The organism is Streptomyces sp. NPDC014623, assembly GCF_043088245.1.
Classification (GTDB): domain Bacteria; phylum Actinomycetota; class Actinomycetes; order Streptomycetales; family Streptomycetaceae; genus Streptomyces.
The window spans coordinates 391,083-446,542 of record NZ_JBIBZU010000001.1; the positions used below are offsets into that span (position 1 = coordinate 391,083).

Below are 55,460 nucleotides of genomic sequence, written 5' to 3' on the forward strand. Positions count from 1 at the left end.
TCCAAAAGACGAATCCGTCAAGTTTGCCCACTTCCCCTGATCCTTAGACACAGATCAGCGGGGCAGTCCTGCCTCAGGCCGGCGGGTCACCGGCAGGCCGGAGGCCGAGCCACGGTCCGGCGGGCGGGTCTCAGCCCAGCGGGTCCGGCGCCGCCTCGACCCCGTACTGGGCGAGCTTCGCCCGGCCGCAGTCCGGGGCGGTCAGGACCAGGGGGCCCTGTTCCGTGAGGGCGATCGAGTGCTCCCAGTGCGAGGACCAGGTGCCGTCGGTCGTGAGCACGGTCCACTCGTCGGACAGCACCTTGGTCTGCGGCGTGCCCAGGGAGACCATCGGCTCGATGGCCAGGCAGACGCCAGGGACCAGCTTGATGCCTTTGCCGCGCTTGCGCGAGACGTAGTTCAGCAGGTGCGGGTCCATGTGCATCTCGGTGCCGATGCCGTGGCCGCCGTAGTCCTCGATGATGCCGTACTTGCCGGTCGCCGGGCGGGGCTGGCGGCGGATGTAGGACTCGATCGCCTTCGAGATGTCGACGAGCCGGTTGTTCACCTTCATCGCGGCGATCCCGGCCCACATGGACTCCTCGGTGACCCGGGAGAGCTCGACGACCTCCGGAGCGTGGCCGGTGCCCACGAAGGCGGTGTACGCCGCGTCGCCGTGCCAGCCGTCGACGATCGCGCCGGCGTCGATCGAGATGATGTCGCCGTCCTTGAGGACCGTCTTCTCGTCCGGGATGCCGTGCACCACGACGTCGTTGACCGAGGTGCAGATGGTCGCGGGAAATCCGCCGTAGCCCAGGAAGTTCGACTTGGCGCCGTGATCGGCGATCACCTTGCGGGCGACCTCGTCCAGGTCCTTCGTGGTGGCGCCGGGGACGGCCGCCTCGCGCGTGGCGGCGTGAATGGCAGCGACCACGAGGCCCGCCTCGCGCATCTTCGCGATCTGCTCGGGGGTCTTGATCTGCACCATTGCTGGGCGCCTTTCTGCCTGCGGAGGGAACGGTCGATGGCCGTACTCCACGATACGGCGCACACAGTCGGCCGCGGCGCCCGAGGGCGCCGCGGCCGGCTGTGGTGGTGAAACGGGGGCTCAGCCCTCGTCGGACTTCTTGAGGGCCTCCATGGCCCGCTCGGTCACCTCGGTGACCTTGCCGAGCGCGGGGATCGTCACGACCAGGCCCTGGGACCGGTAGTAGTCGATGATCGGCTCGGTCTGGGTGTGGTAGACCTCGAGACGGGTACGGACCGTCTCCTCGGTGTCGTCGTCCCGCTGGTACAGCTCGCCGCCGCAGGCGTCGCAGACGCCCTCGGCCTTCGGCGGGTTGTACGTCACGTGGAAGACGTGCGCGCTGTCGTTACGGCAGATGCGGCGGCCCGCGATGCGCTTGACCACCTCGTCCTCGGGGACCTCCAGATCGAGGACCGCGTCCAGTTCGACGTCCTTGCCGCGAAGCATCTCGTCGAGTGCGACGGCCTGCCCCACATTGCGCGGGAAGCCGTCCAGCAGGAAGCCGTGCTCGGCGTCCGGCTGGGACATGCGGTTCTCGGCCATGGCGTTGGTGACTTCGTCCGGCACCAGCTGTCCCGCGTCCATGTAGGAGCGGGCCTGCTTGCCAAGGTCGGTGCCCTGGCTGATGTTGGCGCGGAAGAGGTCGCCCGTGGAGATGTGCGGAATCGAAAGATTCCTGGCAAGGAACGCGGCCTGCGTTCCCTTGCCGGCACCGGGCGGCCCGACGAGGACGATTCGCATCAGCGGAGGAACCCTTCGTAATTGCGCTGCTGGAGCTGACTCTCGATCTGCTTCACGGTCTCCAGACCCACACCCACGATGATCAGGATGCTCGTCCCGCCGAACGGGAAGTTCTGGTTGGCACCGCCGAAGCCTGCCAACGCCATCGTCGGCACCAGAGCGATCAGCCCCAGGTACAGCGAGCCCGGCCAAGTGATCCGGTTGAGCACGTAGCTCAGATACTCGGCAGTAGGCCGACCTGCCCGGATACCCGGGATGAAGCCACCATACTTCTTCATGTTGTCCGCGACTTCCTCGGGGTTGAACGAGATCGCCACGTAGAAGAAGGCGAAGAACACGATCAGGAGGAAGTACGTCGCGATGTAGTACGGGTGGTCGCCCTTGACGAAGTGGTCCTGGATCCAGGTCGCCCAGCCCGCGGTGGAGTTGGAGAACTGAACGATTAGAGCAGGAATGTAGAGCAGCGAAGAAGCGAAGATGACCGGAATCACACCGGCCTGGTTCACCTTCAGCGGGATGTAGGTGGACGTACCGCCGTACGAACGACGCCCGATCATCCGCTTCGCGTACTGCACGGGAACCCGGCGCTGGGCCTGCTCGACGAAGACGACGAGGCCGACCATCACGAAGCCGATGAGGATGACCGTGATGAACTCGATCCAGCCGTCGGCCAGCTTGCCGCTCTCCTTGATCGCCCACAGGGCGCCGGGGAAGCTGGCGGCGATCGAGATGAACATCAGGATCGACATGCCGTTGCCGATGCCCCGGTCGGTGATGAGCTCACCGAGCCACATGACGGCGGCGGTTCCCGCGGTCATGGTGATCACCATGACGACGGTCGTGAAGATCGACTGGTTCGGGACGATCTGGTCGGCGACGGGGCAGCCGCTGAACAGCGCGCCGCTGCGGGCGGTCGCGACCAGGCCCGTGCCCTGGAGGATGGCCAGCGCGACCGTCAGATAACGCGTGTACTGCGTGATCTTGGCCGTGCCCGACTGCCCCTCCTTCTTGAGGGCTTCGAGCCGGGGGATGACGACGGTCAGGAGCTGGAGAATGATGCTGGCCGTGATGTACGGCATGATTCCGAGCGCGAAGATCGTGATCTGCAGCAGTGCACCACCGCTGAACATGTTCACCAGACCGAACAGGCTGTTGTTGCCCTTACTGGCCTGGTCAACACAAATCTGGACGTTCTCGTAGCTCACCCCCGGGACGGGAATGTGTGCCCCGAGACGGTAGAGCACGATGATGCCGAGCGTGAAGAGCAGCTTCTTGCGCAGGTCGGGCGTCTTGAACGCCCGGGCGAACGCGGTGAGCACGGTGCCTCCTGCGACCCCCGCGCAAAAGCGTGAGGTGACGGTCTTGAGGATCGACGATTACGTAACAGCCAAAGAACCCCGGGCTCTTGCCCGGGTCTTACCACAGCAACAGTGCACGCCACCTTACCGGCGTACATGCCCCCTAGGAACGACCAACCGGGGATGCCCCAAATGAGAGGCATCCCCGGTCGGGTGTTCAGGCCACTGTCCTGTCCGAGTTGTCTCAGACGAGTTCGGTGACGGTGCCGCCGGCAGCGGCGATCTTCTCCTTGGCGGAGCCGGAGACGGCGTCAACCGAAACCTGCAGCGCCACGGAGATCTCGCCCTGTCCGAGGACCTTGACGAGGTGGTTGTTGCGCACAGCGCCCTTGGCGACCAGGTCGGCCACCGTGACCTCTCCACCCTCGGGGTAGAGCGTCGCGAGCTTGTCCAGGTTCACGACCTGGTACTCCGTGCGGAACGGGTTCTTGAAGCCCTTGAGCTTCGGGAGACGCATGTGGAGGGGCATCTGGCCACCCTCGAAGCGCTCCGGAACCTGGTAACGAGCCTTCGTACCCTTGGTACCACGGCCTGCGGTCTTACCCTTGGACGCCTCACCACGACCCACACGGGTCTTGGCGGTCTTGGCGCCCGGGGCAGGCCGGAGGTTGTGGGCCTTCAGCGGGCTGTTCTCCGCCATGTCAGTCAACCTCCTCAACCGTCACGAGGTGGCGGACGGTGTGCACCATTCCGCGGAACTCGGGGCGGTCCTCCTTGACAACCGAGTCGTTCAGGCGCTTGAGCCCGAGCGAACGCAGGGTGTCGCGGTGGTTCTGCTTGCTGCCGATGTACGACTTCGTCTGCGTGATCTTGAGGCGAGCCATTACGCACCCGCTCCCGCACGCGCACGGAGCAGAGCCGCGGGGGCGACGTCCTCGAGGGGCAGACCACGGCGAGCCGCGATCTCCTCGGGACGCTGCAGGCCCTGAAGGGCCGCCACGGTCGCGTGCACGATGTTGATCGGGTTCGAAGAACCGAGCGACTTCGACAGGATGTCGTGGACGCCGGCGCACTCCAGAACGGCACGCACCGGGCCACCCGCGATCACACCGGTACCGGGGGAAGCAGGCTTGAGCAGGACGACGCCCGCAGCCTTCTCGCCCTGGATCGGGTGAGGGATGGTGCCCTGGATACGCGGGACCTTGAAGAAGCTCTTCTTGGCCTCTTCGACGCCCTTGGCGATGGCCGCGGGAACTTCCTTGGCCTTGCCGTATCCGACACCGACGGTGCCGTCACCATCGCCCACCACGACCAGCGCGGTGAAGCTGAAGCGACGACCACCCTTCACTACCTTGGCGACGCGGTTGATCGCGACGACGCGCTCGACGTACGCGGTCTTCTCGGCGGCTGCGCCACCGTCACGGCCCTTCCGGTCCCGCCGCTCGCCGCCACCGGCACCGCTTCCGCGGCGCTGGGGTCCAGCCATTGGATTTACCTCTCTCTGTTACGTCCGCTGTGCGTTGGAACCGGGGCTTAGAACTTCAGCCCGGCTTCACGGGCGGCGTCAGCCAGAGCGGCAATCCGCCCGGCGTACTGGTTACCACCGCGGTCAAACACGACGGCCTCGACGCCTGCGGCCTTGGCACGCTCGGCGACCAGGGCGCCGACCTGCTTGGCCTGGGCGCTCTTGTCACCCTCCGCACCACGGATCGACGTGTCCAGGGTCGACGCCGACGCGAGCGTGTGGCCCGCGATGTCGTCGATGACCTGGGCGACGATGTGGCGGTTGGAACGCGTCACGACCAAGCGGGGGCGCTCCGGCGAACCGGAGATGTGCTTGCGGACGCGGATGTGGCGCCGCTTGAGAGCGGCACGCTTGTACGCGTCGCCCTTGGCGATCTTCACACCGTATGCCATGGCTACTTACCAGCCTTTCCGACCTTGCGGCGGATGACCTCGCCCGCGTACTTGACGCCCTTGGCCTTGTACGGGTCGGGCTTCCGCAGCTTGCGGATGTTGGCGGCTACCTCGCCGACCTTCTGCTTGTCGATGCCCTCGACGCTGAGCTTCGTGGGCGACTCGACCTTGAAGGTGATGCCTTCCGGAGCCTCGATGAGGATCGGGTGGCTGTAGCCCAGGGCGAACTCCAGGTTGGAGCCCTTCGCCTGGACGCGGTAACCGACACCGCTGATCTCGAGCGCCTTGCTGTATCCCGTGGTCACGCCGGTGATCATGTTCGCCACCAGCGTGCGGGACAGGCCGTGGAGGGCCTTGTTCTGACGCTCGTCGTTCGGGCGGACGACGTTGAGCACGCCGTCCTCACCCTTGGTGACCTCGATCGGCGCTGCGACGGTGTGCGAGAGGGAACCCTTGGGGCCCTTCACCGCGACCGTGCGGCCATCGATGGTGACGTCCACACCGGCGGGAACCTGGATGGGGAGCTTGCCGATTCGCGACATGAGCTATTCCTCCGTTCCCGACTACCAGACGTAGGCGAGGACTTCCCCACCTACGCCCTTCTTGCTGGCCTGCTGGCCGGTCAGGAGACCGTGGGACGTGGAGATGATCGCCACGCCCAGGCCGCCGAGAACCTTCGGCAGATTGGTGGACTTTGCGTATACACGCAGACCCGGCTTCGAGATGCGCTTGATGCCGGCAATCGAACGCTCGCGGTTCGGCCCGAACTTCAGCTCGAGGACGAGGTTCTTACCGACCTCTGCGTCCTCGACCTTCCAGCCGGTGATGAAGCCCTCCTGCTGGAGGATCTCCGCGATGTGCGACTTGATCTTGCTGTGCGGCATCGCGACATCGTCGTGATACGCCGAGTTCGCGTTACGCAGACGCGTGAGCATGTCTGCGATGGGATCAGTCATGGTCATGAGTTGGCCTTCGGCCTCTCTCGCCGGGGTTTCCTGTATGCGCCATCCCTCTCCCCACTCAGTGGCGGGACGGGTGCGGTGCGGGGACCTACGGCGTAGTAAGTCGGTCAGGGCGGCAGGCGCCCAACCCTTCAAGCCTACGGCATGAAGAGCGGGGCTCCTGCCGACCGGATACTTACCGAGAGCTTTCTGGTCCTCCGACGCCCGAAGGGCGAAGGAGAATTACCAGGAGCTCTTGGTCACGCCCGGCAGCTCACCACGGTGGGCCATCTCACGAAGGCACACGCGGCACAGGCCGAACTTGCGGTAGACGGAGTGGGGCCGGCCGCAGCGCTGGCAGCGGGTGTACCCGCGCACGCCGAACTTCGGCTTACGGGCGGCCTTAGCGATCAGAGCCTTCTTCGCCACGGTCAGTTCTCCTTGAACGGGAAGCCGAGGTGACGAAGCAGGGCACGACCCTCGTCGTCGTTGGTCGCCGTGGTGACCACGGTGATGTCCATGCCCCGGACCCGGTCGATCTTGTCCTGGTCGATCTCGTGGAACATGACCTGCTCCGTGAGACCGAAGGTGTAGTTGCCACGGCCGTCGAACTGCTTCGGCGACAGGCCACGGAAGTCACGGATACGCGGAAGCGCGAGCGACAGCGTACGGTCCAGGAACTCCCACATGCGGTCACCACGGAGGGTGACGTGGCAGCCGATCGGCTGCCCCTCGCGCAGCTTGAACTGCGCGATCGACTTGCGGGCCTTGGTGACGGCCGGCTTCTGGCCCGTGATCGTGGTGAGGTCCTTGACGGCACCGTCGATCAGCTTGGAGTCGCGGGCGGCGTCGCCCACACCCATGTTGACCACGATCTTGACCAGACCGGGGATCTGCATGACGTTCTCGTACGAGAACTCCTCACGCAGCTTGCCGGTGATTTCCTCGCGGTAGCGCGTCTTGAGACGCGGCGCAGTGGTGGCAGTCATCAGATGTCCTCACCGGTCCGCTTGGCAACACGGATCTTCTTGCCCTCGTCGTCAAAGCGGTAGCCGACGCGGGTGACGACCTTGTTGCCGTCCTTCTCCACGACCAGCTGCACGTTGCTGACGTGAATCGGGGCCTCGGTGGTGACAATGCCACCGGTCTGCGAGCCGCGAGCCGTCTGGCCGGCCTTGGTGTGCTTCTTGACCCGGTTGACACCCTCGACGAGGACACGGTCCTGAGCGGGGAAGGCAACGATGACCTTGCCCTGCTTGCCCTTGTCCTTACCGGTGATGACCTGGACCAGGTCGCCCTTCTTGATCTTCATGCTTACAGCACCTCCGGCGCGAGCGAGATGATCTTCATGAACTTCTTCTCGCGCAGCTCTCGGCCCACGGGGCCGAAGATACGGGTGCCGCGGGGGTCGCCGTCGCCCTTGAGGATGACGGCGGCGTTCTCGTCGAAACGGATGTACGAGCCATCCGGACGGCGACGCTCCTTGACGGTGCGAACGATGACGGCCTTGACGACGTCACCCTTCTTCACGTTGCCACCGGGGATCGCGTCCTTGACGGTGGCGACGATGACGTCACCGATGCCCGCGTAGCGGCGACCCGAGCCACCGAGAACACGGATGGTGAGAATTTCCTTCGCACCCGTGTTGTCGGCGACACGCAGTCGCGACTCCTGCTGGATCACGTCTATCTCCTGATCGTCTGCCGGTTCCCGGCAGGGACCCCGTTGCGGGAGCCCCTGCCGAGCCTGGCGGAACTGGCCTGAGGGGAGACCCCCTCAGGGATTACTTGGCCTTCTCGAGGATCTCGACGATGCGCCAGCGCTTCGTCGCAGACAGCGGACGCGTCTCCATGATGAGGACGCGGTCGCCGACGCCTGCGGCGTTCTGCTCGTCGTGGGCCTTGAGCTTGTTCGTACGGCGGATGACCTTGCCGTACAGCGCGTGCTTGACGCGGTCCTCGACAGCGACGACGACGGTCTTGTCCATCTTGTCGCTGACGACCAGACCCTCACGGGTCTTACGGAAGCCGCGGGCGGTCTTGGTCTCAGTCACAGTGCTCTCGCTCATCAGACGCTCTCCACCGTCTCGATGCCCAGCTCGCGCTCACGCATCAGGGTGTAGATCCGGGCGATGTCCTTACGGACGGACTTGAGCCGACCGTGGTTCTCGAGCTGGCCCGTCGCCGCCTGGAAGCGGAGGTTGAACAGCTCTTCCTTGGCCTCGCGGAGCTTGTTGAGGAGCTCCTCGTTGCCCAGCTCGCGCAGCTCGGACGCCTTGGTACCGGCCGACATCACGACTCACCTGCCTCGCGCCGAACGATCCGGCACTTCATCGGAAGCTTGTGAGCAGCGCGGGTGAGCGCCTCACGAGCAATCTTCTCGTTCGGGTAGGACAGCTCGAACATCACCCGACCGGGCTTGACGTTCGCGATCCACCACTCGGGAGAACCCTTACCGGAACCCATGCGGGTCTCGGCCGGCTTCTTCGTCAGGGGACGGTCCGGGTAGATGTTGATCCAGACCTTGCCGCCACGCTTGATGTGACGGGTCATCGCGATACGAGCGGACTCGATCTGACGGTTCGTCACATACGCCGGGGTCAGCGCCTGGATGCCGTACTCGCCGAACGCAACCTGCGTGCCACCCTTGGACATACCGCTGCGCTTCGGGTGGTGCTGCTTGCGGTGCTTGACCCTACGGGGGATCAGCATTTCGGTCAGGCCTCCGTTCCGGTGCTCTCAGCCGGAGCAGCGGCGGCGGGAGCGTCGGCCTTGGGGGCCTCCGCTGCCGGCGCGGACTGCTGCGGCTTGCGGCCGCGACCGCCGCGCTCGCCACCACGGCCACCACGGCCGGCCGGGCGGTCAGCGCCGCCCCGGGCCGGACGGTTGCCGGCGCGAGCCGCTGCGTTCTCGGCGCGAACCTCGGCGATGTTCTTGACGTCGCCCTTGTAGATCCAGACCTTCACGCCGATGCGGCCGAAGGTCGTCTTGGCCTCGAAGAAGCCGTAGTCGACGTTCGCACGGAGGGTGTGCAGGGGCACGCGGCCCTCGCGGTAGAACTCCGAGCGGGACATCTCGGCGCCGCCGAGGCGGCCACCGCACTGGATCTTGATGCCCTTGGCGCCGGCCTTCATCGTGCTCTGCATGCTCTTACGCATGGCACGACGGAAGGAGACGCGGGAGGAGAGCTGCTCGGCGACGGCCTGGGCCACCAGCTGAGCGTCCACCTCGGGGTTCTTGACCTCGAGGATGTTCAGCTGGACCTGCTTGCCGGTCAGCTTCTCCAGCTCGCCACGGATGCGGTCGGCCTCGGCGCCACGGCGGCCGATGACGATGCCCGGGCGGGCGGTGTGGATGTCGACGCGGACGCGGTCGCGGGTGCGCTCGATCTCCACCTTGGAGATGCCGGCCCGCTCCATGCCCTTCGTCATCATGCGACGAATGGCGACGTCTTCCTTGACGTAGTCCTTGTACAGCTTGTCGGCGTACCAACGGGACTTGAAGTCCGTGGTGATGCCGAGCCGGAACCCGTGCGGGTTTACCTTCTGGCCCATTACCGGGTTCCTTCCTTGCTGCTGACGACCACGGTGATGTGGCTGGTCCGCTTACGGATCCGGTAGGCACGGCCCTGAGCACGCGGGCGGAACCGCTTCAGGGTCGGGCCCTCGTCCACGAACGCCTCGCTGATGACCAGCGAAGAGGCGTCGGTGTGGTCGTAGTTGTGTGCAGCGTTGGCGATGGCGCTGTCCAGCACCTTGCCAACCGGCACGCTCGCGGCCTGCGGGGCGAAACGCAGGACCGCCTGAGCCTCCGTGGCATCCATGCCACGGATGAGGTCCACCACGCGGCGGGCCTTCATGGGCGTGACGCGGATGTACCGCGCCTGGGCCCTGGCTTCCATGGTTGTCCCTTCGGTGTGAGTCATAGTCGTTTCCACCCCGCGTTAGCGGCGCTTCGACTTCCGGTCGTCCTTGACGTGGCCGCGGAAGGTGCGAGTCGGCGAGAACTCGCCGAGCTTGTGGCCGACCATCGACTCGGTGACGAACACCGGGACGTGGATCTTGCCGTTGTGCACCGCGATGGTGTGACCCAGCATCGCCGGGGTGATCATCGAGCGACGGGACCAGGTCTTGATGACGTTCTTGGTGCCTGCCTCGTTCTGTACTTCCACCTTCTTGATGAGGTGGCCGTCGACGAAGGGCCCCTTCTTGAGACTGCGCGGCATCTAAACCCGCTCCTAGCGCTTCTTGTTCGTCTTGCGGCGGCGGACGATGTACTTGCTCGATGCCTTCTTCGGCGAGCGAGTACGACCCTCCTTCTGACCCCACGGCGAGACCGGGTGACGTCCACCGGAGGTCTTGCCCTCACCACCACCGTGCGGGTGGTCAACCGGGTTCATCGCGACACCGCGGACGGTCGGGCGGACGCCCTTCCAGCGCATACGGCCGGCCTTGCCCCAGTTGATGTTCGACTGCTCGGCGTTGCCGACCTCACCGATCGTGGCGCGGCAGCGGGCGTCGACCAGCCGGATCTCACCGGACGGCATACGAAGGTGGGCCATCGTGCCCTCCTTCGCCAGCAGCTGCACGGAGGCACCCGCGGAACGGGCGAACTTCGCGCCGCCGCCGGGGCGGATCTCGATGGCGTGGATGGTCGTACCGACCGGGATGTTGCGCAGCGCCAGGTTGTTGCCCGGCTTGATGTCGGCGCCCGGACCGTTCTCGACGCGGTCACCCTGCGACAGGCCACGGGGGGCGACGATGTAGCGCTTCTCGCCGTCCGCGTAGTGCAGCAGCGCGATGCGCGCGGTGCGGTTCGGGTCGTACTCGATGTGCGCGACCTTGGCCGGCACGCCGTCCTTGTCGTGACGACGGAAGTCGATCACGCGGTAGGCGCGCTTGTGGCCACCACCCTGGTGGCGAACGGTCACACGACCGGCGTTGTTACGGCCGCCCTTGCTGTGCAGGGGGCGGACCAGCGACTTCTCCGGCGTGGACCGCGTGATCTCGACAAAGTCGGCGACGCTGGAGCCACGACGGCCCGGGGTCGTCGGCTTGTACTTGCGGATACCCATTTCTCAGTCCTCGTCCGATTCCGGACGACTCGGCCTCACTAGGAGGTCGGGCCGCCGAAGATGTCGATACGGTCGCCCTCGGCGAGGGTCACGATGGCGCGCTTCGTGTCGGCGCGCTTGCCGAAACCGGTCTTGGTGCGCTTGCGCTTACCCTGCCGGTTGATCGTGTTGACCCCGGTGACCTTGACCGAGAAGACCGCTTCCACGGCCTGCTTGATCTGGGTCTTGTTGGAGCCGGGCGCGACGATGAACGTGTACTTGTTCTCGTCGAGCAGCGCGTAGCTCTTCTCGGACACGACCGGCTTGACGAGAACGTCGCGCGGGTCCGAGTAGGTCTTGCTGGTAACGGTCGCCTCACTCATCAGGCGGCGCTCCCTTCGGTCTCAGCGGTCTGGGGGCCAGACACGAAGGACTCGAAAGCGGCCTGGGTGAAGACCACGTCGTCAGAGACGATCACGTCGTACGTGTTCAGCTGGCCCGGCTCCAGGATGTGCACCTGGGGCAGGTTGCGCGCGGACAGCCACGCGGCCTCGTCGGCACGCTCGACGACCAGGAGCAGGTTGCTGCGCTCCGAGATCTTGCCGAACAGCGTCTTGGCGGCCTTGGTGGAGATCCCACCCTCGACCACGCCGGTGACGACGTGGATGCGGGAGTGACGCGCCCGGTCCGAGAGGGCACCGCGCAGGGCGGCGGCCTTCATCTTCTTCGGGGTGCGCTGCGAGTAGTCACGCGGCTGCGGGCCGTGGACGACGCCACCGCCGGCGAACTGCGGCGCACGGGTCGAACCCTGGCGCGCGCGGCCGGTGCCCTTCTGGCGGTACGGCTTGCGCCCACCACCACGGACTTCGCCGCGGGTCTTGGTCTTGTGCGTGCCCTGACGGGCAGCTGCCAGCTGTGCGACGACGACCTGGTGGATCAGCGGAACGCTGGTCTTCGCGTCGAAGATCTCCGCGGGGAGCTCGACGGTACCGGCCTTGTCGCCTGCCGGCGAAAGGATGTCAATGGTGCTCATTACCTCAAGCCCCCTTGGCCGCGGTACGGACCAGGACGAGGCCGCCGTTCGGACCGGGGACCGCGCCCTTGATGAGCAGCAGACCCTTCTCCGCGTCAACCGCGTGGATGGTCAGGTTCTGGGTGGTGACGCGCTCGTTACCCATCCGACCGGCCATGCGCATGCCCTTGAAGACACGCCCAGGGGTGGCGCAGCCACCGATCGAACCGGGGGAACGGTGCTTGCGCTGGACGCCGTGGCCGGCGCCGAGGCCCTTGAAGTTGTGACGCTTCATGACACCGGCGAAGCCCTTGCCCTTGCTCTTGCCCGTGACGTCGACCTTGACGCCGGACTCGAACACCTCGGCAGTGACCTCCTGGCCCAGCGTGTACTCGCTGGCGTCAGGGGTGCGGAGCTCCACCAGGTGGCGGCGCGGGGTCACGTCGGCCTTGGCGAAGTGGCCCTTGAGGGGCTTGTTCACCTTGCGCGGGTCGATCTCGCCGAAGGCGATCTGGACCGACTCGTAGCCGTCGCTGTCGTTGGTGCGGACCTGGGTGACGACACAGGGCCCGGCCTTGACGACGGTCACCGGGACGACCCGGTTGTTCTCGTCCCAGACCTGGGTCATGCCGAGCTTCTCGCCCAGGACGCCCTTAATGTTCTTAGCCATCTCGCGCGTCACCTCAGAGCTTGATCTCGATGTCGACGCCCGCCGGCAGGTCGAGACGCATGAGCGAGTCAACCGTCTTCGGCGTGGGGTCGAGGATGTCGATGAGGCGCTTGTGCGTGCGCATCTCGAAGTGCTCGCGCGAGTCCTTGTACTTGTGCGGCGACTTGATGACGCAGTACACGTTCTTCTCAGTGGGCAGCGGCACCGGGCCCGCGACCGACGCACCAGTGCGGGTCACCGTCTCGACGATCTTCTTCGCCGAGGAGTCGATGACCTCGTGGTCGTAGGCCTTGAGCCGGATGCGGATCTTCTGTCCCGCCATGGCTACTAGTAGTCCTGTCTCTCAATAACGCTCTGGAACCCGGGAGTTCTCTTAACTCCGCCTCCGACCCACGCGGTCGGGCGTGTCGCATCCCCTCTACGTAGATCTCCCGAAGGATTTCCCAACCAAGGGGGTGCGGGCCGAAACCGCGCTGCCGGGGGCGAAACCCCACCGGGTGCCTGGTCAGCGCCCCACTGACACTTCCCGGAAGATTCCCGTACGTCCGACCCTGGGGGTCGACGAGTACTGTGGGACTCGCTTCCGGTCCTCCCGGCGGGAGGCGCGCAGCATTGACACTCAACCGAGCAACCTGGCTAGTGTGCCACACGCCTCGCAGGCCTGGCCAATCGGGCCGAGGATCTTACCCCCTGCGAGGGACGGATCAAACGCGGGCGCCTTCCGGGGGGCACCCCGCTTCACGCGCGGCAAAATCGTGCGCTGGTTCGATCTGTCCACAGATGAGATGAAACCACTCCTTTCGGCATATGCCGGGAGAAATGCCGGTTCCAGTGTCCGGGTCATGGTCAACCCATCGCACGAAGCGATACACCTGATCTTCAGGAAGACCCGGGCATCTTCACGCGGACGTTCAGGACGCCGGGCATCCCGTTCCCCGACACGGTCGAGGTGCCGGCGCCCACCACGGACCTCACCGAGACCCAGCGCTGGAACGCCGTCTCGACACCCTGCTGCGGGTCGAGACCGCCGACGGCAGGCCCTACCTGCCGGCCGTCGGGTCCCAGGGGAAGAAGGACCCGGCCAAACCCAGCAGCCGGACCTATCACCTCGCCCACCTCCACGCGAGGTACGGCATCGATCCCGTGCTGCTCGTCGTCTGCCAGGACGAGTCGACGGCACGGTGGGCCGGGCGGCCCATCCGCATCGGACCGCCCGAGTGGCCCTCGCTGACCGTCCGGCCTCTGGCACTGGGTCCGCACAACGTCCCGGCCGTGACCGATCCGTCGGTGGCGGCGCGCGATGTCCCGCTCGCCGCCTTCTCGGCGATCACACATGGTAAGGATCCGAATGCGGCTGCCGTCCTGGGAGCGCTGGCCACCGCGTCGAAGACCGTCGACGAAGAGACCGCGACCCTCTTCGGCGAGCTCACCGAACTCGGGCTGGGCGACACCCCGGCCGCTCAGATCTGGAGGGATCTCACGGCCCTCGACCTCTCTTTCTTCCGCTCCGCGTCCTCGCAGCGGCTGCGCGCCGAGGGCAAGGCGGAAGGCAAGGCGGAGGCGGTGCTCACCATTCTGGAGCGGCGCGGGATCACCGTCCGGGACGGCGTCCGCAGCCGCATCCTCGGCTGCGTCGACGTGGAGACGCTCGACGACTGGCTCGGCCACGCACTCACCGCGGCCACGGCCGAGGAGCTCTTCACCGAGGCCTGACGGGATCCGGCCGTGTCCACGAGCACCGTCCAGGGCCGTGCCTGAGCCCGCTGCCGAGCGCCCACGCCCCCGCCCCCGCACCCGCATGCCCCGGCCCGGCCCTCCTCCTCCCGTTCCGGAGCCGTGACCTCAGCGACCGGGCCCTCCGCTCCCGGCGCCCCGGCCACCGGCACGAATGCCGGGGCGCCCGTCACTCGGCCGCCGGACAGCCGCACCACCGGCTGTCGCCCGGATGCGCCACACCTGTGGTGGACGGGCCCCATCCCGTCGAGCGTGAGAGAAGACCTGTGGGCACCTGCAGGTCCTCCCCATGCAGAGGAGCGACGATGTCGGAACGCAACACCTTCGTCCGCAGCATCCATGATCTCGGCCTGGCTGCCTGGTTCGGCGGCTCGCTGATGGGCGCTGTGGGACTGAACGGCGCAGCCATGAACCGCGGCGCGAGCGAGACGGACACGGCCAGGATCGCCAGTGACGGCTGGGCGAAGTGGACGCCGGTGAACGCCCTGGCGATCGGGCTGCACCTCATGGGAGGCACCGGGCTGCTGTCCGCCAACGCCACCCGGGTCCACACCCAGCAGGGGGTCGCGGCCTCGACTGTGGCGAAAGCCGTACTGACCGGTGCCGCACTGGCTGCCACGGCCTACAGCCGGGTTCTGGGCAAGAAGGTGGAACTCGCGAGTTCCGATGCCCCCGAGGACCTCGACAAGGCCGCCCGTCACCCCGTGGACCTGCACAAGGCCCGGAAGCACCTGACGGCCATGCAGTGGGCGGTCCCCGCCCTCACCGGCACCGTGGTGGTGCTCAACGCGTTGCACGGCGAGCAGCAGCGGCCGCTCCAGCAGAAGGTGGGCATGCTCCAGCGGGCGGCGTCCCAGGTGAACATGCCGCACCTCGGCCACTGACCCCCAGCCGGCTGAGACAGGTCCCCGGCCCGCCGCCGAGCGGCGGGCCGGGGACCTTCCCGGCTCACCTCACGTACGGGTGACGGTGCCGCAGGACCCGTCGGGCTGCCGTTCACCACGGTCGTAGGGGTCCACATCCGGCCCGGCGCGACGGGGGCCCGGGCTGTCGCCCGGGGGCGAGCTCCGCCCACTGTCCGCCGGAGAAGGAGCCCCCTCGTCCGGGTGCTCGGCCGGCCCGCCTTGTGGCATGTCAGCGCTCATTGTTCCGTTCCACTCCCCCGCACAGCTCCGGCGCCTCCACTTCACGCTGCGGCGCTGCACTCGGACAAGGACGCGACGTAAACCGTGATGATCACGTGACGGTCGTGCGCCGTTCCTCGCAGCCCGCGTTCACCCGGCCGCCGGGGCAACGTCAGGACCCGGATCCCCGTCTATTCCCCCGCAGGAGCAGGCACAAGGCCCTGACCTGCGCTGACCGACAGCACGCAGCTCCGGGCCTCCACCCGTCCGCTGCGGGGGGACGCGGACGGAGTGCGTGGCGTGACGAATGGACCTGCCCTGCCCGGAAACGGTGTGCGCCGGCGCACCGTCATGATCACGGCCGCCGCGGGTGCCGCGCTCAGCGCCTGTTCGGTCCCGGCGCCCCGGCGTACGGACCCCGCGCCGGATCCCGCGCCCGGCCGGCCCGTCAGCACCGCGCGGCGGGCACTGCTGATGCAGGTACTCGCCCACCCGGACGACGACCTGTACTTCATGAATCCCGACACCCGGCTCGCCCTCGACGCGGGAACGCCCCTGGTCTGCGTCTATCTCACGGCCGGTGAGGCCGACGGCGTCAACAAGATCCCCGGCCGCGCCCGCCCGGTGCCGGACAAGGCCGCGTACTCCTCCGCACGCCACCAGGGGCTCCGGCAGGCGTACGCCGCCCTGCTCGGACTGGAGCCGTTCACCCCCTGGGAGATCTCCGTCGCCGATCTCGGCGCGGACCGCAGGGCCGAGGTGAACGTACTGACCGCCGGCGGACGCCGGGTCGAGCTGGTCTTCCTCAACACAGCCATGCACACCGGCCGGCACCGGCTCGGGCTGCCGAGCCTCTGGCAGGACCGCAGACTCGTGCTGCGTACGGTCGTCGCCGACGGATCACCGCTGCGGCGCGCCGGCTCGTACACGTACGACGGGCTCATCGGGGTCCTCACCGGGCTGATGGAGAGCTACCGGCCCACCGTCGTCCACACCCTGGACCCCGACCCGGACATCCAGCACAGCACGGAGGCCGTCCGCCGCAAGGACAGCGAGCAGCGCGGCTACTCCGACCACGCCGACCACACGGCCGCGGCCTGCTTCGCCTGGGCGGCGATGTTCCGCCGGGCGGCCCGTGCGACCGCGGGCGGGGGTCAGGTGCCGGGGTTCGTGGCTGTCGCCTACCGCGGGTACTACAACCGGCACTGGCCGAAGAACCTGCCGCCACGGGTGCTGGCGGCGAAGGCCTCCCACCTCGTCCCCTACGGGGGCTCACCCGAGTGGGACTGCGGCAACCCGTCCGGCTGCGGTGACTACAACGTCGGCGGCGGCCGTCCTCTCACCAACCGCAAGGGCTGGGTCCGCTCCACCCACCACCGCTATCCGGGCACGCGCACGGCTCTTGCCGCCGAGCCGGACGGCCGGCTGGCGGCCTACGCCGTACTGGGCCTGCGGGTGGTGCGGTGGCAGGAGACCGGGAGGGACAGCGGCGTCTGGGGCCCGCCGCACGACCTCGGTGGCGGGCCGCTCGCCCCGGTGCTCGGCTCGGCCGCCTCCCAGGACGGGCGACTGCTGCTGTTCGGGCTGCGCTTCGCCGCGCTCGGCGGACACGGCGCCGACAACGAGCGCGAGATCGTGGTGCTGGAGCAGAGTGCCCCGGGCGGCGGTTTCCTCCCCTGGCGCGGCCTCGGCACCCCCTCCCCGGGGCGCGACGAGGGCCGCCGCATCGGCGTGCCGGTGGCCGTCGCGGCGCCGGGCGGGCAGATGCATCTCTTCGTACGCAACGCGCGGAAGGGCCTCAGCACCCGGGTCCGGGACGGGTCGGGGCGGTGGGGCGCCTGGCGGGACATGGGCGGCGGAGAGGTACAGGACGGCCTGCGCACCGCCGTGGACGGGGGTGGACGCGTCCATGTCTTCGGTGCCGGCCACCACGCGGTACACCACTGGGCCCAGGACTTCCCGGGCGCCGGACTCTCCGCCCGCGCACAGCTCACGGCGGCGCCCGTACCGGCACACGCGCCCGCCGCCCTCCCGGCGCCCGACGGGTCGCTCACACTCCACTACCGGGCGGCGGCCGAGAGCGGGCTGATCACCGCCCGGGCCGGGACGCCCGTGCCCGGAGCCCGGTTCGAGGGGTACGGGCCGGTGGCCGCCGCCCCGTCGCCGCGGGGGCCGGTGCTGCTCGGCCGCACCGCGGACGGCCTCGTCCAGGTGCTCACGGGCGACGGGCTGCACATACGCACCGACGGTCCGGTCGCCTTGGACGGGGCGTCCCTCCACGTGGGCCCGGACGGCCGGCCCACGGTCGCCGGTCTGGGTCCGGACGCGACGCCCTGGATCTGGCGGCCCCGGTAGAGGCGCGGCCCGGACCGGGCCGCTCGGACGCGCGGCGAAGGGCCCCGTCCCCTGCTGCGAGGTGGACGGGGCCCTTGGCACAGTTACGGCTCCACGGCAGGATCGGGGCTACCGGGAGAGATTCCGGCGGGCCCTCGCGTGCAGCGCGATTCCGGCCGACACCGAGACATTGAGCGACTCGGCAGCGGGATTCATGGGGATCGAGACCGATTCGGCGGCGATGTCCGAGAATTCGCCCGACGGGCCGATCTTCTCACTGCCGAACATGAGGACAAGACGCTCGTCCATGCCGTCGAGGTCACCGACGGTCCGATTCCCGTCGGCCTCGAAGACCACCGGGCGCATCCCGTGGTCCTTGAAGTACTGGAGCGCTTCGGCCCGGGACGCGAGGACGATCGGAAGGGAGAACACGTACCCCCGGCTCGCCCTGATCAGGCGGCGATCAGCGATGCTGCCGAGATCGCTGTCCACGAGAACGATCCCTGACGCCCCGAGTGCGAACGAGGTCCGCACGATGGCACCGATATTGCCTACGATCTTCACTCCGTCGAGGAGGATGAGGTCACCGGTGGTGTCGGCCAGGTCCGCCAGCCGGCGAGGCCGCGGGACCTTGGCGATGCCGAACAGCTTGGGCTTCTTCTCGGTCTTGAAGACCTGATTGGCGACCGGTGAAGCAAGGAGCCGGACCGGAATTCTGCGCTGTTCGCACTCGGCGAGCAGGCTTTCCGGCACGGGCGTGGTGTCGAGCCCGTAGATCTCGATGAATTCCACCCCGGCACGCATGCTCTGCAGAAGGGGTTCGATGTCCTCGATCAGCACCGTGCGGACAACGGACCTCGAAGACTTCGTGACATCGATGATGCGTTGTACGGCTGAATCAGAGCGTTCGGTAATAATGTCAAGGCTGGCCACGATCACGACGTTAGCACGGTCGCCGCCCGCCCCCTCACCGAATGATCTCGGTGAAGCGGGGTGAAATACGCGCGTCCGGGCGGATCGAGCACACCGCACACCCACGTCCGGACACCACGGCCACACACCGCACACCTGGTCCGGAACTCGCCGCCCGCGCACGGCTCGTGGCCCACAGGGCGACGCGGGACGCACGCGAAGGCGCCGGTGCGACACGCCTGAAGTCCCGGTGTGCGCGGCACCGCCCGGCCCGGGCGCACCGGAGTCTGCGGCGCACCGCGCCCGGTCTGCGGCCGGCCCCGCGGGTCCGCTCGCACGGCCTCACATCATCACGGCTCCCGGGCCCCGCCCTGGTCCCGCCCGCCTTCCAGGGCGATGCCCAGGCCGGCCAGCGTCTCGTGGACACTCCTCCCCTCGGCAGTCGCCTCAAGTGCGAAGCCACCGACCGAAGTCGGCGGATAGCCGATGAGGTCGACCACGCGGCTGACCTTGTACAGACCCGGCATCTGATCGGGCCTGTCCCACAGGTAGACCGCACCCCACAGTTGCCGCCCGGCATCGGAGAACCACGCCTTGAGCCGCATTCCCTCCAGTTCGGAGTAGGCGTCGACGGCATAGTCCCGCAGATAATCCCTGAGGCTCTCCACCGTGGCTTCCGATTTCTTCAGGTCCCACATGACGATCGAAAGGTACATGACTCGAACTCCCCCCTGGCCACAACAGGCGACTTCGGAACAGAAAACGCAGTCTCCTCGACGAGGAGCACGTGAAGAAACGACGTACTATCAGCCCACCGCCATACGGAAGAAGCTATTCCGGATTGCGCGGCGACTACAATGCCGGATTGTACCGAAACCATCACACGGGTCCTTGGAGAGAGTGAAGCGATTCCTCCCGCGAACCACGTGAGTTCGGCCTCTTTCCCCGGATACACCACGAAGTGGATCACCTGTCCGCTTAAATGGATCCCGTAAGGCGATTTCCCTGAGCTAGCAGCGGAGAAGACCGTGACGGACCAACAGGACAGCGCGTTTCCCTACCCCCGGACCTGCCCGCTCCACCCGCCGCAGGAGTACGCCTCCCTGCGCGCCGAGCAGCCGATCACGAAGGTCACTCTGGCCTCCGGGCGGACCGCGTGGCTGCTCACCCGGCACGAGCACATACGGCAGTTGCTCGCCGGCCCTCACGTGAGTTCGAACCTGGCCCACCCCGGCTACCCCCTGCACTTCGACGTGCCGGCGGAAGTCATGGAGCAGATGCGGCCGGTACTTCTCGCCATGGACCCGCCCGTCCACACCGCGCAGCGCAGGATGGTGATCCCGGAGTTCACCGTCAAGCGGGTGCTCCGACTGCGCCCCCGCATCGAGGAGATCGTGGACGAGTGCATCTCCTCCATGCTCAGCGGCGAGGGGCCGGCCGACCTGGTCGACGCGCTCGCTCTTCCCGTGCCGTCGCTGGTGATCTGCGAGCTGCTCGGGGTGCCCTACGAGGACCGTGCGTTCTTCCAGGACCGAACCAGGAAGCTGGTCTCCGTCGACGCCGACCCACAGGAGCGCAACAGCGCGCATCAGGAGCTCCACACGTACTTCTCCGAGCTGGTCACCGCGCAGGAAGCGGACCCCGGCGACGACCTGCTCGGCAGACTCGTCGTCAAGAACCGCGAGACCGGCACGTTCGACCACGGTGAACTGGTCGGGATGGCGAACGTCCTCCTGGTCGGCGGCTACGAGACCACCGCGAACATGATCTCCCTCGGTGTCGTGGGCCTGCTGGAGAATCCCGGCCAGCTGGCCAAGCTCAGGGCCGACCCGGGTCTGGCCCCGCAGGCCGTCGACGAGCTGCTGCGCTACTTCAGCATCGCCGACCAGGTGACCTCCCGTGTGGCGACGGCCGACATCGAGATCGGGGGCGTCCTGATCCGCGCGGGCGAGGGCGTCATCGGGCTCAGCGCCTCGGGCAACTACGACGAGGCGGTGTTCCCCGACCCGGACCGGCTGGACATCGAGCGTGGCGGAAGGCACCACCTGGCATTCGGGCACGGCATCCATCAGTGCATCGGCCAGAACCTCGCCAAGCTGGAGCTGGAGGTCGTGTTCAGCACCCTCCTCGCAAGGGTCCCCGGTCTGAAGCTCGCCGTCCCGGTCGAGGAACTTCCCTTCAAGGACAGCATGGGGGTGTACGGCCTCCACAAGCTCCCGGTGACCTGGTGAGACACCTGTGAAGCCTCCGTCCGGCACAGGCCCTGCGGGGAAGGGACCACGCGGGACGGAGGCTTCGGCTGTTCGGCCCCGGTGCGTGCGGGCCCGGAACGATCCCAACGACAGGTCCTAACCGTCCAGCGCTTCCAGGCCCCTGCGCACGAGGTACGCCACGAGCCCCTCGGCAGCGGGAACCAGGCCGAGACGGTTGTTGGTGGTGTGCACGTAATTCGAGAGGCATCCCGGGTACGGCGTGCCGTCGAGCCGCAGGTCGCGGACATCGCCGCCGGGCTCGGCGCCGCACACGGAGCGAGCACGGGCGGCGGCCTCCGCGCTGATGTCGTGGAACACGTCGTCCGTGGCGCCGTCACGCCAGACCGCGGTGCACAGACTCGTGATCTGTGCCGAGACACCGTCGAACAGCCTGGGCCAGGCACGCTGCATGTCCTCCGGCGCGTACTTGCGCCACCAGTCCTCGTACTCCCGCAGGAACAGCATGGCCGCCTTCGGGCCGAGGCCCGCGCCGTGGAGGAACATCGCCATGATCCTCGCGGCCTCCCCTATGGGGGCCCGGCGCTCTTCCACCCACTTCCGCGGCTGCCGGCCCAGCAGGTCGAGCACCGCCACCGAGGACCTCCGGAAGACGGTCTCGGCGATCCGCAGCCCCTCCGTCCCCCCGTACTTGCGGTACTCCGGCTCATAGGGCACCCGGTCGAGGGCGCCGAGGGGCCTCCCCTCGGCGGAGGTCTCGTCCTCCAGACGGGCGAGCTCGTCCTGCAGGGTCAGCCCGAGCGCGTACTCGTCCCGCGCCTCACCGCCGAACTCCGGCATGGTGCGGGCCAGACCCGCGACGACCCGTTCGGCCGCCTCCGCCGAACCGGCCCCGGGGCCGCAGAGCATCCGCAGCCGCAGATGGGGCCCGCCCTGCCAGTAGCGGAGGAAGAAGAAGTGGTCCTGCAGACCCTCGGACCGGAGCAGCGGCTCGACCACGTCGCACAGGAAGGGGGTGTGCAGCGAATGCGGGACATGGATGTGGACCGTCCTCCACTCACGGGTCCCGGTCTGCCCGCTACTTGTCGGTACACAGTTCAACGAAGAACTCCTCTGCTGCGGTCCGGCCCGTGTCGGGTCCGTAGTCGTCCACCGAAGGAAGGCACTCGCGGATCGACACGAGCACATCGCCACGCGACAGTGCCGACTTCGCGAAGCTCCGGACCAGGAAGGGGTTCCGGAAGTCGACGTACATCGGCTTGTGGACGCTGGCACGGCGCAGGTGCGCGTAGTCCGCCCACTGACGGGTCACCTTCCGGCTGCGTCCGGCCATGACGTCACGTTCCTCGGGCGTCTGGCACAGCACGAAGGCGTGGCGGGGAAGGCCCCGGGACAGGCGCCAGGCGTCGAAGGCCACGAGCGCTTCGAACGCGTCCCGGCTCAGGTCCTGGAGCAGGGGGATCTCAGCGGCGGCCACGTTCCAGGACCTGCGGTCGGCCACCACGTCACCCACGACGAGACGGGGCGCCGTCCCGCCGTACACCGTGGGTCCGCCCGCGTCCCGGATGTCGTCCAGGGGCTTCCACAGATAGCGGTTGGACGGTGACAGCGCCTCGAGCAGACGGTAGAGCAGCGGCACCCCGACCGGGGTCATGAAGTTCATGGGCACGAGGTCGAGGACTTCCTGCGTCTCCGGGTCCCAGAGGCGCAGCGACCTGGTGGCGGGATCCGCGCGGACCTCCAGACGCTCCAGTCCGTACACCGTCCGGTCCGCGCCGAGCGACACCGCGCCGGGATAGTTCACGACCCGCCGGGTCACCGGGGGATGCAGGTTGAAGTTGAACCCGAGCACGGAGTTGAGGTCCACCTGGCCGGGGAACCTGCGGGCGAGATGGTCCCGCTGGGCATCCGGAAGGGACCAGTTCCCGGTTCCCCCGACGAACGAGCCGAACCGCGAGAAGTAGACGCCGTAGCCGGTGAGCAGGCCGTTCACGACCAGTGTCCGGTCCCTGTCCGGCAGCACGCCCTCGGCGAACTGCGCCCGGAACGTCACCGATTCGGTGTCCAGGAGGTCTTCGACCCCCGCGCAGACCTCTTCGATGACCGAGGGGTCCAGGTGCACGGTGTCGTCCCCGGGCACGAGTCGCTGCCGGATCGTGCGCAGGGCTTCTGCCCGCTGCGCCGTGTACCTCCCGACCGCCTCCACGTCACGCCCCATGAACACGTCGGCCTGTTCCTGGTCCGTCAGCGACGAGAAGGCCTGGAAGAACTCGAGGAAGGGCATGGTGCTGCGGTCCCCGAGCACACGGGTCGCGAAGGAGTGGAGGCCCAGCCGCTTCACCTGGCCGTTGTCCATCATCGAGGCCAGGCGCCAGAGACCCGTCAGGGCGGGGATGCTCTTCTCCACCGTCGGCAGGCTCCACGCCTGGGGCGGCGTGGACGCCGGCGTGTCCTCGAAGACCGGCGACTTCAGCACTTCCTCGGGGGGCGGGGAGACCTTGCACAGCTCGGCGATCTCACCGATCGCCGCGTAGGCCGAGTCGAGCAGCTTCTGCCGTTCGTCGGCCGTCGCCCGGGAGAAGTCGGTCTCCAGCCGCCTGAGCTCACCGAAGTGCCCGCGTAGCGCGGCCGTCTCCGGCGTCCCGCCGGCGGCGAGCATGCGGTCGAGCTTCGCCGTGTACTCGGGATCGTGGTCGTCGATCCGCGGCCGGAAGAACAGGACGCCGGCCCGGATGAGGCCTTGTACGACGTTCCGGCTCGCGTCCTGCTTCCCGGTGACGGCGGTGAGGTCGCGCAGCACCGTGGCCGCCGGAGCCGATCCTTGGGGCATCGCCGCGAGGAGCGCGTCGAAGAGCCCCTCCCGGCGGACCCGCAGCACCTTCTCGGAGGCGATCCGGCCCTCCTCCCGGGATCCTGGGGCGACACCGACGAATTCGACGGAATCGGCGCCGGCCCGCAGTGTGGAGTTCAGCACGAGGTGTCCCGGCTCCAGACCGCCCGGTACCAGTGGCAACCCGGCGAGCACCCAGTTCACGAGGAGGCGGTTCAGCGTGGTGACCGACTCCTGCGGTCCGCCGTCCCGGTGACCGGGATCCGCAGAGCCCGGATCGTCAGGGGGGAAGGCGCCGATCTCGGTGAACCGTCCGAAGGGTGACGGTTTCAGGCTCGCCCGGTACGCGAAGTTGACGAGGGAGGACTCGCGCAGGCGGGCCTTGCTCGGTTTGAGGGCAGCCGCTTCGTCACCCGAGACGAGGTCGCGCAGGCCCCGGTACAGCCGGTCCCCGGAAAGCTGGATGCTCCGGGCCATCGCATCGTGTTCGAAGAGTTCGCGGAAGCCGTCAGCGGCCCGGCTCTTCTCGCTCTCGAGCTGCAGTCGCCCCTCCTGCTCGCACTTCTCGGCCCGGGAGCCGAGCCCGCACCATCGCTCGACCTCGGCGAACACCTCGGATTCCAGATGCGGACGGAGTGACTCCAGTCGTGCCGCCGCACGGTCGTGCCGCAGGTTGTGCACGTCACGCCGCAGCTTGATCAGGCCGGCTCGGGCGTCGTCCCCCAGCGTGGGCACGACCTCGCCGAGGCGGTCGGCCAGACCGATGGCGTGCTTGCCGATCTCGTCCCGCAGAGCGTGCAGTTCGTCGATGTGCGACCAGGTGTCGGTGAAGGACATCCCTCCGAGCTCGCCCAGTGGGAGTCTGCTCCGCCGGCAGACGACGTACGGACTGATGTTCACACCCATAGGAATCCCCCAACTTCGTCACGCCGGCCCGGTTCATCACGGCGTGCGGTCATCGGGGCCGGCCGCGGAGAGGGCCCCGCCACACGGAGCCCGCCAGTCACTCCACCGAACCGGTCGGTTCGCGTTTGACAACACGTGTGCCGCCCTTCGGCCGGCCGGCATCGCGCAGACCCGCCCTCGTCCCGGGCACGGCGCCCGCATCGTCGGCGCATCTCCAGGAACGGCGCAGCCATTCGAATCGAACAGGCACGCCGGGACTGCAGAAGGCCACCGCCGAGGAACACCCCGACGGTGGCTCAACTGTTCCCCGGTCCCTAAATTCAGGACGAGGACGACGAAGAACTCGTCGAAACGCTGGTGGTCGTGCACGAGGCGGCCATCACCTGCGCCAGGTCGTCATTCTCCCCAGCACCTGCAATGAGGTCCGAAATCTCGAGCACATCGAGTTCGATCTGCTGCTCCATTGATTACACCCCCTTTCGTCAATGTGCTTCGAATCTAGGCATTCGACTGATCACAACGCAAGCATTATTCGAAGTGACGCAGATCACACAGGAGGCGGGGTTCCTTCCCCTCGTCTCACTGAGTTACGGTCGATTACAAGATCACGCGGCGGCCGGTCCGGCGCCGACTGAAATCTCGGGGGCTTGTTCGTGCACTTGTTCGCCACCATCCCGCAGCCCATTGGTTCAAAATACAACGACACGTTCGCGCCCCTGATTCGCGAATTGTTCGCGGCGGAGCGGGTAGGCGGGGCAGGCAGTCACGGCCCTTACTACTTCGTGCGCACCCAGGACCGACGGGACGGCGCAGAGGTCCTGCAGATCAGCATCGACGGAGTGCCCGACGGGGACGCCACCCGCGATGACCTGCAGAGATTCGCCCAGCGACACGGGTGCTCCGCACATGTGGACGCGACACCGCTGGATTCGGTTCCCTCACCGCTGTGGAACGCGGGATTCACCGGAACCGGATTCTCCGATTCCTCCAAGCGGCTCTTCCAGGAGGTCGCACCGATCCTCGTATCGTTCCTGGATCGCGCGGCGGAGGCACCGAATTCCCCACCGCCGGCACTCGGTGCCATCCGGCTCATGGTTGCGCACACCAGAGCGACCCTGCTGAGATCCCCGCAGAGAAAAATTGACGGTTACGAATTCAACGAGTTGCTTTCCCTGCGCCTGCTGAGCTACCGCTCACATTTCGAAGCGATATATCTGCGCACCAAGGACCCGAAATCCTTCGATGCCGCCTGCGCGAGATTCTACGAACAGGTCGGGACGGCCGCCCGGGAATTCATCACGGCGTGCGGCGACCCGGACGCCGAACACACGGACGATACGATTCGAAAATGGACGGACATCATCACGTCCGGATCGAGCCACCTGGCTGAAAGTTTTTCCGACGGATCCGTCGTCAACGCCGGACACACGCTCGAAGACCTCGTGCGCAAGCGGGGCGCCCCGGTCGAACCGACCCGCTTCCATACGCCACCGAGTGCCGAGCTCGATCACCTCATGCACCGCGACACCGACTTCCTGGCCTTCCGGCTGCAGACCAGCCTGCTGTACAGCTGCCTCTACTCCCTCGGCTTCAGCCTGGCGGAGAGGTACGTCTTCTGCTACGTCGTCGCACGTGCCAACGAAGAGGTCTGCGGCAAGTCCATGAAGGAACTCCAGGACGGTCTCGACGATCTGGCCAGGAGCATGGCGGCGGTGTCCAGGACGGCCACCGAGTAGGCGACGCGACACGGGCACGGGGAACATCCGGACGCAGGAAGAAGAACCACATGAATCCGAACAGGCACCAGGAGCACATCTCGGCCGAGCTGCGCGGCCTCGAAGAGCTCGTCTCGCCGTACGGACTGGTGTCGCGCACCGCGCCGCTGCCGGTGCGCGAGGGCGAGCCGCCCTTCGCCGTCCAGCTGGCCTACCTCGGAGTCCCGTCCCGTGCCCTCCCCAACCTCCGGACGTGGGCCCACGACGAGGACACCGGTAATTCCGACGGTGCCGGCACCGGACTCACGCCCGAACGCGCCAAGCTGGTCTCCATCGCGGAAGCGCTCGAGCGTTATTCCACGTGTGCGTGGGACGACGACGAGATGGTGGTCGCCGCGGAGGACGACCTCACCGAGGAGTACGTGTCACCGTCCCGGTGGCCCAGTTGCTCACCCACCGAGCTGGCACGGGACGACTGCAGCCTGACCGCGTACGACCCGTCGGTCCCGATCCGCTGGGTGCGTGCGTGGTCACTCACCCGGCAGGTACCGGTGCTCGTGCCGGCGATCTCGGTGTATCTGCACATGCCCTACCAGTCGAAGTCCGAGGAGTTCATCCGGGGCATCACCACGGGTGCCGCGGTGCACTCCGACGTACGCAGCGCCGTACTGGGCGGGCTGCTGGAGGTCGTCGAGCGGGACGCCATCGCTCTGGTCTGGCTCCAGCAGCTGCGACTGCCCGAGCTGGTCGTGGACCCGGAGCGGCTCGACGCCGGTGTCCGGGAGCTGTACAGGGTCGGCACCTCGACGGACCTGCGGGTGAGGCTGTTCGACGCGACGACGGACTTCGGCGTGCCGGTCGTCTACGCCGTGCAGCTCTCCGACGCCGACCCCGCGCTCGCCCAGATCGTCGCCGCCACCTGCGACGTCCGTCCTGAAGAGGCGTTGGGCAAGATCTACCGCGAACTCTCCTCCCTGCGGGTGGCGTTGCGCGGATACCTGTCGGCGTACGCCGGGCGCGAGCCCGATCCGGCCAAGGTGAGCGTGGTCGGCGGCGCTGTCCACAACGCCTCCCGCGACCGGCGGGACGTGTTCGGGTTCCTGCTGGACGGTGAACGCCCGTCGTACGGCCTCGACGGCATGCCGGGCCTGCCCGCGGGGGCGGACCCGCTGGACACCGTCGTCGACCGGCTCGCGGCGCGCGGCGCCGAAGTACTCGTCACCGACATCACCACGGACGAGGCGCGCCAGGTCGGCATGCGGGCGGTCAAGGTACTCGTGCCCGAGGCGATGCCCGTGTCGTTCGTGCACGGGGAGCGGTACCTCGGCACCCCGCGCCTCTACGAGGCGCCGCGCGCCATGGGGCACACGAGCTACACCGAGGACGCGCTCAACCCCGTGCAGCAGCCGTTCGCATGAGCGAGAAGAAGGAGCAGAGCAGCATGTCGCACGATCCGCGTCCGCAGTGCCTGTACCTGGTGGGTGACGCCTTCGGCCGGCGGCTCACCGGACACCGCGGTGTCCCTCCGGAGCAGCAGGTGTCCTTCGAGGACTTCCGGGAAGAGACCCCGCCGCACGCTGAGGTCGTGGTCCCCGTGCACGCAGGCGGTGACCCGGAGTTCCGCGACGAGGTCGACCGGCTCTGCGCGGAGCGCGGCACGCCGTCCGTCGGGCTCCAGTTGCTGCCGACCAAGATCGTCTGCGGGCCGGCCGTGGTTCCGGGCAGGACGGCGTGCTACGCGTGCTTCAGGAAGCGCGCCGCCCAGCACGCGGGCACCGCTCTCCCGTACGACATGGACGCGGCCCTGTCCGGCCTGGCCGAGGGCTTCGGGCGGCAGCACGTAGCTGTGGCCTCCGGCCTCCTGGACCTCGCCCTGACCGAGATCACCACGGGCGTCACGGGGATCGGGGGCACCGTACGCACGTTCAACCTCGTCTCGGGAACCGTCTCGTCCGCGGTGACGGTCTCGGTGAACCGGTGCCCGCGGTGCGGGGACCGGTTCTCGCGGGCGCGTGCGGACAGCGCCATGCCGGTTCCGGAACTGCTGCGGTAAAGAGGAGATCGATCATGGTTGCCGAGATGAAGGCCGAGCAGATCGGTCGGGCCGCGCGCACGGACATGCAGTTGGTCGTCCCCTCCCGGCCCGTCCTGCGACGCGGGGTGAGGCTGCGCCGGGCCGGGGAATCCGTCGTGCTCGACGGCGCCGACCGGGCACAGGTGTTCTCCGGCGCGTTCGCCCGTGAAGGGCTGGTGTCCCTGACCGAGGCGTGTGACGGCACCCGTGACCACGCTGAACTGGCACACAGGACCGGTTTCGACGAGGCCACGGTCTACAAGTGCCTCGCCCTGCTCTGGACGGCCGGGGCGATCGAGGAGGCCGTGTCCGGGAAGGAGCCGGACGTCAGCCCCGAGTGGGCCGTCTTCCTCTCCCGCCTGGGCAATTCCACCGGGGCGAACCCGTCCTGGGCGGACGCCGCTGCGCGACTGGCACTGCGCTCCGTGCGCCTCGAGGGGGACGCCACCCTCGTCGCAGGGGCCCACCGGTCGCTCCAGGAGGTGTGCCAGGTGGTCACGGGCCCGGCCGGCCCGCCGGGCCCCGGGGACGAGCTCACCGTGTTCTTCGAGACGCTCGTGTCGGCACCGTTGCTCGCCGCCACCGAGCAACGGTGCCGGCAGGACGGGCGCCCGCTGCTGCGGGTGCGCGCCGACGAACGGACGATCACCGTGGGACCGTACGCCGACCTCTCGATCACGCCCTGCCTGGACTGCGGCCGCCACGGTGAGGCGGACCTCTCCGGCGAACCGCCCGAGCACCTGCACGACCTGGTCGTCGGCCTGGCCTCGCACCACGTCACCGCGTTGCTCGCACGGGCCACGGTCTCGCACCTCCCCGGCGACTCCACCGTCATCGACACCGCCACCCTGGCCACGGCCTACCGTCCGCTGGCCGTGCGCCCCGGATGTCCCCGGTGCTCCTACGCGCGGGGCCCGGTCGCACCGCAGGCCCCGGCCGGGACCGTCTACGAGGCCTCGGTCGCGATGCCTCCCCGCGCCTTCCTCGCTCCGAAGGACCACCAGGCGCACTACTACGCGTCCAACGTGCGCCTGCAGTCGCAGTTCAAGGACTGGCCGAGCCGCCCGCACACACCGCTCCCCGCCCTCGATCTCGCGGTCCTCGCCGAGTCCGGGCGCCACGACCCGTCGCACGGCGAGGTCCCCCTCACGCTGAGCTCCCTGGGGCTGCTGCTGAAGATCGCCTTCGGTGTGAAGGACGACGAGACGACACCGGAACGCGTCAAGCGGTGGACCGCGGCGTCGGGGAACATCGGCAGCACGACGGCTTACGTGGTGCTGCGTGACGAGCGGATCATGCCGCCGGGGATCTACGCCTACGCCCAGGACAGCCACACACTCGTGACACTCTCCGACGAGGTGCCTCCGGGCGACTCGACGTGCGACATCATCATCACCGGGGACCTCAAGAAGGTCATGACCAAGTACGGCACGTTCGGCTTCAGGCTGGTGTTCCTGGACGCCGGCTGCAACCTGGCCAGTATGCGGGAGCTCTCGCAGCACCTGGGGCTGGGTTTCACACCGCGGTCGGAGTGGGACGACGAAGCGTTGGCCCTGGTGCTCGGCACCACACCGGCGGATGAGCCCATCGCCGCCTTCGCGACCCTGGGAGGACCCGCATGAGGAGCGACCTGACGTCCATGACGGCTGTGCTGGAGGGCTTCACCTCCCGGGCGAGCACGTCGGACGGCCTGGCGGCGGAGCGCCGGCCGGTGCCGTTCGCGAACGCCGTGCCCGTCGAACCGGATCCCCCGGCCGAAGCTCTACGGCCGGTGCACGACCTGCGGGGCACACTCGAGCGGCGCCGCTCCTCGCTGCACTACACACCACGGCCGGTACGCACGGACGTGATCCTCTCGCTGCTGCGCGACGTGCTGCGCCGGGACCGTGACGACTGGGGGCTCGACGCCTCGGCGGGCGCGCTGGAGGGCTTCGTCTTCGCGTTCCGCAGCGAGGGCACCGCGCCGGGGCTCTACCGGGTGACCGCCGAGGAGAGCTTCCACCTGGCCGGACTCGAAGAGATCGGGCCTCCGGAGAACCTCGGTGTCCAGCGCGAGTTCTCCACCGGCGCGGGGATCGTCGCGCTGTACGCGAGTCTGGACCGGGCCGACACCTGGGCGGGGGCCCACGGCTACCGGATCAGCGCGCTGCGGGCCTCGATGGCCACCTACGACCTCAATTTCCGGTGTCAGGCACTGGGCCTCGTCGGCACGCTGTTCGGCGGCTTCGTCCCGTCGTCCGTGCATCGTCTGGTCCACAGCGACGGGGCCACCCGCCATTCCCTCCTGGCCACCACGTACGCCCATCCCCCTCGCAGCTGAACGCCGGGGCGGAGGGGCGCCGCGTCGCGACGGCCCGCACCACCCGCCGGGGTGTGCGGGCCGTCGTCCTGTCCGGGAACCGGCCGCGGGGAGGGCCCCGCACCGGACCCGCGCGGTGACAACAGCACAGGGCCCGTACGGCGTGATGCCGTACGGGCCCTGCTTGGTGCTGTGCGCTCAGTTCAGAGCAACCGGGTTACCCCGACCCACAAGTAAGGGAATTACTTGGTGATCTTGGTGACCTGGCCGGCGCCCACCGTGCGACCACCCTCACGGATGGCGAACTTCAGGCCCTCTTCCATGGCGACCGGCTGGATCAGCGCGACGTCCATGAGGGTGTTGTCACCCGGCATGACCATCTCGGTGCCCTCGGGAAGGGTCACAACGCCCGTCACGTCCGTGGTACGGAAGTAGAACTGCGGGCGGTAGTTGTTGAAGAACGGGGTGTGACGGCCACCCTCGTCCTTCGACAGGATGTAGGCCTGGGCCTGGAACTCGGTGTGCGGCGTGACCGAACCCGGCTTGATGATGACCTGGCCGCGCTCGACGTCCTCGCGCTTGATGCCACGAAGCAGCAGACCGACGTTCTCACCGGCCTGGCCCTCGTCGAGCAGCTTGCGGAACATCTCGATGCCGGTGACCGTGGTGGTGGTCTTCTCGGTCTTGATACCGACGATGTCGACGGTCTCGTTGACCTTCAGGACACCACGCTCGATGCGGCCGGTGACGACCGTACCGCGACCGGTGATCGTGAAGACGTCCTCGATGGGCATGAGGAACGGCTTCTCGACGTCACGCTCGGGCTGCGGGATGGCCTCGTCGACGGCGGACATGAGGTTGAGGACCGACTGGCCCCACTCCTTGTCGCCCTCGAGCGCCTTGAGCGCCGAGACCTTGACGACGGGAACGTCGTCGCCCGGGAACTCGTACTCGGAGAGGAGCTCACGGACCTCGAGCTCGACGAGCTCCAGGATCTCCTCGTCGTCCACCATGTCGGCCTTGTTCAGCGCGACGACGATGTACGGCACGCCGACCTGGCGGGCCAGGAGCACGTGCTCCTTGGTCTGCGGCATCGGGCCGTCGGTGGCCGCGACCACGAGGATGGCGCCGTCCATCTGCGCCGCACCCGTGATCATGTTCTTGATGTAGTCCGCGTGACCCGGGCAGTCGACGTGCGCGTAGTGACGCGACTCCGTCTGGTACTCGACGTGCGCGATCGAGATGGTGATACCGCGCTGGCGCTCTTCAGGAGCCTTGTCGATCTGGTCGAAGGCCGAGGCCTCGTTCAGGTCCGGGTACGCGTCGTGCAGCACCTTGGTAATGGCGGCCGTGAGGGTCGTCTTACCGTGGTCGATGTGACCGATGGTGCCGATGTTGACGTGCGGCTTAGTCCGCTCGAACTTTGCCTTCGCCACTGGGGTCCTCCTGAGTGGTTCTGTACGCCTTGCTTCATCGGCGCCAGGTGATCTTTGCTGGAATGCCGGTGCCGGGGGGCATGTGCCGCACTGCGGCACATGCCCGACCGGGCTCCGGTGACAAGCCTAAAGCGTGAGCTCGGAAGAGTTACTCGCCCTTGGCCTTCGCGATGATCTCCTCGGCGACGTTCCGCGGAACCTCGGCGTAGGAGTCGAACTGCATCGAGTAGCTTGCGCGACCCGAGGTCTTGCTGCGGAGGTCTCCGACGTAGCCGAACATCTCCGAGAGGGGCACGAGGCCCTTCACGACGCGAGCGCCGTGGCGCTCCTCCATGGCCTGGATCTGGCCACGGCGGGAGTTGATGTCGCCGACCACTTCACCCATGTAGTCCTCGGGCGTGGTGACCTCGACGGCCATCATCGGCTCGAGAAGCACGGGGGACGCCTTGCGAGCACCCTCCTTGAACGCCTGCGAACCAGCGATCTTGAAGGCGAGCTCCGAGGAGTCGACCTCGTGGTAACCACCGTCGAGAAGGGTGACGCGGACGCCCACCATCTCGTAGCCGGCCAGGATGCCGAACTGCATGGCTTCCTGGGCACCCGCGTCCACCGAGGGAATGTACTCACGGGGGATGCGGCCACCGGTGACCTTGTTGACGAACTCGTACGACGCGTCGCCGCCCTCGATGGGCTCGATGGCGATCTGCACCTTCGCGAACTGGCCGGTACCACCAGTCTGCTTCTTGTGCGTGAAGTCGATACGCTCGACGGCCTTGCGGATCGTCTCACGATATGCGACCTGGGGCTTGCCGACGTTCGCCTCGACGCGGAACTCGCGCTTCATGCGGTCGACGAGCACCTCGAGGTGAAGCTCGCCCATACCACCGATGATGGTCTGGCCGGTCTCCTCGTCGGAGTGCACCTGGAAGGAGGGGTCCTCCTCCGAGAGACGCTGGATGGCGACACCCAGCTTCTCCTGGTCACCCTTGGACTTGGGCTCGATGGCGACCTGGATGACCGGCGCCGGGAAGTCCATGGACTCCAGGATCACCGGGTTCTTGTCGTCACACAGCGTCTCACCCGTGGTGGTCTGCTTCAGGCCCATGACGGCGACGATGTCACCGGCGCCCACCGAGGGGATCTCCTCACGCTTGTTCGCGTGCATGCGGTAGATCTTCCCGATGCGCTCCTTCTTGCCCTTGACCGAGTTCAGCACCGCGGTGCCGGCCTCGAGGCGACCGGAGTAGATCCGGACGAAGGTGAGCTTACCGAGGTGCGGGTCGCTCGCGATCTTGAACGCCAGGCCGGAGAACGGCTCGTCGTCCGAGGGCTTCCGCCGGATGACCTCCTCCGGGTCCTTGACGTCGTGACCCTCGATGGCCTCGACGTCCAGGGGAGAAGGCAGGTAGCGGACGACCGCGTCGAGCAGGGGCTGGACGCCCTTGTTCTTGAACGCCGTGCCACAGAAGACGGGGGTCACGGTGACGGAGTCGGCCGAGCCCTTCGACGCGAGCGTGATACGGCGGATCGCGTCGTGCAGCTGCTCCTCGGTGGGCTCTTCGCCCTCGAGGTACAGCTCCATCATCTGGTCGTCGTTCTCCGAGACGGCCTCGAGGAGCTTGCCGCGCCATTCCTCGGCGGCCTCCTTGAGGTTGTCCGGGATCTCGACGGTGTCGTACATCTCGCCCTTGACGGCCTCTTCGGGGTACACGAAGGCCTTCATCGTCACGAGGTCGACGACGCCTCGGAAGTCGGCCTCCGCACCGATAGGGAGCTGCATGACGATCGGGACCGCGCCAAGGCGCTGAACGATCATGTCGACGCAACGAAGGAAGTCGGCACCGGTGCGGTCGAGCTTGTTGACGAAGCAGATGCGCGGAACGCCGTAGCGGTCCGCCTGACGCCAGACGGTCTCGGACTGGGGCTCGACACCGGCCACACCGTCGAACACGGTGACGGCACCGTCGAGGACGCGGAGCGAACGCTCCACCTCGACGGTGAAGTCGACGTGACCCGGGGTGTCGATGATGTTGATGGTGTGGTCAACATCATTGAGCGGCCAGTGACAGGTCGTCGCGGCGGACGTGATCGTGATGCCGCGCTCCTGCTCCTGCTCCATCCAGTCCATCGTGGCTGCGCCGTCGTGGACCTCACCGATCTTGTACGAAACGCCGGTGTAGAAGAGGATCCGCTCGGTGGTGGTCGTCTTGCCCGCGTCGATGTGGGCCATGATCCCGATGTTGCGGACCTTGGCCAGGTCAAGCGAAGTGGTGGCCATAAGGCTCAATCTTCTCTCGGTCTCGATGGGGTGAGCGACTACCAGCGGTAGTGCGCGAAGGCCTTGTTGGACTCGGCCATCTTGTGGGTGTCCTCGCGCTTCTTGACGGCAGCGCCAAGACCGTTGGAGGCGTCGAGCAGCTCGTTCATGAGGCGCTCGGTCATGGTCTTCTCGCGACGGGCGCGGGAGTAACCCACGACCCAGCGCAGAGCGAGGGTGGCGGCGCGGCCGGGCTTGACCTCGATCGGCACCTGGTAGGTGGCGCCACCGACACGGCGGGACTTGACCTCGAGCGAGGGCTTGACGTTCTCAAGCGCGCGCTTCAGCGTGATGACCGGGTCTGCACCGGTCTTCTCGCGGAGGCCTTCCATGGCGCCGTACACGATCCGCTCGGCGGTGGAACGCTTGCCGTCGAGCAGGATCTTGTTGATCAGCGAGGTGACAAGAGGAGAGCTGTAGACCGGGTCGATGATGACCGGGCGCTTCGGGGCGGGGCCCTTACGAGGCATTCTTACTTCTCCTTCTTGGCGCCGTAGCGGCTGCGGGCCTGCTTGCGGTTCTTGACACCCTGGGTGTCGAGCGAACCGCGGATGATCTTGTAACGAACACCCGGCAGGTCCTTCACACGGCCACCACGCACGAGCACGATGGAGTGCTCCTGCAGGTTGTGCCCCTCACCCGGGATGTAGGCCGTGACCTCGATACCGGAGGTCAGACGCACACGCGCGACCTTACGGAGCGCCGAGTTCGGCTTCTTCGGGGTGGTCGTGAACACACGCGTGCAGACGCCACGACGCTGGGGCGAACCCTCGAGCGCGGGCGTCTTGTTCTTCTCGACCTTGTCCTGCCGGCCCTTCCGGACCAGCTGCTGGATCGTAGGCACTACTTCTCCGGTTTCTGTGTGCCGTTCGTGAAACTAACCTGGAACACTCACCGACCCACGCGGTCGGGTGTGTCGAATACTGCAAGCCCCCGCCGTGAAGCGGAAGGAACACAGATTGCGGTGGCAACCAACGGACTCGCCATGCGGTTGAAGACACGCAGCCGAGCCCAGGCACACCCCAGGCACAAGGCTTGAGCGTACCTACCTCACGGAGCTGGGTCAAAACAAATGGAGTCCGTCTCCGGCCCCCGGTCCCGGCGGGGGCCCCGCCCGGGACGTGGAGACCCCCCGGGACGACGGCCGGCCGGACAGCCCGACCCCTCCCACCAGCATGAACGGCCGGCCGACGACGGATGCCCGGTCGGGTCCCCCACGGGGGCCGGCCGCACAGCGGTCACCCCGGGTGACCGACCTCACGCTGGGCCCCCGCCGGACACACAGAAGGGCGCCCACCCCGTACGTGGTACTCGACGGGGTGGGCGCCCTTCTCACTCACTTCTACTGGTTGTACGGACCGTAGTCGTAGTCCTCCAGCGGGACGGCCTGGCCGGAGCCCGTGCCGAACGGCGAGTAGTCGATGTCGTCGTAACCGACGGCCGAGTACATCGCGGCCTTGGCTTCCTCGGTCGGCTCGACCCGGATGTTGCGGTAGCGGGACAGGCCCGTACCGGCCGGGATGAGCTTACCGATGATGACGTTCTCCTTGAGGCCGATCAGGGAGTCCGACTTGGCGTTGATCGCCGCGTCGGTCAGGACCCTGGTCGTCTCCTGGAAGGACGCCGCCGACAGCCACGACTCGGTGGCGAGCGAGGCCTTCGTGATACCCATCAGCTGCGGACGGCCGGAGGCGGGGTGACCGCCCTCGGTGACCACACGACGGTTCTCGGTCTCGAACTTCGACCGCTCGACGAGCTCGCCCGGCAGCAGCTCCGCGTCACCGGACTCGATGATCGTCACGCGGCGCAGCATCTGCCGGATGATGATCTCGATGTGCTTGTCGTGGATCGACACGCCCTGCGAGTTGTAGACCTTCTGGACCTCGCCGACCAGGTGGACCTGGACCGCGCGCTGACCGAGGATCCGCAGCACGTCGTGCGGGTTGGTGGCACCGACGGTGAGCTTCTGGCCCACCTCGACCGCGTCGCCCTCGCCGACCAGGAGACGGGCACGCTTGGAGATCGGGAACGCCGTCTCCTCGCTGCCGTCGTCCGGGGTGACGACGAGCTTCTTGGTCTTCTCGGTCTCCTCGATCCGGACGCGGCCGGCCGCCTCCGAGATCGGGGCGACACCCTTGGGTGTACGGGCCTCGAAGAGCTCGACGACACGCGGCAGACCCTGGGTGATGTCGTCACCGGCCACACCACCGGTGTGGAAGGTACGCATCGTCAGCTGGGTGCCGGGCTCACCGATGGACTGGGCGGCGATGATGCCGACCGCCTCACCGATGTCGACCAGCTTGCCGGTGGCGAGCGAGCGTCCGTAGCAGAAGGCACAGGTGCCGACCGCGGACTCGCAGGTCAGGACCGAGCGGGTCTTGACCTCCTCGACGCCGGCGCCCACCAGGGCGTCGATCAGGACGTCACCGAGGTCGACGTTGGCAGGCGCGATGACCTTGCCGTCGACGACGACGTCCTCGGCGAGCATGCGGGCGTAGACCGAGGTCTCGACGTCGTCCGTCTTGCGCAGGACACCGTCGGCGCCCTTGACGGCGATCTTCAGCTTGAGGCCGCGGTCGGTGCCGCAGTCCTCCTCGCGGATGATGACGTCCTGCGAGACGTCCACCAGACGGCGGGTGAGGTAGCCCGAGTCGGCGGTACGCAGGGCGGTGTCCGCCAGACCCTTACGGGCACCGTGCGTGGAGATGAAGTACTCCAGAACGGTGAGGCCCTCACGGAAGGACGCCTTGATGGGACGGGGGATCGTCTCGTTCTTGGCGTTCGACACCAGACCGCGCATACCCGCGATCTGACGCATCTGCATCATGTTTCCTCGGGCACCCGAGTCGACCATCATGAAGATGGGGTTCGTCTTCGGGAAGTTCGCGTTCATCGCCTCGGCGACCTCGTTGGTCGCCTTGGTCCAGATCGCGATGAGTTCCTGCGTGCGCTCGTCCTTGGTGATGAGACCGCGCTCGTACTGCTTCTGGACCTTCTCGTCCTGCTCCTCGTAGCCCTTGACGATGGCCTTCTTGGCCTCGGGCACGACGACGTCGGAGATGGCCACGGTCACGCCGGAGCGGGTCGCCCAGTGGAAACCGGCCGCCTTCAGGTTGTCGAGCGTCGCCGCCACGATGACCTTGGGGTAGCGCTCGGCCAGGTCGTTGACGATCTCGGAGAGCTGCTTCTTGCCCACCGAGTAGTCGACGAACGGGTAGTCCTCGGGCAGCAGCTCGTTGAAGAGCGCGCGGCCCAGGCTCGTACGCAGACGGAAGGTGTCACCCGGCTGGTACTCGGGCTCGCCCTCCTCGGCGACCGGCGGCACCCAGCCGCGCGGGGGCATGGTGCCCACCGGGAAGCGGATGTCGACCTTCGCCTGGAGTGACAGCTCGCGGGCGTCGAAGGCCATGGTGGCCTCGGCCGTGGAACCGAACGCGCGGTCCGTGCCCTTGACGTCGCGGCCCTCTTCGTCCGTGGTGAGGAAGAAGAGGCCCAGCACCATGTCCTGGGTCGGCATGGTGACGGGACGGCCGTCGGCCGGCTTCAGGATGTTGTTCGAGGACAGCATCAGGATGCGGGCCTCGGCCTGCGCCTCCGCGGAGAGCGGCAGGTGCACGGCCATCTGGTCGCCGTCGAAGTCCGCGTTGAACGCGGTGCAGACGAGCGGGTGGATCTGGATGGCCTTGCCCTCGACCAGCTGCGGCTCGAAGGCCTGGATGCCGAGGCGGTGCAGGGTGGGCGCACGGTTCAGCAGCACCGGGTGCTCGGCGATGACCTCTTCGAGGACGTCGTACACGACGGTGCGGCCACGCTCGACCATGCGCTTGGCCGACTTGATGTTCTGCGCGTGGTTCAGGTCCACCAGGCGCTTCATCACGAACGGCTTGAAGAGCTCCAGCGCCATCGCCTTCGGCAGACCGCACTGGTGCAGCTTGAGCTGCGGACCGACGACGATCACGGAACGCGCGGAGTAGTCCACGCGCTTACCGAGGAGGTTCTGGCGGAAACGGCCCTGCTTGCCCTTCAGCATGTCGCTGAGGGACTTCAGGGGACGGTTACCGGGACCGGTGACCGGGCGACCGCGGCGGCCGTTGTCGAACAGCGCGTCGACGGCCTCCTGCAGCATCCGCTTCTCGTTGTTCACGATGATCTCGGGGGCACCGAGATCGAGGAGACGCTTGAGGCGGTTGTTGCGGTTGATCACACGGCGGTACAAGTCGTTCAGGTCGGAGGTCGCGAAGCGGCCACCGTCCAGCTGCACCATCGGACGCAGGTCCGGCGGGATGACCGGCACGCAGTCGAGCACCATGCCCTTGGGCTTGTTGCTGGTCTGCAGGAACGCGGAGACGACCTTGAGGCGCTTGAGCGCACGGGTCTTCTTCTGGCCCTTGCCGGTACGGATGATCTCGCGGAGGCGCTCGGCCTCCTCGTCGAGGTCGAAGGACTCCAGGCGCTTCTGCAGCGCGGCGGCGCCCATGCAGCCGTCGAAGTACGTACCGAAGCGGTCGCGCAGCTCGCGGTAGAGCAGCTCGTCGCCCTCGAGGTCCTGGACCTTGAGGTTCTTGAAGCGGCTCCACACCTCGTCGAGACGGTCGATCTCGCGCTGCGCACGGTCACGCAGCTGCTTCATCTCACGCTCGGCGCCTTCGCGCACCTTGCGGCGCACGTCGGCCTTGGCGCCCTCGGCCTCGAGCTCGGCCAGGTCGGTCTCGAGCTTCTTGGCGCGGTTCTCGAGGTCCGAGTCACGGCGGTTCTCGATCTGCTGGCGCTCGACGGAGACGTGCGCCTCCAGCGACGGGAGGTCACGCGTGCGGCGCTCCTCGTCGACGAACGTGATCATGTACGCAGCGAAGTAGATGACCTTCTCGAGGTCCTTCGGCGCGAGGTCCAGCAGGTATCCGAGGCGCGACGGGACGCCCTTGAAGTACCAGATGTGGGTGACGGGAGCGGCAAGCTCGATGTGGCCCATGCGCTCACGGCGCACCTTGGCGCGCGTGACCTCGACGCCACAGCGCTCACAGATGATGCCCTTGAAGCGGACACGCTTGTACTTGCCGCAGTAGCACTCCCAGTCCCGGGTCGGACCGAAGATCTTCTCGCAGAAGAGTCCGTCCTTCTCGGGCTTGAGCGTGCGGTAGTTGATGGTCTCCGGCTTCTTCACTTCGCCGTGGGACCAGGTCCGGATGTCGTCCGCGGTGGCAAGGCCGATCCGCAGCTCGTCGAAGAAGTTGACGTCGAGCACTTGTCGTCAATCCCTCTTTCGGGGGTTCGAGCCCCCTCGCTTCACGCGAGAAATCGGGGCACTTCAGCAATGGTCTGAACGGGTCCGGGGAGAGCCGGCCAAATCACGGGGATCCGGCCGGACAACCCGTCAGACCTCTTCGACGCTGCTCGGCTCTCGCCGGGACAGGTCGATACCGAGCTCCTCCGCCGCGCGGAAGACGTCCTCGTCCGTGTCGCGCATCTCGATGGACATGCCGTCCGAGGACAGCACCTCCACGTTGAGGCAGAGCGACTGCATTTCCTTGATGAGCACCTTGAAGGACTCGGGAATGCCCGGCTCGGGGATGTTCTCGCCCTTGACGATCGCCTCGTAGACCTTCACGCGGCCGGTGACGTCGTCGGACTTGATCGTCAGCAGTTCCTGGAGGGCGTATGCGGCGCCGTAAGCCTCAAGGGCCCACACCTCCATCTCACCGAATCGCTGCCCACCGAACTGCGCCTTACCACCCAGCGGCTGCTGCGTGATCATGGAGTACGGGCCGGTCGAGCGCGCGTGGAGCTTGTCGTCGACCAGGTGGTGCAGCTTGAGGATGTACATGTACCCGACCGAGACCGGGTCCGGGAACGGCTCGCCGGAGCGGCCGTCGTACAGCTGGGCCTTGCCGGAGGGCTGGACCAGGCGGTCGCCGTCGCGGTTCGGGATCGTGGCCTTGAAGAGGCCGGTGATCTCGTCCTCGCGCGCACCGTCGAAGACGGGCGTGGCGACGTTGGTGCCGGGGGCGACCTGGTCGGCGCCGATGGCCTGCAGGCGCTGGGCCCACTCGTCACCGAGGCCGGAGACGTCCCAGCCGCGGCTGGCGAGCCAGCCGAGGTGGATCTCCAGGACCTGTCCCGGGTTCATTCGGGACGGGACACCCAGCGGGTTGAGGATGATGTCGACCGGGGTGCCGTCCTCCAGGAACGGCATGTCCTCGATCGGGAGGATCTTGGAGATGACGCCCTTGTTGCCGTGACGGCCGGCGAGCTTGTCACCGTCGGTGATCTTGCGCTTCTGCGCGACGTAGACGCGGACCAGCTGGTTCACGCCCGGCGGCAGCTCGTCGCCCTCTTCACGGTCGAAGACGCGGACGCCGATGACCTTGCCGATCTCGCCGTGCGGGACCTTCAGCGAGGTGTCGCGCACCTCGCGCGCCTTCTCACCGAAGATCGCGCGGAGCAGGCGCTCCTCCGGGGTCAGCTCGGTCTCGCCCTTGGGCGTGACCTTGCCGACGAGGATGTCGCCGGCGACGACCTCGGCACCGATACGGATGATGCCGCGCTCGTCGAGGTCGGCGAGGACCTCCTCGGAGACGTTCGGGATGTCCCGGGTGATCTCCTCCGGGCCGAGCTTGGTGTCACGGGCGTCGACCTCGTGCTCCTCGATGTGGATCGAGGAGAGGACGTCGTCCTGCACGAGACGCTGCGACAGGATGATCGCGTCCTCGTAGTTGTGACCCTCCCACGGCATGAACGCCACGAGCAGGTTCTTGCCGAGCGCCATCTCACCGTTCTCGGTGGCCGGCCCGTCGGCGAGGACCTGGCTCTCGATCACGCGGTCGCCCTCGGAGACGACGACCTTCTGGTTGACCGAGGTGCCCTGGTTGGAGCGCGAGAACTTGGCGATGCGGTACGTGGTGTACGTGCCGTCGTCGTTCGTCACGGTGATGTAGTCCGCGGAGACCTCCTGGACCACACCCGACTTCTCCGCCTTGAGGACGTCACCGGCGTCGGTGGCACAGCGGTACTCCATGCCCGTGCCGACCAGCGGCGCCTCGCTCTTGATGAGCGGGACGGCCTGACGCATCATGTTCGCGCCCATGAGGGCACGGTTGGCGTCGTCGTGCTCGAGGAACGGGATCATCGCGGTGGCGACCGACACCATCTGGCGCGGCGAGACGTCCATGTAGTCGACGTCGTCACCGGGGATGTAGTCGATCTCGCCGCCACGACGGCGGACCAGGACGCGGGCCTCGGTGAAGCGCATGTCCTCGGAGAGCGTCGCGTTCGCCTGGGCGATTACGAAGCGGTCCTCTTCGTCGGCCGTCAGGTAGTCGACGTCGTCGGTGACGACACCGTCGACGACCTTGCGGTACGGCGTCTCGATGAAGCCGAACGGGTTGATGCGCCCGTACGAGGCCAGTGAGCCGATCAGACCGATGTTCGGGCCTTCGGGCGTCTCGATCGGGCACATGCGGCCGTAGTGCGACGGGTGGACGTCACGGACCTCGAAGCCGGCCCGCTCACGGGAGAGACCACCCGGGCCGAGGGCGTTGAGACGACGCTTGTGCGTCAGGCCCGACAGCGGGTTGTTCTGGTCCATGAACTGGGACAGCTGGCTGGTGCCGAAGAACTCCTTGATGGAGGCGACGACCGGCCGGATGTTGATCAGGGTCTGCGGCGTGATCGCCTCGACGTCCTGGGTCGTCATGCGCTCACGCACGACGCGCTCCATACGGGCGAGACCCGTACGGACCTGGTTCTGGATCAGCTCACCGACGTTACGGATACGACGGTTGCCGAAGTGGTCGATGTCGTCCGTCTCGACCATGATCGAACGGCCGGACTCGCCGACCGTCTCGGTCTCACCGGCGTGCAGCTTCACCAGGTACTTGATGGTGGCGATGATGTCGTCGCTGGTGAGGACACCGGCGTCGAGCGGCTCGTCGGCGCCGAGCTTCTTGTTCACCTTGTAGCGGCCGACCTTCGCGAGGTCGTAGCGCTTCGGGTTGAAGTAGAGGTTCTCGAGCAGCGTCTGAGCGGCCTCACGCGTGGGCGGCTCGCCCGGACGCAGCTTGCGGTAGATGTCGAGCAGAGCGTCGTCCTGGCCCTGGGTGTGGTCCTTCTCCAGGGTGGCGCGCATCGACTCGTACTCGCCGAACTCCTCGAGGATCTGCTCGGTGGTCCAGCCGAGAGCCTTCAGGAGGACGGTGACCGACTGCTTGCGCTTGCGGTCGATGCGGACACCGACCATGTCGCGCTTGTCGATCTCCATCTCCAGCCAGGCACCCCGGGAAGGGATGATCTTGGCGGAGAAGATGTCCTTGTCGGACGTCTTGTCGATGGAGGAGTCGAAGTAGACACCCGGCGAGCGCACGAGCTGCGACACGACGACACGCTCGGTGCCGTTGATGACGAAGGTGCCCTTGTTGGTCATGAGCGGGAAATCGCCCATGAAGACCGTCTGGGACTTGATCTCGCCGGTCTCGTTGTTGGTGAACTCGGCCGTGACGAAGAGCGGCGCGGCGAACGTGAAGTCGCGCTCCTTGCACTCGTCGATCGAGTTCTTCGAGGGCTCGAAGCGGTGGTCGCGGAAGGTGAGCGACATCGACCCGGAGAAGTCCTCGATCGGGGAGATCTCCTCGAAGATCTCCTCCAGGCCGGACTTGGTGGGGACGTCTTGTCCGCTGTCCAGAGCAGCCTCGACGCGAGCCTTCCAGGCGGCGTTACCGAGGAGCCAGTCAAAGCTCTCGGTCTGCAGCGCGAGGAGGTTCGGAACCTCGAGGGGCTCCTTGATCTTTGCAAAAGAGATGCGCAGCGGGGCGGTGCTGGCACCGTTGTTCGTATTCGAGGTCGAGGCGTTGCGCGAGGCGGCCAAGAGGGGGTCCTTCCGAGGGCTCGGACTCACTACGCGCGTACCGGCCCCAAGCCCTGCACAGAGACGGGAATCCCTGGATCAGGGAAGGTCCGGTCGTCGGTGCCAGGCGTGGGCATGCCCCTGGTGACGGGCAGGAGGCAGCTAACAGGCAGCGCAAAGGGTCAGTGTAGCCAAACGCCACACTGATGTCCAGTCGCGGTTCTCAGAGACCCACGTTGCTCTCAACAGCTGTTCTCAACACCTATGAATAGCCCTCGCGCGGTGTGCGCCCTTCTTTACTGCCCTCTTCGCTCTCGATCCATGCCTCGGAAGCGGATCGAGATGACGACGCGTCCTGAGAATTGCGCGCCGCGTGCGGTTCGTCAAGGCCCCGAGAGCCTCACCGGGCGTCCGACGATCTTCACCTGCGCCCGGAGGACGCCGGTTGACGCCTCACGACGACCCGGAGAAAAGCACGGCGAAGATCACCCTACTCGTCGCACGCGGAAGATCAAGGCAGCCTCCAGGGGCACGCCGAAGGGCGACCACCCGGATGGGTGATCGCCCTTCGCGATGTGACGCCCCCGCCTCGCGGCAGGGACTGCCTTACGGAGTCAGAGGACTCGCAGGGTCACTTGACCTCGACGGAAGCGCCGGCGGTCTTGAGGGACTCGGCAGCCTTGTCGGCGGCCTCCTTGGCGACCTTCTCGAGGACGGGCTTCGGGGCGCCGTCGACGAGGTCCTTGGCCTCCTTCAGACCCAGCGAGGTCAGCTCACGCACGACCTTGATGACCTGGATCTTCTTGTCGCCGGCAGCCGTGAGGATGACGTCGAACTCGTCCTGCTCGGCCTCGGCCTCGGCAGGGGCGCCCGGGCCGGCGGGGCCGGCGACGGCGACCGCGGCGGCGGCGGTGACGTCGAACTTCTCCTCGAAGGCCTTGACGAACTCGGAGAGCTCGATGAGGGTGAGCTCCTCGAACTGGGCGAGCAGGTCTTCCTGGCTGAGCTTCGCCATGATGGCGTCCTTCCACTAATTCGGCAGGTGCCGGATGTATATGTAGGCGGGCGTACGGGCCCGCTGCGAGCCGTGGAGCGGAGTGTTACTCCGCCGCCTCGGCATCGGCGGGAGCCGGGGTACCGGCACCGCCCTGCTCGGCCTTCTTGGCACGAAGCGCTTCCGCGGTGCGGACGAACTTCGAGGGCAGAGCCTGGAAGAGCTGCGCAGTCTGCGTCTGCTTGCCCTTCATGGCGCCGGCCAGCTTGGCGAGCAGAACCTCGCGGGACTCGAGGTCCGCGAGCTTCTTGAACTCATCGGCGGTAACGGCCTTACCATCAAGGACACCGCCCTTGATGATGAGGCTCGGGTTCTCCTTGGCGAAGTCACGAAGACCCTTCGCCGACTCCACCGGGTCACCGGTGACGAAGGCAACCGCCGTCGGACCCGAGAACAGGTCGTCCAGCGTGTCGATCCCGGCCTCGTTGGCCGCAATCTTGGTCAGCGTGTTCTTCACCACGGCGTACTGGGCGTTCTCACCGAGCGAACGGCGCAGCTGCCTGAGCTGTGCCACGGTGAGACCCCGGTACTCGGTCAGCACGGCGGCGCTCGAGCTACGGAACTGGTCCGTCAGCTCGGCCACCGCGGCAGCCTTGTCGGGCCTTGCCATGAGCGTCGGCCTCCTTCCGGGTGATGAGGACCGCTCAGAAGGGGCCGGGAAAGACGAAACGCCCCGGCGCAGGCGCCAGGGCGTAGCTCTACCGGATAAATCCGGGAGCTTTCCACAGTCACCTGCGCAGGTCGCCCGTTCTCGACGGATCCTTCGGTCGCCGTCCCCTCTGACGAGAGTGCGGCAACGACCAGCGGTCTTTGGCTTCTTGTGGAGCTTACGTGACCGGGGCCGTGCGGAGCAAATCCGTCCCGGTTCGACCGGTCCGAGAGGTTTAAGAGCCTCCCGAGCGGCTGAGGCCGTCCGTCGCATGACGGGCGGAGGAAGGAGCGGGACCGGTCGCGTACGGCCGCGCGGTCAAGGACCGGAACGACGCGGAGCGTCCGGGACCTCCCCTGCCCGGGCGAAGCCGGGGGCTCGGAGACCGGCCACCACGCGGACGGGGGTTCTTCCGGTCCTCAGGGCCCGGGGAGTGCGTGCCCGGGCCCTGGGCACCGGCCGCCCATGTGCCGGACGGTCCGCGGACGCGTCCCCGGGCCCGCACCCCGCGAGGACTACGCGGACGGGCCCCGCAGCCTCCGAGGAGGCTGCGGGGCCCGTCCCATGCCGTGACGCGGCTACCGGGTGAGCACGGGGGCTCAGACGGCGGCCGGGTCCTCCTCGACGAGGAGGTTGCGCACGCGGTTGGCGTCCAGCGGGATGCCGGGGCCCATCGTCGTGCTCATGGTCGCCTTCTTGATGAAGCGGCCCTTCGCGGCGGACGGCTTCAGACGGAGGATCTCCTCCAGGGCCGCGCCGTAGTTCTCGACCAGCTTCGTGTCATCGAAAGAGGTCTTTCCGATGATGAAGTGCAGGTTCGAGTGCTTGTCGACGCGGAACTCGATCTTTCCGCCCTTGATGTCGTTGACAGCCTTGACGACATCGGGGGTGACGGTGCCGGTCTTCGGGTTCGGCATCAGACCACGCGGACCGAGCACGCGGCCCAGACGGCCGACCTTGCCCATGAGGTCCGGCGTGGCGACGACGGCGTCGAAGTCCAGACGGCCCTTCGCCACCTCGTCGATGAGCTCGTCGGCGCCGACGATGTCGGCGCCCGCGGCTTCCGCGGCCGCAGCACGGTCACCGGTCGCGAAGACCAGGACCCGGGCGGTCTTGCCGGTGCCGTGCGGGAGGTTCACGGTGCCACGGACCATCTGGTCGGCCTTGCGAGGGTCGACGCCCAGGCGGAACGCGACCTCGACGGTGCCGTCGAACTTGGTGGCGGCGGTGTCCTTGGCGAGACGGACGGCCTCGAGCGGGGCGTACGTACGCTCCCGGTCGATCTTCGCGTCCGCAGCGCGGAGGGTCTTGCTGCGCTTCACATCTACTCCTGTGGTGTTCAGAGTGTGGAGTCGTGGTACGGACCAGCGCTTGGTCCTACCACTGAAGGCCTACGGGGCTGATTCAGCCTTCGACCGTGATGCCCATGGAACGGGCGGTGCCGGTGATGATCTTCGACGCGGAGTCGAGGTCATTGGCGTTCAGGTCGGGGAGCTTGGTCGTGGCGATCTCGCGGACCTGGTCGGCCGTGATCTTGGCGACCTTGGTCTTGTGCGGCTCGCCGGAGCCCTTGTTCACGCCCGCGGCCTTGAGGATCAGCTTGGCGGCCGGCGGAGTCTTCGTGACGAAGGTGAAGGAGCGGTCCTCGTAGACCGTGATCTCCACCGGCACGACCATGCCACGCTGCGACTCGGTCGCGGCGTTGTAGGCCTTGCAGAACTCCATGATGTTGACGCCGTGCTGGCCCAGTGCGGGACCGACCGGCGGCGCCGGGTTGGCCGCACCGGCGTTGATCTGGAGCTTGATAAGCCCCGTGACCTTCTTCTTCTTGGGAGGCATTGCTCTCTCCGGGTCCTAGTGAGAGTGTTTCGCCGCCGTTCCGGTCATCCGGATGGAGGCATACCGCACAACGATAACGGGTATGGTTGCGCGACCAAAAACCGAGCAGGTCAGACGGGCTGCGAAGCCCGTCTGACCTGCTCGGTAGGCATGTGTCCGAAGACTGGCGGAGAACCGGTCAGTTCTTCTGGATCTGGTCGAAGCTGAGCTCGACCGGGGTCTCGCGTCCGAAGATCTCGACGAGTCCCTTGACCTTCTTCGAGTCGGCGTTGATCTCGTTGATCGTCGCCTGCAGGGTCGCGAACGGGCCGTCGGTGACGGTGACCGAGTCGCCCACCTCGAAGTCCAGGACCTGGACCTCGACCTTGCGGGCCGGAGCCGGCTTGCCCTCGGCCTCGGCAGCCTCGCGGGCCGCCTTCTCCTCGGCCTCGGGGGCGAGCATCTTGACGATCTCGTCCAGGGTCAGCGGGTACGGGTCGTAGGCGTTGCCGACGAAACCGGTGACGCCGGGCGTGTTGCGGACAACACCCCAGGACTCGTTCGTCAGGTCCATGCGCACCAGGACGTAGCCCGGGAGCTTGTTCTGACGGACGTTCTTCCGCTCACCGTTCTTGATCTGGACGATCTCTTCCTCGGGCACCTCGGCCTGGTAGATGAAGTCCTCGACGTTGAGCGAGACGGCGCGCTGCTCCAGGTTGGCCTTCACGCGCTTCTCGTAACCGGCGTACGTATGGATGACGTACCACTCGCCGGGAAGTCCGCGCAGCTCGTCGCGAAGGGCGGCCACGGCGTCGACGGGGGCGGCCGGCTCGGTCTCCTCGGAGGACTCGTCCGCGGCCTCTTCGGCCTCTTCGGATTCGTCCTCGTCGGACTCGGCGGCCTCTTCGTCCTCGTCGGACCCGGCACGCACGGCGTCCTGCTCGGCGGGCTCTCCCGCGGCGGCGTCAGCAGCGTCGACCTGGTCCGGGGCCACGGCATCCGCCGCCTCGACGATGTCGAGCTCGTCCTCGGCGGACTCGACGGCGCTCGCCGTGGGCTCGGCGTCGTCGTTCAGGTTCGGGTCAGACACGATGGCTGCTTCTTCCTGGATACAAATGGGTGGAACATGCGAAAGGGGCGCCGATGAGGCGCCCTCCGCGGGGATCAGCCGAAGACGTACTTGACGATCCGCGCAAATCCGAAGTCAATCACGGTGACGAGACCGATCATGACGACCACGAACACGATCACCACGGCCGTGTAGGTGGACAGCTGGCTGCGCGTGGGCCATACGACCTTGCGGAGCTCGGCGACGATCTGGCGGTAGAACAGCGCGAGACGGCCCAGAGGGCCCTTCTTGCCGCGCTTGCCACCCTTCCGGGTCTTCTTCTGCGACTCGGGGGTTTCGTCCTCGGCATCAGGCATGTCGATGGAGCCCACGGCGTCCGTCACGCTACTCACCTGATTCCGGGTCGTGGCCGTGCCGCGCCCGGTGGAGCCGCACGGCGGTGCATTGAAGTACGTACATGCGCACACATCCTGGCGAAGGAGTGTGTAGCAGGGCCGGAGGGACTTGAACCCCCAACCGCTGGTTTTGGAGACCAGTGCTCTACCAATTGAGCTACGACCCTTTGTGGTTTCCACCAACCTACCGCATCCTCCCCGGCGAGCCGGTCGGGAAAACGGTGTGGCTGATGAAGGCCAACGACAGGTGAGTGTACGTGCTCAGGGGCGCCGCGTCGAACAGACAACGGCCGACCGGTCCTGTCCGGATGCTGTCCGCGTCCTGTCCGGTCCCTGAAACCCCTGTGCCTCGGGCATTTCCGGTCTGGGAGCATGGGGGCCATGAGCGCTGCAACTTCTCCGTCCGAGCGCCGGGTTTCGGCCCGCATCGGTGCGATCTCCGAGTCCGCCACCCTCGCCGTCGACGCCAAGGCCAAGGCCCTCAAGGCCGCCGGGCGCCCGGTGATCGGCTTCGGCGCCGGTGAGCCGGACTTCCCGACCCCCGGCTACATCGTCGACGCCGCCGTCGAGGCCTGCCGCAACCCGAAGTACCACCGCTACACCCCGGCCGGCGGGCTCCCCGAGCTCAAGGCCGCCATCGCGGAGAAGACGCTGCGCGACTCCGGCTACGAGGTCGACGCCTCCCAGATCCTGGTGACCAACGGCGGCAAGCAGGCCATCTACGAGGCCTTCGCCGCGATCCTCGACCCGGGCGACGAGGTCATCGTCCCCGCCCCGTACTGGACCACCTACCCCGAGTCCATCCGTCTCGCCGGCGGTGTGCCGGTCGAGGTGGTCGCGGACGAGACCACCGGTTACCGCGTCTCCGTCGAGCAGCTGGAGGCGGCCCGCACCGAGCGCACCAAGGTCGTCCTCTTCGTCTCCCCGTCCAACCCGACCGGTGCCGTCTACAGCGAGGCCGAGACCGAGGCCGTCGGCAACTGGGCCGTCGAGCACGGCCTGTGGGTCATGACCGACGAGATCTACGAGCACCTGGTCTACGGCGACGCGGCGGCCGCCTCCCTCCCGGCGGTCGTGCCCGCGCTCCGCGACAAGTGCATCGTGGTCAACGGCGTGGCCAAGACGTACGCCATGACCGGCTGGCGGGTGGGCTGGATCATCGGCCCCAAGGACGTGGTCAAGGCGGCGACCAACCTGCAGTCGCACGCCACCTCCAACGTCAGCAACGTCGCGCAGGTCGCCGCACTGGCCGCCGTCTCCGGCCCGCTGGACGCGGTCGCCGAGATGCGGAGCGCCTTCGACCGCCGTCGTAAGACGATCGTGCACATGCTCAACGAGATCAACGGCGTGCTCTGCCCCGAGCCCGAGGGCGCGTTCTACGTGTACCCGTCGGTGAAGGGGCTTCTGGGCAAGGAGATCCGCGGCAAGCGCCCGGCGGACTCCGTCGAGCTCGCGGCCCTCATCCTGGACGAGGCCGAGGTCGCCGTGGTGCCCGGTGAGGCGTTCGGCACCCCGGGGTATCTGCGGCTGTCCTACGCACTGGGCGACGACGACCTCGTCGAGGGTGTGTCCCGGCTCCAGAAGCTGCTGGGCGAGGCCCGCGACTGACCCCGCCCCTCACGAGGAGATGGCCCCCGGCTCCGGCCGGGGGCCACTTTTTGTTCGAGGGGTAACTCACAAGGGGATCCGGCTACCGCAGCGCCCCTCGTGTGCGGCAAGATCCTTCAATGGAGCGTGACGTACGGCGATTGCCCAAGGCCCATCTGCACCTGCACTTCACCGGGTCGATGCGGCCCACGACCCTGCTCGAACTGGCGGACAAGTACGGGGTCCGTCTGCCCGAGGCCCTGACCGGCGGCGAGCCGCCCCAGCTGCGGGCCACGGACGAGCGCGGCTGGTTCCGCTTCCAGCGCCTCTACGACATCGCCCGGTCCTGTCTCCGCTCGCCGGAGGACATCCAGCGGCTCGTGCGCGAGACCGCCATGGAGGACGTCGCGGACGGCTCCGGATGGCTGGAGATCCAGGTCGACCCGACCTCGTACGCCCCGTTGCTCGGCGGGCTGATCCCGGCGATCGAGATCATCCTGGACGCCGTGGACCGGGCGGCCCGTGAGACCGGGCTGGGGATCCGGGTGGTGATCGCGGCGAACCGGATGAAGCACCCGCTGGACGCCCGGACTCTGGCCCGGCTCGCCGTGCGGTACGCGGACCGGGGAGTCATCGGTTTCGGTCTCTCCAACGACGAGCGGCGAGGGATGGCGCGCGACTTCGACCGCGCCTTCGCCATCGCCCGCGAGGGCGGTCTGATCGCCGCTCCGCACGGTGGCGAGCTCTCGGGCCCTTCCAGCGTCCGGGACTGCCTGGACGACCTCGGCGCGGCCCGGATCGGGCACGGCGTGCGGGCGGCGGAGGACCCGCGGCTGCTGCGCGAGCTCGCCGAGCGGGGGGTGACCTGCGAGGTGTGCCCGGCGTCCAACGTGGCTCTCGGCGTCTACGAGAAGCCCGCGGACATACCTCTGCGCACTCTGTTCGACGCGGGGGTGCCGATGGCGCTCGGTGCGGACGATCCGCTGCTCTTCGGTTCCCGCCTGGCGGCGCAGTACGACCTCGTACGCCGTCATCACGCGTTCACCGATGAGGAACTGGCCGAGTTGGCCCGGCAGTCCGTGCGGGGATCCTTGGCGCCCGTGGAGGTCCGGGAGAAGCTGCTGGACGGGATCGACGCGTGGCTGGCTGGCTGATGCCTCTCAGCACGGTGCGTGCGAGGGGCGCGGCGGAGTCGTCCAGGGCCTGCGGGGGCCCGCCCGTCTCGTAGGCGAAGGCGCGCTGGGCACAGGCGCCCAGCAGCGGTGAGGCGGCCGCGTAGGTGTCGGCCCGGGGGCCGACGCGGCCGGCCAGCTGTCCGGCGCGCAGGTAGGCGTCGAGGTCCTGGACGGGCTTGTGGGGCCCGTGCCCATCTCCCGCCTCGCCCCTTCGTGACGGCGCTTGAGCCGCGGCTCGGCGTAGAGCGAGGCGAGCACCGGGAAGGACTGCTGGTAGAAGAGCACGGCCTGGCGGGCGGTCTCGGTGAGGTTCTGCTCCAGGGCCCCCTCGCCCGCCTCCAGGCCGCTCAGGAGCGGGCCGAGTCTCGGCATGCGTCCGCCGAGCACGGTCACGAAGATCTCTTCCTTGCTCGTGAAGTACTTGTACAGCGCCGCCTCCGAACAGCCGGCAGCCCTGCCGATCTCCTTCGCCGTGGTCCGCGCGAGGCCGGTCCCGAGCGTGAGCTCATGGGCCGCGTCGACGATGCGGACACGGGCCGGCTTCTGGTCCATGGATGCTCCGACAAGGCTTGACGAAGGAGTGAGCGTCCACTCGCCCGGTGAGTGAGTGAACACTCACCCACCGGGAGGGGCGTGCGCGATGAGGCTCACCGTGTTCGGAGCGACCGGGGGTGTCGGCCAGGGGATCGTGCGGCAGGCGCAGGAGGCAGGACACGGGGTGACGGCGGTGGTCCGCGATCCCGCCCGGCTCCCGGACGGGCTCCGGGGCGCCCCCCTGCACGCGGTCGTCCCGCTGGGCGACGCGGCCGCGGTGCGCGCGGCGGTCGCCGGCCGGGACGCCGTGCTCCCGGGGCTGGGGGCCGGGGCCGGAAGGCCGGTGACGTCACCGAGCGGCTCACCGGGCGGGTGCTGGAGGCGATGGAGGCGGAGGGGGTCCGGCGGCGGCTGGTCGTGAGCGCGGCGCCGGTCGGACCGCAGCCTGCGGACGGTCCCCTGCCGGACCGTGTGGTCCAGCAGGGTGATCGGCGCCCTCCTCGGCGAGGTGTACGCGGATCTGACGCGCATGGAGGCCGCGCTGGCCGCCGGTGCGGCGGACTGGGCGTCGGTGCGGCCGCCGAAGCTGACGGGCGGCCCGCTGACGGGGTCGTACCGGACGGTCGTCGGCGGCACCCCACGCAGCGGCCGGACCCTCGCGCGCGGGCCGATGCGGCGCACGCGATGCCGGCGCTGGCCGATGACCCGGCCACGGTGAGACAGGGTGTGGGGGTCGCCTGCTGAGCGGGCGGCCGCCGGGAAGCACACCGGCGGACAGCGGCGGGCTACAGGCTGACGCCGACCATCACCGGCTCGTTGACGAGCGTGACCCCGAAGGCATCGTGGACCCCGGTGACGACCTCGCGGGCCAGGGCCAGCAGGTCTTCGGTGGTCGCGCCGCCCCGGTTGGTGAGGGCGAGCGTGTGCTTCGAGGAGATGCGCGCGGGGCCGGTGCCGTACCCCTTGGTGAAGCCCGCCTTGTCGATGAGCCAGGCGGCCGAGGTCTTCACCCGGCCGTCGCCCGCGGGGAAGGCCGGGGGCGTGACGTCCGCGCCCAGGCGCTCGCCGGCGCGGACGAGGAAGGCCGCGTGCTGCGCCTGATCGAGGATCGGGTTGGTGAAGAAGGACCCGGCCGACCAGGTGTCGTGGTCCTCAGGGTCGAGCACCATTCCCTTGCCCGCCCTCAGCCGGAGGACGGTTTCACGGGCCGAGGCGAGGGGGACGCGGTCACCCTGCTCGACACCCATGGCCCTGGCTGTCTCGGGGTAGCGGAGGGGCGCGGACAGCCCACCGGCGTCCTCCAGTCCGAACCGGACGCGGAGCACGACGAAGCGGTCGGGTCCGGACTTGAAGCGGCTGTGGCGGTACGAGAACGCACAGGCTTCGTTCGGGAGGGTGACCGTCTCCCGGGTGTGCCGGTCGTAGGCGACGACCTCGGTGATGACCGAGGACACCTCCTGCCCGTAGGCGCCGACGTTCTGGATCGGCGTCGCCCCGGCGGACCCGGGGATTCCGGCCAGGCACTCGATCCCGGCCAGTCCTGCCTCGACCGTACGGGCCACGGCATCGCTCCAGAGTTCACCGGCGGCGAGTTCGAGCGCCGTACCGGACAGCTCGAAGCCCTTGGTCGCGATGCGCAGGGCCGTTCCGTCGAAGCCCTTGTCGCCGATGACCAGGTTGGAGCCACCGCCGATGACCAGGAGCGGGGTTCCGCTGTCGTCGGCCTCGCGCACGGCGGCGATCACCTCCGCGTCGGTGGTGGCCGTCAGCAGGCGGTCGGCGGGGCCGCCGAGCCGGAAGGTGGTCAGGGGGGCGAGGGGGGCGTCGTGGAGTTCCTGCACGGGACAAGAGTACGGTCCGTGGCCGTGCCGCCCGGGCCGGGCCACGGAGCGCGCGAAGGGCGCCCTCCCGGAGGAGGGCGCCCTTCGGTGCACAGCGGCGGCCGCCGTCAGGCGAGGCGGACGACTGCGCGGGACATGCCCAGCACCTTCTTGCCGTCGCTCATCGCCGTCAGGTCGACCCGTACGAGGTTGTCGTCCAGTTTGGCGGCCACCTTGCCGCTGACCTCGATCAGCGCCCCGGTCCCGTCGTCCGGCACGACGACCGGCTTGGTGAACCGCACGCCGTACTCGACGACCGCACCCGGGTCGCCGGCCCAGTCCGTCACCACCCGGACCGCCTCGGCCATGGTGAACATGCCGTGCGCGATCACGTCCGGCAGGCCGACCTCGCGTGCGAACCTCTCGTTCCAGTGGATCGGGTTGAAGTCCCCGGAGGCGCCCGCGTACTGCACCAGCGTCGCCCGCGTCACCGGGAACGACTGCGCCGGCAGTTCCGTACCGACCTCGACAGCCCCGTAAGCGATGCTCGCCGTCATCACGCCTCCTCGGCGGCACGCGCCACCAGCTTCGTCCACGCGGTCACGACGTGCTCACCGGACTCGTCGTGCACCTCGCCCCGGATGTCCACGATCTCGTTGCCCGCCATCGACTTGACACCCTCGATGGTCGAGGTGACCGCCAGACGGTCACCCGCCCGTACGGGGCGGGTGTAGGCGAACTTCTGGTCGCCGTGCACCACACGGCTGTAGTCCAGGCCCAGCTGCGGGTCCGCGACCACCTGGCCCGCCGCCCTGAAGGTGATCGAGAAGACGAACGTCGGCGGGGCGATCACATCCGGGTGCCCCAGAGCCTTGGCGGCTTCCGGATCGACGTACGCGGCGTTGGTGTCACCCACCGCCTCCGCGAACTCCCGGATCTTCTCCCGGCCGACCTCGTACGCCGGGGTGGGCGGATAGGTCCGCCCCACGAAGGACTGGTCGAGCGCCATGGCCCCGTACCTCCTGGTGAAAAGTCGAATAGGGCGAGGGACAGCCCCCATACAACGACACGAGGCCGCCCCCAAAGGGGGCGGCCTCGTGTACGAGCCTGTTTTCAGCGCGTTTCGCGGTGCGCGGTGTGCGAGTTGCAGCGCGGGCAGTGCTTCTTCATCTCAAGACGGTCCGGGTTGTTACGCCGGTTCTTCTTGGTGATGTAGTTCCGCTCCTTGCACTCCACGCAGGCCAGCGTGATCTTCGGGCGGACGTCGGTGGCAGCCACGTGAGTGCTCCTTGGACGGACGATGGACGGATGAACGCATAAAAGAGTAGCCGATCGAAGGACCGACCCCACAATCGGCTACCGTTAGTAGCGGTGACCGGACTTGAACCGGTGACACAGCGATTATGAGCCGCTTGCTCTACCGACTGAGCTACACCGCTTTGATGCCGGGCTTCCCCGCCGAAGCGGGGTTTCCCGATCACCAGAGCCCCAATGCGGAATCGAACCGCAGACCTTCTCCTTACCATGGAGACGCTCTACCGACTGAGCTATTGGGGCGAGCGAGGAAGACATTACACGGTCTCTCGCCGATCGCCCAAATCCGTTTCCGCCGTCCGTCCCGGACCCCCTCCCGCGCCCCGACGCCCCCTGCGGCCGGGCCGCTGACCAGGCCCTTGATCAGCGCGTACGCCGCCTCCGCGGACCCCTTCCCGGGCGGCCCCCGCAGGCCCCCTCCCGGGCCCCGTCACGCCCCTCCCCCGTCTGTCTCACAAGGCCGCATTCGTATGACTGGTCCGTTCCTCCGCGGAGCGGGCCGGGCCTCCGCCTAGGCTCGGCGCACTCTGCGCGGTCCCGCACTCCCTCCAGGAGCTTCTCGATGCCGGAAAGCCCCGTCGACGCCTCCGCGCTCCTCCTCGGCGGGGCGCGGCTCGCGGACGGACGGCCCGTCGACGTGCTGCTCGACGGCCCGCGTATCGAGGCGGTCGGGGCGGCAAG

At 67.8% G+C, this 55,460-nt stretch carries 57 protein-coding genes, 3 tRNA genes and 2 pseudogenes (1 of these 62 only partly in view); 13 read left to right on the top strand and 49 right to left on the bottom strand.

Annotated elements, in window-relative coordinates; genetic code table 11:
* Positions 1-130: 130 nt before the first annotated feature.
* The 24 genes from map to rpsJ all read right to left on the bottom strand — a co-directional run bounded on the left by map (position 131) and on the right by rpsJ (position 12,959).
* Positions 131-967 (bottom strand): type I methionyl aminopeptidase, encoded by an 837-nt coding sequence (gene map / locus ACF1FZ_RS01840; RefSeq protein ID WP_391771403.1) that lies wholly within the window; start codon positions 965-967, stop codon positions 131-133.
* A 120-nt stretch (positions 968-1,087) separates the two neighbouring features.
* On the bottom strand, positions 1,088-1,747 hold the full coding sequence (locus ACF1FZ_RS01845; protein ID WP_391771404.1) for an adenylate kinase: 660 nt from the start codon (positions 1,745-1,747) through the stop codon (positions 1,088-1,090).
* Positions 1,747-3,066 carry a preprotein translocase subunit SecY gene (secY, locus tag ACF1FZ_RS01850; protein ID WP_359469524.1) on the bottom strand — a complete coding sequence of 440 codons (1,320 nt, stop codon included), beginning with the start codon at positions 3,064-3,066 and terminating at the stop codon, positions 1,747-1,749. Before secY ends, ACF1FZ_RS01845 begins: the two co-directional genes overlap by 1 nt.
* Positions 3,067-3,289: 223 nt before the next feature.
* Positions 3,290-3,745 carry a 50S ribosomal protein L15 gene (gene rplO / locus ACF1FZ_RS01855; RefSeq protein ID WP_014047794.1) on the bottom strand — a complete coding sequence of 152 codons (456 nt, stop codon included), beginning with the start codon at positions 3,743-3,745 and terminating at the stop codon, positions 3,290-3,292.
* A gap of 1 nt (position 3,746) precedes the next feature.
* Positions 3,747-3,929, bottom strand: coding sequence for a 50S ribosomal protein L30 (gene rpmD, locus ACF1FZ_RS01860; RefSeq protein ID WP_003966943.1), 183 nt, complete (start codon positions 3,927-3,929; stop codon positions 3,747-3,749).
* On the bottom strand, positions 3,929-4,531 hold the full coding sequence (gene rpsE / locus ACF1FZ_RS01865; RefSeq protein ID WP_014047793.1) for a 30S ribosomal protein S5: 603 nt from the start codon (positions 4,529-4,531) through the stop codon (positions 3,929-3,931). The genes rpmD and rpsE overlap by 1 nt, the downstream gene beginning before the upstream one ends.
* 47 nt (positions 4,532-4,578) lie before the next feature.
* Positions 4,579-4,962: a 50S ribosomal protein L18 gene (rplR, locus tag ACF1FZ_RS01870; RefSeq protein WP_033297607.1), complete on the bottom strand. Its 384-nt coding sequence runs from the start codon at positions 4,960-4,962 to the stop codon at positions 4,579-4,581.
* Positions 4,963-4,964: 2 nt separating this feature from the next.
* Positions 4,965-5,504 carry a 50S ribosomal protein L6 gene (gene rplF, locus ACF1FZ_RS01875; RefSeq protein ID WP_033297606.1) on the bottom strand — a complete coding sequence of 180 codons (540 nt, stop codon included), beginning with the start codon at positions 5,502-5,504 and terminating at the stop codon, positions 4,965-4,967.
* 21 nt (positions 5,505-5,525) lie between these two features.
* The gene (rpsH, locus tag ACF1FZ_RS01880; protein WP_028439249.1) at positions 5,526-5,924 is read right to left on the bottom strand and encodes a 30S ribosomal protein S8; all 399 of its coding nucleotides are present in this window, start codon (positions 5,922-5,924) and stop codon (positions 5,526-5,528) included.
* A gap of 222 nt (positions 5,925-6,146) precedes the next feature.
* Positions 6,147-6,332 carry a type Z 30S ribosomal protein S14 gene (locus ACF1FZ_RS01885; protein ID WP_003948630.1) on the bottom strand — a complete coding sequence of 62 codons (186 nt, stop codon included), beginning with the start codon at positions 6,330-6,332 and terminating at the stop codon, positions 6,147-6,149.
* 2 nt (positions 6,333-6,334) lie between these two features.
* Positions 6,335-6,892, bottom strand: a complete 558-nt coding sequence (rplE, locus tag ACF1FZ_RS01890; protein ID WP_391771405.1) for a 50S ribosomal protein L5 — start codon at positions 6,890-6,892, stop codon at positions 6,335-6,337.
* Positions 6,892-7,215 carry a 50S ribosomal protein L24 gene (gene rplX / locus ACF1FZ_RS01895; protein ID WP_014047788.1) on the bottom strand — a complete coding sequence of 108 codons (324 nt, stop codon included), beginning with the start codon at positions 7,213-7,215 and terminating at the stop codon, positions 6,892-6,894. Before rplX ends, rplE begins: the two co-directional genes overlap by 1 nt.
* A 2-nt stretch (positions 7,216-7,217) precedes the next feature.
* Positions 7,218-7,586 (bottom strand): 50S ribosomal protein L14, encoded by a 369-nt coding sequence (rplN, locus tag ACF1FZ_RS01900; protein ID WP_203181991.1) that lies wholly within the window; start codon positions 7,584-7,586, stop codon positions 7,218-7,220.
* Positions 7,587-7,686: 100 nt separating this feature from the next.
* Entirely contained in the window at positions 7,687-7,971 is a 285-nt protein-coding gene (rpsQ, locus tag ACF1FZ_RS01905; protein WP_391771406.1) for a 30S ribosomal protein S17, read from the bottom strand.
* Positions 7,971-8,195 (bottom strand): 50S ribosomal protein L29, encoded by a 225-nt coding sequence (rpmC, locus tag ACF1FZ_RS01910; RefSeq protein ID WP_014047786.1) that lies wholly within the window; start codon positions 8,193-8,195, stop codon positions 7,971-7,973. The genes rpsQ and rpmC overlap by 1 nt, the downstream gene beginning before the upstream one ends.
* The gene (gene rplP, locus ACF1FZ_RS01915) at positions 8,195-8,614 is read right to left on the bottom strand and encodes a 50S ribosomal protein L16 (protein ID WP_003966953.1); all 420 of its coding nucleotides are present in this window, start codon (positions 8,612-8,614) and stop codon (positions 8,195-8,197) included. The genes rpmC and rplP overlap by 1 nt, the downstream gene beginning before the upstream one ends.
* Before the next feature lie 5 nt (positions 8,615-8,619).
* The gene (gene rpsC / locus ACF1FZ_RS01920) at positions 8,620-9,456 is read right to left on the bottom strand and encodes a 30S ribosomal protein S3 (RefSeq protein WP_014047784.1); all 837 of its coding nucleotides are present in this window, start codon (positions 9,454-9,456) and stop codon (positions 8,620-8,622) included.
* The gene (rplV, locus tag ACF1FZ_RS01925) at positions 9,456-9,803 is read right to left on the bottom strand and encodes a 50S ribosomal protein L22 (protein ID WP_056552397.1); all 348 of its coding nucleotides are present in this window, start codon (positions 9,801-9,803) and stop codon (positions 9,456-9,458) included. Before rplV ends, rpsC begins: the two co-directional genes overlap by 1 nt.
* 42 nt (positions 9,804-9,845) lie before the next feature.
* Positions 9,846-10,127 carry a 30S ribosomal protein S19 gene (gene rpsS / locus ACF1FZ_RS01930; protein ID WP_358675084.1) on the bottom strand — a complete coding sequence of 94 codons (282 nt, stop codon included), beginning with the start codon at positions 10,125-10,127 and terminating at the stop codon, positions 9,846-9,848.
* Between the two features lie 12 nt (positions 10,128-10,139).
* The gene (gene rplB, locus ACF1FZ_RS01935; protein WP_147959073.1) at positions 10,140-10,976 is read right to left on the bottom strand and encodes a 50S ribosomal protein L2; all 837 of its coding nucleotides are present in this window, start codon (positions 10,974-10,976) and stop codon (positions 10,140-10,142) included.
* Positions 10,977-11,014: 38 nt separating this feature from the next.
* Positions 11,015-11,338, bottom strand: coding sequence for a 50S ribosomal protein L23 (gene rplW / locus ACF1FZ_RS01940; protein ID WP_014154589.1), 324 nt, complete (start codon positions 11,336-11,338; stop codon positions 11,015-11,017).
* The gene (gene rplD, locus ACF1FZ_RS01945) at positions 11,338-11,988 is read right to left on the bottom strand and encodes a 50S ribosomal protein L4 (RefSeq protein ID WP_014154590.1); all 651 of its coding nucleotides are present in this window, start codon (positions 11,986-11,988) and stop codon (positions 11,338-11,340) included. The genes rplW and rplD overlap by 1 nt, the downstream gene beginning before the upstream one ends.
* Positions 11,989-11,992: 4 nt before the next feature.
* Positions 11,993-12,637 (bottom strand): 50S ribosomal protein L3, encoded by a 645-nt coding sequence (gene rplC / locus ACF1FZ_RS01950; RefSeq protein ID WP_014047781.1) that lies wholly within the window; start codon positions 12,635-12,637, stop codon positions 11,993-11,995.
* A 13-nt stretch (positions 12,638-12,650) separates the two neighbouring features.
* The gene (gene rpsJ / locus ACF1FZ_RS01955; protein ID WP_003948644.1) at positions 12,651-12,959 is read right to left on the bottom strand and encodes a 30S ribosomal protein S10; all 309 of its coding nucleotides are present in this window, start codon (positions 12,957-12,959) and stop codon (positions 12,651-12,653) included.
* Between the two features lie 821 nt (positions 12,960-13,780).
* Here rpsJ and ACF1FZ_RS01960 point away from each other — a divergent pair.
* The 3 genes from ACF1FZ_RS01960 (at position 13,781) to ACF1FZ_RS01970 (ending at position 17,850) form a co-directional block, all read left to right on the top strand.
* Positions 13,781-14,350: a hypothetical protein gene (locus tag ACF1FZ_RS01960; RefSeq protein WP_391771407.1), complete on the top strand. Its 570-nt coding sequence runs from the start codon at positions 13,781-13,783 to the stop codon at positions 14,348-14,350.
* Positions 14,351-14,676: 326 nt separating this feature from the next.
* Positions 14,677-15,255, top strand: coding sequence for a hypothetical protein (locus tag ACF1FZ_RS01965; protein WP_391771408.1), 579 nt, complete (start codon positions 14,677-14,679; stop codon positions 15,253-15,255).
* A 591-nt stretch (positions 15,256-15,846) separates the two neighbouring features.
* Positions 15,847-17,850 (top strand): PIG-L family deacetylase, encoded by a 2,004-nt coding sequence (locus ACF1FZ_RS01970; RefSeq protein ID WP_391771796.1) that lies wholly within the window; start codon positions 15,847-15,849, stop codon positions 17,848-17,850.
* 108 nt (positions 17,851-17,958) lie between these two features.
* Here the strand turns inward: ACF1FZ_RS01970 and nshR are convergent, their stop codons facing one another.
* On the bottom strand, positions 17,959-18,762 hold the full coding sequence (nshR, locus tag ACF1FZ_RS01975) for an NshR/TsnR family 23S rRNA methyltransferase (protein WP_391771409.1): 804 nt from the start codon (positions 18,760-18,762) through the stop codon (positions 17,959-17,961).
* Positions 18,763-19,091: 329 nt separating this feature from the next.
* A complete protein-coding gene (locus tag ACF1FZ_RS01980) occupies positions 19,092-19,457 on the bottom strand; it encodes a hypothetical protein (protein ID WP_391771410.1) in 366 nt (121 codons plus the stop codon).
* Between the two features lie 312 nt (positions 19,458-19,769).
* Between ACF1FZ_RS01980 and ACF1FZ_RS01985 the strand changes: the two genes are divergently transcribed.
* Entirely contained in the window at positions 19,770-20,972 is a 1,203-nt protein-coding gene (locus ACF1FZ_RS01985) for a cytochrome P450 (RefSeq protein WP_391771411.1), read from the top strand.
* 117 nt (positions 20,973-21,089) lie between these two features.
* Here ACF1FZ_RS01985 and ACF1FZ_RS01990 read toward each other — a convergent pair whose 3' ends face one another.
* From ACF1FZ_RS01990 to ACF1FZ_RS02000, 3 genes are all read right to left on the bottom strand, one after another.
* Positions 21,090-22,052, bottom strand: a complete 963-nt coding sequence (locus ACF1FZ_RS01990; protein ID WP_391771412.1) for a lantibiotic dehydratase C-terminal domain-containing protein — start codon at positions 22,050-22,052, stop codon at positions 21,090-21,092.
* Positions 22,030-24,681 carry a lantibiotic dehydratase gene (locus tag ACF1FZ_RS01995; RefSeq protein WP_391771413.1) on the bottom strand — a complete coding sequence of 884 codons (2,652 nt, stop codon included), beginning with the start codon at positions 24,679-24,681 and terminating at the stop codon, positions 22,030-22,032. The genes ACF1FZ_RS01990 and ACF1FZ_RS01995 overlap by 23 nt, the downstream gene beginning before the upstream one ends.
* Positions 24,682-25,007: 326 nt before the next feature.
* Positions 25,008-25,151 (bottom strand): thiocillin/thiostrepton family thiazolyl peptide, encoded by a 144-nt coding sequence (locus tag ACF1FZ_RS02000; protein ID WP_078597647.1) that lies wholly within the window; start codon positions 25,149-25,151, stop codon positions 25,008-25,010.
* A 195-nt stretch (positions 25,152-25,346) separates the two neighbouring features.
* Between ACF1FZ_RS02000 and ACF1FZ_RS02005 the strand changes: the two genes are divergently transcribed.
* The 5 genes from ACF1FZ_RS02005 to ACF1FZ_RS02025 are packed head-to-tail and all read left to right on the top strand — an operon-like array spanning position 25,347 to position 30,796.
* Positions 25,347-26,423 (top strand): hypothetical protein, encoded by a 1,077-nt coding sequence (locus ACF1FZ_RS02005; RefSeq protein ID WP_391771414.1) that lies wholly within the window; start codon positions 25,347-25,349, stop codon positions 26,421-26,423.
* Between the two features lie 50 nt (positions 26,424-26,473).
* Positions 26,474-27,820, top strand: a complete 1,347-nt coding sequence (locus ACF1FZ_RS02010) for a YcaO-like family protein (RefSeq protein ID WP_391771415.1) — start codon at positions 26,474-26,476, stop codon at positions 27,818-27,820.
* A complete protein-coding gene (locus ACF1FZ_RS02015; protein ID WP_391771416.1) occupies positions 27,817-28,455 on the top strand; it encodes a cyclodehydratase in 639 nt (212 codons plus the stop codon). The genes ACF1FZ_RS02010 and ACF1FZ_RS02015 overlap by 4 nt, the downstream gene beginning before the upstream one ends.
* A gap of 14 nt (positions 28,456-28,469) precedes the next feature.
* Positions 28,470-30,098 carry a tpaE gene (locus tag ACF1FZ_RS02020; protein ID WP_391771417.1) on the top strand — a complete coding sequence of 543 codons (1,629 nt, stop codon included), beginning with the start codon at positions 28,470-28,472 and terminating at the stop codon, positions 30,096-30,098.
* Complete coding sequence (locus tag ACF1FZ_RS02025; protein WP_391771418.1) at positions 30,095-30,796, top strand: tpaF; 702 nt, start codon at positions 30,095-30,097, stop codon at positions 30,794-30,796. Before ACF1FZ_RS02020 ends, ACF1FZ_RS02025 begins: the two co-directional genes overlap by 4 nt.
* A gap of 221 nt (positions 30,797-31,017) precedes the next feature.
* Here ACF1FZ_RS02025 and tuf read toward each other — a convergent pair whose 3' ends face one another.
* The 13 genes from tuf to ACF1FZ_RS02090 form a co-directional block, all read right to left on the bottom strand.
* A complete protein-coding gene (tuf, locus tag ACF1FZ_RS02030) occupies positions 31,018-32,211 on the bottom strand; it encodes an elongation factor Tu (protein WP_391771419.1) in 1,194 nt (397 codons plus the stop codon).
* Between the two features lie 148 nt (positions 32,212-32,359).
* Entirely contained in the window at positions 32,360-34,489 is a 2,130-nt protein-coding gene (gene fusA / locus ACF1FZ_RS02035; protein ID WP_391771420.1) for an elongation factor G, read from the bottom strand.
* A gap of 38 nt (positions 34,490-34,527) precedes the next feature.
* The gene (rpsG, locus tag ACF1FZ_RS02040) at positions 34,528-34,998 is read right to left on the bottom strand and encodes a 30S ribosomal protein S7 (protein WP_018101248.1); all 471 of its coding nucleotides are present in this window, start codon (positions 34,996-34,998) and stop codon (positions 34,528-34,530) included.
* Positions 34,999-35,000: 2 nt separating this feature from the next.
* A complete protein-coding gene (gene rpsL, locus ACF1FZ_RS02045) occupies positions 35,001-35,372 on the bottom strand; it encodes a 30S ribosomal protein S12 (RefSeq protein WP_003948652.1) in 372 nt (123 codons plus the stop codon).
* 498 nt (positions 35,373-35,870) lie between these two features.
* Positions 35,871-39,770 carry a DNA-directed RNA polymerase subunit beta' gene (locus ACF1FZ_RS02050; protein WP_391771421.1) on the bottom strand — a complete coding sequence of 1,300 codons (3,900 nt, stop codon included), beginning with the start codon at positions 39,768-39,770 and terminating at the stop codon, positions 35,871-35,873.
* A 129-nt stretch (positions 39,771-39,899) separates the two neighbouring features.
* A complete protein-coding gene (rpoB, locus tag ACF1FZ_RS02055) occupies positions 39,900-43,385 on the bottom strand; it encodes a DNA-directed RNA polymerase subunit beta (RefSeq protein WP_391771422.1) in 3,486 nt (1,161 codons plus the stop codon).
* A 610-nt stretch (positions 43,386-43,995) separates the two neighbouring features.
* On the bottom strand, positions 43,996-44,379 hold the full coding sequence (gene rplL / locus ACF1FZ_RS02060) for a 50S ribosomal protein L7/L12 (RefSeq protein ID WP_325747075.1): 384 nt from the start codon (positions 44,377-44,379) through the stop codon (positions 43,996-43,998).
* 85 nt (positions 44,380-44,464) lie between these two features.
* Complete coding sequence (gene rplJ, locus ACF1FZ_RS02065) at positions 44,465-45,028, bottom strand: 50S ribosomal protein L10 (RefSeq protein WP_391771423.1); 564 nt, start codon at positions 45,026-45,028, stop codon at positions 44,465-44,467.
* A gap of 638 nt (positions 45,029-45,666) precedes the next feature.
* Positions 45,667-46,389 carry a 50S ribosomal protein L1 gene (rplA, locus tag ACF1FZ_RS02070; RefSeq protein ID WP_391771424.1) on the bottom strand — a complete coding sequence of 241 codons (723 nt, stop codon included), beginning with the start codon at positions 46,387-46,389 and terminating at the stop codon, positions 45,667-45,669.
* An 82-nt stretch (positions 46,390-46,471) separates the two neighbouring features.
* Positions 46,472-46,906, bottom strand: a complete 435-nt coding sequence (gene rplK, locus ACF1FZ_RS02075; RefSeq protein ID WP_391771425.1) for a 50S ribosomal protein L11 — start codon at positions 46,904-46,906, stop codon at positions 46,472-46,474.
* A gap of 178 nt (positions 46,907-47,084) precedes the next feature.
* Positions 47,085-47,975 (bottom strand): transcription termination/antitermination protein NusG, encoded by an 891-nt coding sequence (gene nusG, locus ACF1FZ_RS02080; RefSeq protein WP_391771426.1) that lies wholly within the window; start codon positions 47,973-47,975, stop codon positions 47,085-47,087.
* 74 nt (positions 47,976-48,049) lie between these two features.
* Positions 48,050-48,337 (bottom strand): preprotein translocase subunit SecE, encoded by a 288-nt coding sequence (gene secE, locus ACF1FZ_RS02085; RefSeq protein ID WP_391771427.1) that lies wholly within the window; start codon positions 48,335-48,337, stop codon positions 48,050-48,052.
* A 106-nt stretch (positions 48,338-48,443) separates the two neighbouring features.
* A tRNA-Trp gene (locus tag ACF1FZ_RS02090) sits at positions 48,444-48,516 on the bottom strand.
* Between the two features lie 214 nt (positions 48,517-48,730).
* Here ACF1FZ_RS02090 and ACF1FZ_RS02095 point away from each other — a divergent pair.
* Positions 48,731-49,957, top strand: a complete 1,227-nt coding sequence (locus ACF1FZ_RS02095; protein WP_250287940.1) for a pyridoxal phosphate-dependent aminotransferase — start codon at positions 48,731-48,733, stop codon at positions 49,955-49,957.
* 119 nt (positions 49,958-50,076) lie between these two features.
* Entirely contained in the window at positions 50,077-51,090 is a 1,014-nt protein-coding gene (locus tag ACF1FZ_RS02100) for an adenosine deaminase (RefSeq protein ID WP_391771428.1), read from the top strand.
* Here the strand turns inward: ACF1FZ_RS02100 and ACF1FZ_RS02105 are convergent.
* A pseudogene (locus ACF1FZ_RS02105) lies at positions 51,086-51,663 on the bottom strand (TetR/AcrR family transcriptional regulator); the annotation flags it as partial. The gene ACF1FZ_RS02100 and the pseudogene ACF1FZ_RS02105 sit on opposite strands and share 5 nt — an antisense overlap.
* Before the next feature lie 88 nt (positions 51,664-51,751).
* On the opposite strand from ACF1FZ_RS02105, the pseudogene ACF1FZ_RS02110 reads away from it, so the two are divergent.
* Positions 51,752-52,389 (top strand): annotated as a pseudogene (locus ACF1FZ_RS02110) (NAD(P)-dependent oxidoreductase).
* A 41-nt stretch (positions 52,390-52,430) separates the two neighbouring features.
* Here ACF1FZ_RS02110 and ACF1FZ_RS02115 read toward each other — a convergent pair.
* From ACF1FZ_RS02115 to ACF1FZ_RS02140, 6 genes are all read right to left on the bottom strand, one after another.
* The gene (locus ACF1FZ_RS02115) at positions 52,431-53,486 is read right to left on the bottom strand and encodes a UDP-N-acetylmuramate dehydrogenase (RefSeq protein ID WP_391771429.1); all 1,056 of its coding nucleotides are present in this window, start codon (positions 53,484-53,486) and stop codon (positions 52,431-52,433) included.
* Between the two features lie 107 nt (positions 53,487-53,593).
* The gene (locus ACF1FZ_RS02120; RefSeq protein ID WP_391771430.1) at positions 53,594-54,022 is read right to left on the bottom strand and encodes a MaoC family dehydratase; all 429 of its coding nucleotides are present in this window, start codon (positions 54,020-54,022) and stop codon (positions 53,594-53,596) included.
* Positions 54,022-54,474: a MaoC family dehydratase N-terminal domain-containing protein gene (locus ACF1FZ_RS02125; RefSeq protein WP_391771431.1), complete on the bottom strand. Its 453-nt coding sequence runs from the start codon at positions 54,472-54,474 to the stop codon at positions 54,022-54,024. The genes ACF1FZ_RS02120 and ACF1FZ_RS02125 overlap by 1 nt, the downstream gene beginning before the upstream one ends.
* A gap of 104 nt (positions 54,475-54,578) precedes the next feature.
* Entirely contained in the window at positions 54,579-54,743 is a 165-nt protein-coding gene (rpmG, locus tag ACF1FZ_RS02130; RefSeq protein ID WP_003956487.1) for a 50S ribosomal protein L33, read from the bottom strand.
* A gap of 88 nt (positions 54,744-54,831) precedes the next feature.
* A tRNA-Met gene (locus ACF1FZ_RS02135) sits at positions 54,832-54,904 on the bottom strand.
* Between the two features lie 45 nt (positions 54,905-54,949).
* Positions 54,950-55,022, bottom strand: a tRNA-Thr gene (locus ACF1FZ_RS02140).
* Positions 55,023-55,341: 319 nt separating this feature from the next.
* On the opposite strand from ACF1FZ_RS02140, the gene ACF1FZ_RS02145 reads away from it, so the two are divergent.
* Positions 55,342-55,460 carry the 5' end (the start) of an amidohydrolase family protein gene (locus tag ACF1FZ_RS02145; protein ID WP_391771432.1) on the top strand. Its footprint extends 1,096 nt past the window's final position, so only the first 119 of its 1,215 coding nucleotides appear in the window; it begins with the start codon at positions 55,342-55,344; its stop codon lies beyond the right edge, outside the window.

Excerpts from the sequence above, each read along its gene's own strand:
- fusA (WP_391771420.1), bottom strand. The coding sequence starts at position 34,489 with ATGGCCACCACTTCGCTTGACCTGGCCAAGGTCCGCAACATCGGGATC.
- ACF1FZ_RS02100 (WP_391771428.1), top strand. The coding sequence starts at position 50,077 with ATGGAGCGTGACGTACGGCGATTGCCCAAGGCCCATCTGCACCTGCAC.
- rpsQ (WP_391771406.1), bottom strand. The coding sequence starts at position 7,971 with ATGAGCGAGAGCACTGTGACTGAGACCAAGACCGCCCGCGGCTTCCGT.
- ACF1FZ_RS02120 (WP_391771430.1), bottom strand. The coding sequence starts at position 54,022 with ATGACGGCGAGCATCGCTTACGGGGCTGTCGAGGTCGGTACGGAACTG.
- ACF1FZ_RS02020 (WP_391771417.1), top strand. The coding sequence starts at position 28,470 with ATGGTTGCCGAGATGAAGGCCGAGCAGATCGGTCGGGCCGCGCGCACG.
- rplK (WP_391771425.1), bottom strand. The coding sequence starts at position 46,906 with ATGCCTCCCAAGAAGAAGAAGGTCACGGGGCTTATCAAGCTCCAGATC.
- ACF1FZ_RS01845 (WP_391771404.1), bottom strand. The coding sequence starts at position 1,747 with ATGCGAATCGTCCTCGTCGGGCCGCCCGGTGCCGGCAAGGGAACGCAG.
- rpsE (WP_014047793.1), bottom strand. The coding sequence starts at position 4,531 with ATGGCTGGACCCCAGCGCCGCGGAAGCGGTGCCGGTGGCGGCGAGCGG.
- rplJ (WP_391771423.1), bottom strand. The coding sequence starts at position 45,028 with ATGGCAAGGCCCGACAAGGCTGCCGCGGTGGCCGAGCTGACGGACCAG.
- rplL (WP_325747075.1), bottom strand. The coding sequence starts at position 44,379 with ATGGCGAAGCTCAGCCAGGAAGACCTGCTCGCCCAGTTCGAGGAGCTC.
- rpsC (WP_014047784.1), bottom strand. The coding sequence starts at position 9,456 with ATGGGCCAGAAGGTAAACCCGCACGGGTTCCGGCTCGGCATCACCACG.
- rpsJ (WP_003948644.1), bottom strand. The coding sequence starts at position 12,959 with ATGGCGGGACAGAAGATCCGCATCCGGCTCAAGGCCTACGACCACGAG.
- rplW (WP_014154589.1), bottom strand. The coding sequence starts at position 11,338 with ATGAGTGAGGCGACCGTTACCAGCAAGACCTACTCGGACCCGCGCGAC.
- rplD (WP_014154590.1), bottom strand. The coding sequence starts at position 11,988 with ATGAGCACCATTGACATCCTTTCGCCGGCAGGCGACAAGGCCGGTACC.
- rplX (WP_014047788.1), bottom strand. The coding sequence starts at position 7,215 with ATGAAGATCAAGAAGGGCGACCTGGTCCAGGTCATCACCGGTAAGGAC.
- ACF1FZ_RS02095 (WP_250287940.1), top strand. The coding sequence starts at position 48,731 with ATGAGCGCTGCAACTTCTCCGTCCGAGCGCCGGGTTTCGGCCCGCATC.
- ACF1FZ_RS01980 (WP_391771410.1), bottom strand. The coding sequence starts at position 19,457 with ATGTACCTTTCGATCGTCATGTGGGACCTGAAGAAATCGGAAGCCACG.
- ACF1FZ_RS01970 (WP_391771796.1), top strand. The coding sequence starts at position 15,847 with ATGATCACGGCCGCCGCGGGTGCCGCGCTCAGCGCCTGTTCGGTCCCG.
- rplR (WP_033297607.1), bottom strand. The coding sequence starts at position 4,962 with ATGGCATACGGTGTGAAGATCGCCAAGGGCGACGCGTACAAGCGTGCC.
- rpsS (WP_358675084.1), bottom strand. The coding sequence starts at position 10,127 with ATGCCGCGCAGTCTCAAGAAGGGGCCCTTCGTCGACGGCCACCTCATC.
- map (WP_391771403.1), bottom strand. The coding sequence starts at position 967 with ATGGTGCAGATCAAGACCCCCGAGCAGATCGCGAAGATGCGCGAGGCG.
- rplP (WP_003966953.1), bottom strand. The coding sequence starts at position 8,614 with ATGCTGATCCCCCGTAGGGTCAAGCACCGCAAGCAGCACCACCCGAAG.
- rplB (WP_147959073.1), bottom strand. The coding sequence starts at position 10,976 with ATGGGTATCCGCAAGTACAAGCCGACGACCCCGGGCCGTCGTGGCTCC.
- ACF1FZ_RS02010 (WP_391771415.1), top strand. The coding sequence starts at position 26,474 with ATGAATCCGAACAGGCACCAGGAGCACATCTCGGCCGAGCTGCGCGGC.
- rplE (WP_391771405.1), bottom strand. The coding sequence starts at position 6,892 with ATGACTGCCACCACTGCGCCGCGTCTCAAGACGCGCTACCGCGAGGAA.
- ACF1FZ_RS02025 (WP_391771418.1), top strand. The coding sequence starts at position 30,095 with ATGAGGAGCGACCTGACGTCCATGACGGCTGTGCTGGAGGGCTTCACC.
- rpmC (WP_014047786.1), bottom strand. The coding sequence starts at position 8,195 with ATGTCGGCCGGTACCAAGGCGTCCGAGCTGCGCGAGCTGGGCAACGAG.
- ACF1FZ_RS01965 (WP_391771408.1), top strand. The coding sequence starts at position 14,677 with ATGTCGGAACGCAACACCTTCGTCCGCAGCATCCATGATCTCGGCCTG.
- rplO (WP_014047794.1), bottom strand. The coding sequence starts at position 3,745 with ATGGCGGAGAACAGCCCGCTGAAGGCCCACAACCTCCGGCCTGCCCCG.
- ACF1FZ_RS02015 (WP_391771416.1), top strand. The coding sequence starts at position 27,817 with ATGAGCGAGAAGAAGGAGCAGAGCAGCATGTCGCACGATCCGCGTCCG.
- rpmD (WP_003966943.1), bottom strand. The coding sequence starts at position 3,929 with ATGGCTCGCCTCAAGATCACGCAGACGAAGTCGTACATCGGCAGCAAG.
- rplF (WP_033297606.1), bottom strand. The coding sequence starts at position 5,504 with ATGTCGCGAATCGGCAAGCTCCCCATCCAGGTTCCCGCCGGTGTGGAC.
- rpsG (WP_018101248.1), bottom strand. The coding sequence starts at position 34,998 with ATGCCTCGTAAGGGCCCCGCCCCGAAGCGCCCGGTCATCATCGACCCG.
- rplC (WP_014047781.1), bottom strand. The coding sequence starts at position 12,637 with ATGGCTAAGAACATTAAGGGCGTCCTGGGCGAGAAGCTCGGCATGACC.
- ACF1FZ_RS02000 (WP_078597647.1), bottom strand. The coding sequence starts at position 25,151 with ATGGAGCAGCAGATCGAACTCGATGTGCTCGAGATTTCGGACCTCATT.
- ACF1FZ_RS02125 (WP_391771431.1), bottom strand. The coding sequence starts at position 54,474 with ATGGCGCTCGACCAGTCCTTCGTGGGGCGGACCTATCCGCCCACCCCG.
- rpsH (WP_028439249.1), bottom strand. The coding sequence starts at position 5,924 with ATGACCATGACTGATCCCATCGCAGACATGCTCACGCGTCTGCGTAAC.
- rplV (WP_056552397.1), bottom strand. The coding sequence starts at position 9,803 with ATGGAAGCCAGGGCCCAGGCGCGGTACATCCGCGTCACGCCCATGAAG.